We start from the raw sequence: 57,671 nt of genomic DNA, 5'->3' as shown, positions 1-57,671 counted from the left end.
AACCGTTGGAGTGCCATTTTATCGATCGATAGATCGATGCCTTCCTGGTCTTTGAAGATCGTAATCATCCAGCGCACAATGCAGTCGTCAAAATCATCCCCACCTAAGTGGTTGTTGCCAGACGTTGCCTTCACTTCAAAGACCCCATCTCCCATTTGCAGGATGGAGACATCGAACGTACCACCGCCCAAGTCAAAAACCAGAATGCACTGATCCTGGTCTTGTTTCTCCATGCCATAGGCAAGCGCGGCTGCCGTTGGCTCGTTGATGATCCGCAACACATCCAGCCCTGCGATCGTGCCCGCATCTTTGGTTGCCTGCCGCTGAGCGTCACTAAAATAAGCAGGCACCGTAATCACGGCTTGCTGTACCGGCTCGCCCAGGTAGTTTTCGGCATCCTGCTTCAGCTTTTGCAGCACCATTGCCGACACTTCTTGTGGCGTGAAGTTGCGTCCACGAATCTGGACGTCCACAGTGTCATCTTTGCCTTTAACACAGACGTAAGGAACGCGCGATCGCTCCATTTCGGTGTCATCCCAACGGCGACCAATGAATCGCTTAATGCTAAAGACCGTATTTTCAGCGTTGGTGACCGCCTGTCGCTTAGCCAACTGCCCTACCAGACGATCGCCAACTTTGCCAAAGCCAACCATGCTTGGGGTCGTTCGTCCACCCTCCGAATTAGAGATGACAATCGGTTGACCGCCCTCTAAGACAGCAACGCAGCTATTTGTCGTGCCCAGGTCGATACCAATGACTTTTCCCATAGCAAGTGGCGGTAAGATACGTGAAGTGAATTTTGATGCTTAGATCTCGATCAATGCTGCTGAAACTGTTGAGCAAAAATGTTCCGTAAATGGCCACATCGCTCAACAGCTCTGAGTTCAAGCATTCCCAAATCTAGTTTGGAAGTAAACGTACTAGGCAAAACTAGTTTTGTGCACCACTCTGATCAGACTCCTCCGAGGTTATCACGGGCTCTGGGGGGGCAGCAACTTTTACCAACGCATGACGAAGAACCCGCTCGCCGAGCACGTAGCCGCGCACCAGTTCTTCGATGACCGTACCTTCCGGATGCTCATCGGTTGGCTGGCGCATAACAGCTTCGTGAAAACTTGGGTCAAACTCTTTGCCTTCAGAACGCATGGGTGCAACGCCAATTCGTTTTAAGCAATCAACCAATTGCTTGTAGACACTTTGGTAACTTTTGTGAATTGTTGTTTCCTGGTCGGTTTGAGGCTTAATTTGCGATCGTGCCCGCTCAAAGTTATCAACGACTGGCAAGAGTTCGTTAATGGTCGAGCACTTTACTTGCAGTTCCAGATCCTCACGTTCGCGCTGAGTCCGTTTGCGATAGTTGTCAAAGTCAGCCGCAATCCGTACACATTGGTTTGTACGTTCCTCCAGTTGAGCTTTCAGCAGTTTAATCTCATTGTCCTTCTCGCCCAGTAAGGCCGAGCCTTCAGGTGCCCCAGGCTCTTGATCAACGACAGTTGCCTGCACGGTTTCGGGGGGCACTGTTACACCATCATCGATCGTTGTAGCAGCTAATGTTGGATCGATCGCTGACTCTGCAGCAAAGTCACCCTCTGGTGAAGCCGCATCTCCTGCACTCACAGAACTAGCTGAGGAGTCAGACGCTGAATTTTGTACGCTCTCATGCTGATTTTCTTCGTCAATCATTGCTATTCAATCCCAATCCTCAAGACTGCTTGTTAGCTACCAGATTTATCCTATACGTTTTAAGAATGAAGCGGCCGCAATAATCTATCTAGCGGATAGCGTTTGGCTGACTCTGCCCCAGCCTTTTAGTATGATGGCCTGACTCAAACTAGCGTGAACTGGTAGCAAGCATAAAACCAATCAAGTGTACTATTAGCGTTGAATCGAGCGAGAGTTAGCAAGCGCCCAAGCTGAACAAACTGTATCTCAAAGCCTGACGAACGAGGCACTAGGGGCTATGATTTTGAACAGTCGTGGGTTTAAAGTGAGCAGCCTCACAAAGATTCAGTCAATTGATAATGTGCAAGTGTAGGCGATTATCGAAACTTTTTTGCTGGCAATTGCAGGTGAAGCTTTATGGTGATCACACACAGTGAAGTTGAGCACCCATTACTCTAAGTTACTTGCGACTGAAGAGCCGACTCGTTCAGTTGGCTCCTGTTAAGGTTTAACCGTACTGTGAGTTCAATCACATTTGGTCAATCTTGCGCTCAAACAGCTTTACGTAGCGATCAGCGCAAAACATCAGTATTATCTTAGCGATTGCTTGTCGCTTTTTGGGCATATTTTAGTAAACCAGGAGACCCTCTTCAACCCGCTATGACTAACTCCTCTTCCCAACGTCGCGCGCTTGTTGTCCAGAATAACTTCTCTCCATTTGGCAACAAGCTTGTTCAGTCTGGCTATGTCAATAATGCCCAGATGCAGCAAGCTTTAATCGAAAGTCGCAAGTCTGGCAGAGCGCTAATCGACGTACTGGAGTCTATTACAGGGCAGCAGCTACCGCCTGATCTGCTTCGTCAGTACAAAAAGCAGCAGCTCTTTGAGTTGAAGATTCTTTATGGTGTTGAGTCGCTTGATCCTGAGATTAGCCAAATTACAAGCACTCAAGTCAGTGAGTTGATCGATACACTCATCCCGATCGACTTATGCCGCCGCTACAGCCTTGTTCCGCTCTCTAAGAGTGACAATCAGCCACCGTTTGTGCTGGTTGCAATGGTCGATCCAGACAACCTGCAGGCTCAGGATGACCTAAACCGCCGCTTGCGGCCTCAAGGGTTGGCGTTGCAGCGACTCGTCATCACAGTAGAAGATTATCGCCGCCTCATCAATCAATACTTAGACGAAAAAGAGAAACGCGAGAAACAGCTTGACGACCAATCTAAAGTTGATGTCAATAAGGATCTAGAAGGTCTGGGCTACCTGGATTTGCAGGATGCCCCGGATGAAGATGACGCCAATCTAGATGTTTCGGATGCTGAAGCCGCACCAGTGATCGCGCTGGTCAACAAGATCATGATTAAGGCTCTACAAGAGGGTGTTTCTGACATCCACATTGAGCCTCAAGAGGAGTTCTTGCGTGTGCGCTTCCGCAAAGATGGCGTACTGCGCGAACCGTTTGCTGAGCCGTTCCCTAAAAAGATTATTCCAGCCGTGACGGCTCGCTTCAAGATCATTGCCCAGCTTGACATTGCCGAACGTCGATCGCCGCAAGACGGACGCATTCGCCGTATTTATGACGGTCGCAAGGTAGATTTCCGGGTCAACACACTACCCAGCCGCTATGGCGAGAAGGTCGTGCTCCGGATTCTAGACAACTCTGCCACCCAGCTTGGTTTGGATAAGCTGATCACCGATCCAGAGTCGTTGCAAATTGTGCAGGAAATGGTGCGGCGGCCCTTTGGCTTGATCCTGGTGACAGGTCCGACGGGTTCTGGTAAGACAACAACGCTCTACTCGGCACTGGCTGAACGGAATGATCCAGGAGTCAACATCAGTACAGCCGAAGATCCCATTGAGTATTCGCTGCCAGGTCTCACTCAGGTACAGGTCATTCGTGAGAAAGGCTTGGATTTTGCCGCCATTCTTAGAGCCTTTCTGCGTCAAGATCCCGATGTGATTCTGGTGGGTGAAACCCGTGACCGTGAAACAGCCAAGACCGCGATCGAAGCGGCGCTCACTGGGCACCTGGTTTTAACAACACTGCACACCAACGATGCAGCTGGCGCGATCGCTCGCCTGGATGAAATGGGTGTTGAACCCTTCATGGTTTCTGGTGCACTCCTGGGAGTAGTGGCTCAACGACTGATGCGTCGAGTTTGCAGCGAGTGCTGTGAGGCTTACACACCGACTAGAGAGGAGTTAGCTCGCTTTGGTTTATCCGCGTCTAGTGAAGGTGAGTTGACCCTTTACAAAGCCACCACTTTACAGCCGAACGAAATGCAGGAAGCACGATCGCAGAACAGACTGTGTCCCAAATGTGGTGGTGCTGGATACAAAGGACGTTGTGGTGTCTATGAGGTCATGCGTGTCACCGAACGGCTACAAAACCTGATCACCCAGGGTGCTCCGACCGAGTCAATCAAGGAGGTTGCTGTCGAAGAGGGCATGCAAACGTTGCTGGCGTATAGTTTGAATTTGGTGCGTACTGGTCAAACGACCCTTGAGGAAGTTGAGCGAGTGACCTTTACAGATACTGGGTTAGAGTCTGAGCTGAGAGCCAAGCGCAAAACCTCCTTGAGCTGCCGCGTGTGTAGCGCTGACCTCAAGCAAGAGTGGATCGATTGTCCTTACTGCATGACCCCACGTTTCCAAGATTAAGTTGCCACATTCAGCTAAATGTAAAAACGGAGCACCTCAGTGATGGCTCAGCCACACTGAATGGGTAGACTATACTCCTGATTGTCTACCTTACTTAAAGTAAACGATCGCCCCTGAGCCACCCCCAAATTATTGGCAAATCGCTAACCATTCCTTAAAGGAGTAAGCCTCATGGAGTTGATGATTGAAGATCTGATGGAGCAGTTGATCGAAATGGGCGGCTCTGACCTGCATTTAACGGCTGGTCTACCGCCTTACTTTCGCATCAGCGGTCATTTACAGCCGATCGGCGACCAATCACTCACCGCAGAGGAATGCCAGCGGCTCATCTTCAGCATGCTCAACAACACCCAGCGTAAAAACCTGGAGCAAAACTGGGAGCTTGACTGTTCCTACGGCGTACGCGGCTTGGCTCGCTTCCGTGTCAACGTCTACAAAGATCGAGGCACCTATGCAGCTTGTCTAAGAGCACTCAGCTCAAAAATCCCCAACTTCGAGAAGCTTGGTCTACCAGATGTCGTTCGGGATATGACTGAAAAGCCCAGAGGGCTGATTCTGGTGACTGGCCCCACAGGCTCTGGTAAGACGACCACCCTGGCCGCCATGATCGACTTGATCAATCGCACCCGTGCTGAACATATTCTGACGATCGAAGACCCGATCGAGTTTGTTTATGAACCGGTCAAAAGTCTGGTTCACCAGCGACAGCTTGGTGAAGACACCAAGAGCTTTGCCAACGCTCTGAAAGCTGCTCTACGTGAAGATCCTGACATCGTGCTTGTGGGTGAGATGCGCGACTTGGAAACCATCCACCTCGCTATTTCTGCCGCTGAAACCGGGCACCTTGTCTTCGGTACCCTGCACACCAGTTCCGCCTCGCAGACCGTTGACCGGATGATTGACGTGTTTCCATCCGAGCGGCAGACGCAGGTGAGAGTCCAGTTGTCTAACTCACTGGTCGCAGTCTTCAGCCAAACGCTTGTACCCAAGAAAAACCCCAAACCAGGCGAATATGGGCGGGTGATGGCGCAGGAAATTATGATTATCACACCGGCTATTTCCAACCTGATTCGAGAAGGCAAAACGGCTCAAATCTATTCTGCGATTCAAACAGGTGGCAAAATAGGTATGCAAACCCTCGAGAAGGTTCTCGCTGATCAGTACAAAGCTGGACTGATTTCGTTTGAAGCCGCGATGTCAAAAACCTCACGCCCAGATGAGATTCAGCGGCTAATTGGCGGTGCGGCTCCTGCTGGTGCTACCAAGCGCTAGTCGATTTTCTGTTGTTTCATTGGTTGACATCTTCTTAGCAGCAGTACAATCGGGTATTGAGAGGCTGCAGTCGGAACACCAATTGCATCGTCACCACCACTACAGAGCCATCTTGCCTCACGTCTAGCGTTTCATGGGGCAAGAGGAAGAGACTCACCTTTAGCTCATTCTCCACAGCTTCTAGCATGCTATCAGTAGGCTAGAGATCTGCAGGTTTCGCGGTTCACTCCTTCTTCCATTCTGGTATCCACCATGCCTACCTTCGTTGCTCGTGTTCAAGACGTAAAAGGGAACGCCAAGAAAGAAAAAATCGTTGCCGACACCATCAGCGATGCGCGTACCGCCCTGCGGGAACGGGGCCTCTTTATTCAAGACCTAAAACAGGATGAAGGGCTGTCTTTGAACTTCGACATGAAGAAGTTTCAAACGTCGATGGCAAAGGTGACAGTTAAAGATAAAGCCGTGTTCTCGCGACAGTTTGCTGTGCTGGTCAATGCGGGTGTAGCCATGGTGAGAGGGCTTGGCGTTTTATCGGAGCAATGCACTAACCCTAAATTTAAAGCAGCCTTGCTAGACATCAGTGCGGATGTGCAGCAAGGGATGAACCTCTCAGATGCCATGCGAAAGCATCCTGGCTGCTTTGACAACCTGTATGTTGCGATGATTCAGGCGGGTGAGGTCGGTGGTGTGTTGGATGAGGTGCTGAACCGTCTGGCAAAGCTGCTAGAAGATGTGGCACGCCTGCAGAACCAAATCAAGGCAGCGCTTTCCTACCCTGTCGTGGTGGGCGTCCTGGCAACCATTATCTTTGTGGCAATGACTGTGTTTCTGCTGCCGGTTTTTGCCAAAATCTTTAAGGATATTGGGGTCGAGCTGCCAGGCTTTACGTTAGCAATGATGGCAATTAGTGAATTTCTGCGTAGCCCCAGAGTGCTGATCCTCATAATCCTAATTCCGGTGTGTATCTTCGCGTACAAGCAGTACTACAAGACGCGGGTGGGACGCGAAACGATCGATCGCCTGTCATTGAAAATGCCTTTGTTTGGCGATTTGATTCAAAAAACAGCAACTGCTCGTTTTTGCCGTACGTTTGGTGCTCTCACACGATCGGGCGTGCCGATTTTAACCTGTTTAGAAATTGTGCGTGATACAGCTGGTAATCAGATTATTGCCAACGCCGTGGATGAGGCACGACGAGAAATTCAAACAGGCGGCATGATCAGCATTGCGCTTCAGAGAGAGCAGGTTTTCCCGCTCATGGCAATTCAGATGATTAGCATTGGTGAGGAAACAGGGGAAATCGATCAGATGCTGATGAAGGTGGCGGATTTTTATGAAGATGAGGTGGAGCAGGCAGTCAAAGCGCTGACCAGTATTATGGAGCCGATCATGATCCTCTTCTTGGGTGGCATGGTGGGTTCAATTTTGCTGTCGATGTATCTACCAATGTTTAAAGTCTTCGAAAAGCTGGGCTAGTTCGAGACTTTAGGCTAGTCGTCTCTCAATTCTGCATCAATGACATGACGGTCAAAGTGTGGTTTTGGCTTCTTCTGTGAGGACTTCCAACCCCTCAAAGAACTCTCATGAAACGCTAAGCTGAAGTTTCAATACGTTAACTGGAAGTATGTCTCTTCAGCGAACTCACTACGAAACGGTTTTGTCTAAGTGTTGCGACGCGCTAGGAGCGATCGCCCTACTCAAGCGCTATCGTCCTTACCTGGAGATGCTGCCCAGCATGCGTCGTCCTGACGAAAGCTTGATTACGATCCCACTGCCGATCGTCAAGTTTCGTCATTCAGCATCTCATGGCGGATCAAGCAGCACAGGCAGCGAAGCCCTCTGCTTGCCCTGCGAGCTTGCGCTTCTGATGTGCGATCCAGAATGGAAGATTAAAACAGGAGTGGAGATTTTCGTTTTTATCCACCGACCAGAGGAAGACTTCTCTGACTTACTCAACCGTTGGCGACAAACACAGGTTGTACTCAGCCGTGGCTATGAGTGGGACTTACCATTGCGGTACAAGCACATTCTGAATGAAGGGACTGACAACACTTATCCCCTTTTTGTGGTTTTCGAAGAGACCCCAGAACGCATTCAACGGGGATTAAAGGGTGCCTTTCTACCGTTTGTCATACAGCAAGCCTCCAATATTGAAACAGAAGAAGCGAGCGAGACAACAGAACCAGAGGTTTTATCAGTGGATGACGCTGATAGCTGACGTTGAATCAACTAGATCAGCGCTCGGATTGGGTCTCATGATCAGAGGCTGCCTCAGTAGTGGGCAGATAAGAGTTAACATCACCAAACGTTTCGGGCCACGGCTGAGTAGAGGGCGCGATCGGTGAATCAGCATCAGCACTGAGCCGGGGTGACACTGCATCAAGGTTCGGCATGACTGGTACTGGTGTAAAGGCAACATTGCCTAAACTTTGTAACGCTTGTAAGGCTTCTGTAGACGATTGATAGCGCTTTCTGAAATCGTAGCGCACCATCCTGCTGAGCACTTCTGCCAGAGCATAGCTGACCTGTGCGCGGTGCCTCCAGGGGATCTCGCCAGTATTTTTATCCTGGGTGAGTTGGCTGGGTGACAAACCGGTCAATGCCTGAATACCGGTCATGCCAACCGCATAAACGTCACTATTAAAACGGGGATTACCTGCGCACTGCTCGTTCGGCATATAGCCCTGAGTACCGATGCCGACCGTAAAGCCAGTGTGCCTGTCATCTTCGGTTAGCTGGCTGATTTCTTTAACCGCTCCAAAGTCAATCAAGACGAGTTTGCCATCGGAGCGACGCCGGATAATGTTGCTCGGTTTGATGTCGCGATGAATTACATGATGACTGTGAACAAACTCCAGGACCGTCAGCAATTCCTGCAAGATAGCCACTACGCTAAATTCAGGCACTTGTTTGCCGAGCGATAGTTCACTGCTAAGCGGTTGTCCGGGAATAAATTCTTGAACAAGATAGAACTCTTGATCTTCCTCGAAATAGGCCAGCAGTTGCGGAATTTGCTCGTGCGTGCCTAGTTTTTCGAGCGTTTCTGCCTCTTGCTGAAACAGCCGCCGCGCTAGTTGAAAGAGTTTAGGGTTGTTGGTATTGGGGCGAAGCTGTTTCACAACGCAGGTTGGGCTACCTGGTCGCTGCGTATCTTCAGCGATGTACGTTTCGCCGAAGCCACCGGAACCAAGCACTTTTCTGATGGTATATCGCCCCATCAACCGTTTCCCAACCATCTCTTGCTCCCGATATTCCGGCAGCAGATCCCTCAAGTCCTCTTGCTCACTTCTGTTAATAATTTCTTGAATTAACGGTGAGCCAGCATAGTCTTTGAACGTGCGGCGAAGCTTGAATTTTTCACTGGCAATGCCAATAAATAAAGAGGCGATCCCGCTGAGCGCGATCGCACTCATAGGCACAGCACTGGGTAGGATCAGCCGCTGTTGAGTAAACACGACGTAAGTAAAGCCGCCCCAAAGGAAGACTAAGCCGATCGCAGCTGCAAAACGCCGTAACGTTCGCTTTGAACGACTCTGAAGAAAGCCTGCTGCCAACACAACCACGAAAACGAAGGCTCCCTGAAGCGGGGTGTTGGTGATGCCATCAGCGATCGATTTATTGTCTAGAAGCGTGGCGATCGCATTTGCGTTCACTTCTACCCCCGACATTGCTTGAGGGTAGAGGATGCTCTTCGAGAAGGGGGCGGAGTGGAAGTCTTGCGATAGCCCGAAGGTGGGACCAATCAGAACAATTTTGTCCTTAAACGTGCCACGCTTCGCCTGCAGATCCCAACTGGCTGGATCAAGCACTTGCCAAAAGGGTATTTGCTCAAACGTACCCGCAGGACCGTAAAAAAAGATGTTCTCACCATGTGGTGCGGGATACATCTGCTGAGAGGATCGCATCGCTGCTTCTGCGAAGGAAGGCATCATCGTTTGGGAACCAATCAACCATTCTTCAGGTGGCTTTGAAGGGTTTGTTTGAGCGATCTGTTTCGCGTAGAGGTTACCTAGTGCATGAATCCGGCCGTTTGGTGCGATCGGATAGTTAATTAAGCCCACGGACATTGGCTTGGTTTGAAACAGCTCATGCGGCCCCAGTAACTGCGTCAGGATGCCTTGAGTGGTATTGGTATCCTCGTATTTAGCTGCCAGCGTGACACGCCCTGCATGTCGCTGTAACGCTTGCTGTAACGCACGATCGCTATCCGAATCGCTGCTAGGAGAATCAAAAATTAAATCGGTCGCCACTGATCGGGCGCCTGCTGCCATCAACCGATCAATTGCACGTGCGTAGGCAACCCGCTTCCAAGGCCATTCATGCAATGGTTCTAAAAAGGCATATTTTTGCGGATCGCCGATGTAAACGTCCTTCCCCTGCGTAATAGAATCTTCATCGATCGCCAGGATCACAATATCCTTGGGCGGTGCAACCCGACCACGCAGTTCAAAAAAGAAGGTCTGCACCTGACGCTCTAGCAATTGGCTCAGATCCGACTGGCTGGCAGTGAGGAGTGCGGCAGTAACCGCCACTGCCCCCACTACGAGATGACCAAAACTAGACGATTTTGGAACATGTAGGCGCGACTTCAACGTGTTCGTCAGGCGCTTAGTGGTAGAAGGAGTCTTGACAGTCAGCGGCTCTGTTTGGGGTAGCGGATTTTTAGCCATCTTCAGGTTTACTTAAGGGACTTTCAATCAACGCACCCGACTGATGAATGTATGAGACAGACTTTACCTACGACTTATCTTAAGCGATTGCAGAGTTAGGAGGACTACCTCATGTCTAAAAAGCACCCAGCTTTTGGGCACAGCTCGGTATCTAAAAGGGAAGATAGAACGTACGACCCGGTCGAGCAGAAACTGGATATCTGGACATATATTATCTGGACATAGATAAGGAGGCTCAAACGTTATCTTCTCGTGAAGAAACTCAGTTTCCATGTTTGGCCTCTTTAATCTTCTTAATGTTTCCTAGTATAGTGATGTAGATCTTGACTGCTGCTCTTCGTCACACGTGTTGCATGACGTTTGCTCTGTTGACTTAACCCAGATTTGCGCATGGATGAACGGGTACAAAAGCTACTGTCCCAATGGGGAATTGCCTCGCGACGCCAAGCGGAGCAGATGATTCTTGCTGGACGGGTGCAACTCAATGGCACGATCGCTCAGCTTGGGCAGAAAGCGAATCCTGCGATTGATCATATTGCGGTTGATGGCGTCTTCATACAACCAGCCCAGCGCCCTACGTCCACTTATCTTCTACTCAATAAGCCTGCTGGCGTACTTTCCACATGTACCGATCCCTGGCAGCGTCCAACCGTCCTCGATCTGCTGCCAGCCTCACTCAAAGAAAGACATGGAATGCATCCAGTCGGTCGTTTGGATGCTGATTCTACAGGAGCGCTCTTGCTAACCAATGATGGAGCCTTGACCTTTTATCTCACTCACCCCCGCCATCACATCCCCAAAACATATGAGGTTTGGGTTGAAGGCTATCCTTCTGCATCGGTCTTACAACAGTGGCAGCAAGGGGTCATGCTGTCTGGTTGTCTTACATTACCGACTAAAGTCTCTGTGTTAGAGCAGTCTCCACATCGTAAAACGTTGCTGAAGGTTATTCTGACTGAGGGCAGAAATCGTCAAATTCGTCGTGTTGCTGAACAATTAGGGCATCCTGTGCTGCAGTTGCATCGTACAGCGATCGGGTCGATTCAACTCGAAGCCCGAGGCGCAGCCATCTTACCGAGTGGTCAATATCGCCCATTGAAAGATTTAGAGATCAGTTTCTTGAACGCTCAACTTGACCTACCATCAAGTAGGGAGCCTGTGACGCGCGAGGAGTACAGCCGATGACTAACCAGATGGTTCAAATCAATCCAGAGCAGGCAATAAGGCTCAAAGAACTGGGCTACCAATTGCAACAGTTTCGCCAAAAGCAGCGGATTTCGCTGGATGTGGTTGCGAAAAAAACGTTAATTCCAGTGCGTCTGCTCGCCGCGATCGAAACTGGAAACATAGAGCAATTACCGGAACCTGTTTACGTACAGGGCTTCATCCGTCGTTATGCTGACGCGATCGGCATCGATGGCATCGAATTGGCGAATGCGTTTCCGGCTCAGACAGACTTGAGATTGCCTAAAGCTTCGTGGCGAGGGACGGTTCAGGCACAACTGCGACCACTACATCTTTATTTGATCTACATGGTGCTGGTGATTAGCGCAGTGAGTGGACTGTCTTATCTGCTGAATCGCTCCTCAACCCCACAAATGCCAGCGGCTCAAGTACCACAGTCGCCAGGGCAACCTAATGTAGCCAACTCTCCAGCAGTACCACTCGGCCCACAAAACGGACTGCCGATCGCGCAACCCAGTGCTCTCCCCTCACCGCTTAGTTTGCCTTCGCAAACAGCTACTGCCCTTTCGCAAAAGTCTGTTCGCGTTGGCGTGATGATGACCGCTCAATCTTGGGTACGCATCGTGGTAGATGGTAAGACTGAGTTTGAAGGCGTGTTACCCGAAGGCACGAATCGCGCTTGGGAAGCGAATAAACAGTTAATCTTACGCGCTGGAAACGCTGGTGGGATTATGGTTAGTCTTAACGATGGCGCTGCAAAACGGCTAGGTGAACCGGGTGCTGTTGAAGAAGTCACTTTTGGGACTGATGCCAAAGCAGCACAATTGCAAGCATCGCCAGCTGAGACGTTAACAGCATCAAGTTCGAGTGCGTTTTAAGACAGCTGTTGGGGCGATCGTTGAGTCAGCCACTGTTCGCCGAGTTAAGCACCTTTCGGTGCTCAGCCTTGAAAGAGATTGAACAGTGAAAGGGATTGAACAGTGAGCATCAGGTTTCAATTTCGCTCGATTGACTACTGATTAGAGCACTAAACGAAATTGCATCGTCCAGCACTGATACTGTCAAAGTGGGAGCATCAGCACCCATCTGAAGAGGCAGCCATTACAAAGCCCAGACCTGATCGGCCTGGGCTTTGTATGTTATTTACCAGCAATTTTATAGTGTGCTTACTGGCGGATTTTATAGTAGCGACAAACAAACATTAATACCTTTTAGATTAGAGGCTGACTTAGAAAAAAACCAGAAATTTTAACTTTCTCTATGTTTGTTTGCATTTCTCAATAAACTTGAGGTTCGCAATACTTTAACCCTCTTTAATCACTCTAGGCAGATGAAAAGATGAAAGCTATGCTGTGTAGCAGTTTCGCTCCTCTGATACTTATTGACAGGCTTATTGAAAAAGAGGCACTAGGCAGGGCTTTTAGAATTCACTCCAGCGAAAGTGACAGAAGAGGGTTAAGCACCACACGTTAAAAGGAGTTTCTTGAGAGTTTGATTGTGTTCCTTACATGCTAAGAACGCGCGGACATTCAGGCAGCTCTCATATTAGCCAGTTATCATCAAGGAAAGTAAAGCTGTTGATCAGAAATCGGAGTCAAAACTCATGGCAATCTTTGGACTTGGTAAAAAGCTCAGCCTCCCCACACCTGAAGAAGCGCTGCCAGGACGAACAGAGCCGCTTCCCGTACCGGCAAAGCACTTTGTTAATGGTAATCAGTTAAAGCCCCCCTACCCTGCTGGTTTTGAAGTGGCAGTGTTTGGCTTGGGCTGCTTTTGGGGCGCGGAACGCAAATTTTGGCAGCAAGACGGCGTTTTTTCCACAGCTGTTGGTTACGCAGCTGGAAGCACACCGAACCCAACCTATCAGGAAGTCTGTTCTGGCAGAACGGGGCACAATGAGGTTGTGCAGGTTGTGTTTGACCCTAAAGTGATCAGCTACGAAACGCTACTCAAAGTTTTTTGGGAAAGCCACAACCCGACTCAAGGGATGAAGCAAGGCAATGACACGGGTACTCAGTATCGTTCTGGGATTTACGTGTATTCTGACGCGCAACGAAAGCTGGCAGAGGCATCACGTGTGGCTTATCAACAAGCGCTAAACGCCTCCGGCTATGGTGAGATCACGACTGAAATCGTTGATGCGCCCGAATTTTATTACGCCGAAGGCTACCACCAGCAGTATCTTGCCAAGAATCCGAATGGCTATTGTGGTTTAGGTGGCACTAATGTCGCCTGTCCGATCGGTGTGGCAACCGTTTAGGGAAAAAATAGGGGCGCAAGACCTTGCACTCCTACACGAGACGGTCAGGTCGTTGTTTATGCTTTAACGTTGACCCAAACTCGCATTGTTTTCAGCGTGAGCGGACCGTATTGAGTGGCTAAGGCGACATCAGTGGCGTCGCGTCCATAGGCGATGGCAATACGGTTCCCGCGTGGCTCTGTCTGCGTTGCGTCGAAGGTAAACCAGCGATCGCCGATATAGGCTTCAAACCAGGCATGTAAATCCATGGGGTCAAGCTGGTAGAGGTAGCCGACCACCATGCGTGCTGGGATACTGAAACTGCGGCAGAGTGCAATACCTAAATGAGCAAAATCGCGACAAACGCCAATTTTCTTGGCCGCAGTTTCAGCGGCTGATGTAGATGCGTCACTGGTGCCGTATTGGTACGTCACATTGGTGTGAATCCAGTGGCGAATCGCTTCAACTTGCTCATAGCCCGGTGCCCGATCGCCCACAATCTCACTGGCTAGCTCGCCGAGGCGATCGGCTTCGCAGTAGCGGCTGGGCAACAAAAACTGTAGCACATTTTCGGGTAGATCTTGAACGGGGACATAGGGAGCGGCTGGCTCGACATCGATCGTGTCAGCGGTTTCAACACAGGCCGTTGTGTAGACGCGAAAGTGGCCTTGGGGCGTCACCAGGCGCTGACACAAATTGCCATAGCTGTCGGTATATTCAACCACTGGAGTCGTCGGCTCTAATGTATATTCCTCACGCAAAACCCATTGCCCTGAACCACTGCGAGGCCGCAACATCAAAATCAATGGCGTTGGTGCCGTTGCCTCAAAAACGAGTTCACAGCCAGCCTCTAGTCGCATCAAGCCCTCCTTCTACCACCATTTGCGATTATCCCAAAACCATCGTCGTTGTTTACGGCAAGGCTCTGCAAGCGGTCGTCCACGGAGTAGTGCCCAGGTGAAGGCATCAACGACACCGTCTGTTCTGAGTTTGTGCTGCTGCTGAAAGTCAATCGTGTATACCTGTGTTTGAGGGCAAAAGATGCCGCTGCGATCGATCGCATACCCATTCACCCGCAGCAACCCTTGCAGTTCCGCCACATCCGCTCCCGTATGTCCCCGTCTGAGCAAGCGGCTTCCAGGTTGAATGGCTGTCTTCAACACGGTCCATGTTCTGGGCCCAACACAGCCATCAATCCGTAAGCCATGCTGCCGTTGCAGCGTTTTGACAGCGGCCTCTGTTAAGTAACCAAAATTGCCATCTACTCTCAGCTTAGAAAAGCCGTGCGCAATTAACAATTCCTGCAACTCAGCTACGGCTGGGCTAATATCCCACGGACGCACTGTCGGACCAATCAATGCTGCACTGATACCTGTGTGTGCAGCCCACAAATGAGGTTCCACAACCGATTTCTCCTGCTTCATACCTCGACAAGCGGCCTGGTTTGCTCACGTTTCAAGTTTGCTGCTTCATAGCCACTGACTAGAGTTCAAGACATTGGGTTAAAAGGGTGTATGGACGTTGCCTCCTGCACCCTGACGTAACCCATAGGACTCTTTCTCTATCTCATACCCTATCAAGGTTTCGCTATGCGGACAGCAATGTTAACGACAAAGGTTTAGACTAATGGGCAGCGATCAATCATGGATGACCTTCTTCAGTGGGTAATCAGTGGGTAGTAGGTTCGTACCGTACTGCTGCAAAAATATGCTCAAAGATTTTGGCATAAGGCATGAGCATGGGAAGATACCAGCCATGAGCAATCATTTCATCAATGACTGGCAGAAGCGCTATGAGCCCAATTTACTTTGGCGATCGTGGCTTCATGATGTTGAAGGTTTATCACTATTTCACTCAAGCGGTGACGCTTTGATGAAGGATCAAGTGTATGTTCGATCGCAATCAGCATCTTAGTGCTCAAGGGCTTAGTTCGATGAAAAAGTTAGTGAGAGGGTTACGAGAGTTTCGTGAGACTTACTTCTCGACCCACCGTGAGTTATTTGAGCAGCTTTCACACAAGCAAAAGCCAAGAGTCTTGTTCATCACCTGTTCAGACTCCCGTATTGATCCCACTCTCATCACTCAGGCTGAGCCCGGTGAGCTGTTTGTCATTCGCAACGCTGGCAATATTATTCCACCCTTTGGCGCGACGAATGGCGGCGAGGGGGCAACTGTTGAGTATGCGATTCATGCGCTCGGTGTTGAGCAAATCGTGGTCTGCGGTCATTCTCACTGCGGTGCCATGAAAGGGTTGCTACAACTGGGCAAATTGGAAGAAGAGATGCCACTTGTTTATGACTGGCTGCGACACGCTGAGGCAACACGTCGGTTAGTCAAAGAAAACTATGAGGAGTATGAAGGCGAGGAACTGCTGGAGATTACGATCGCCGAAAACGTTTTAACGCAAATCGAAAATCTTCAGACCTATCCTGTCATTCACTCCAGGCTCTATCAGGGACGACTGAAGATCTACGGTTGGGTGTACCACATCGAAACGGGCGAAGTCTTTGCATACGACGCCACCGATCATCACTATGTCTCTCTCCCGCAAATTTTTGGGGACGATCAAGAAGCGTCGGGTTCAAGCAACGGTGGCTTTCCGTCACCAGTCGCCTGCGAACTACCGCAGCGTTTTAATGGTGCTGCAGCCAGTAAGAATGGGCCGCGGAATCAGCCGCGGCAGCAAAATCAACCGCGGCAGCAAAATCAGCCACAGGTTGGTCAGGAGGGTAGTGTGCAGGAATGGGGAGCCCAAGAACTGGCGGCAGAATTTCGGTTATCCCCTGAGCAGGCAGAACGCATCTACAGGGGGTCAAAGGGGCGATGAGCGCGATCGCGTCTCGGTATCACTGGGTCACGAACGAATGGACAAGAGCACGTTAATCTTGAGGCAGGGCAGCTTACCTGCCGTCTACTGAAGCGCATCGAACGTTTTAGGTGATTTCCGGCGAAAATTGTACCCCTGTGGGGGCGCAAAGTCTTGCACTCCTACGTAAGATGGACAAGTTGCTGGTAATTTATTTTCTGGAAAGTTTCTTCGACGATCAAGAATCCAGATCGAGCCCCGCTTCATTCATTGCACAACCAAGGAGAGTGGCATGACTGTTTTTAACTGGCGCAGAGGGCGATCGCACCGCTCGTCCTGTCCTTACTAATTCTGGTTACAGGCTGTACAGCCAAAGAACCATCCCCGTTCGCTCAAGCACAGCAAGAAAGCACCCAGAAAGGTGCCCAGCCTGCAGTGGCTAAAAATGCAACCCAGGGCAGCAGTTTTAATAAGTTCTTCCCCAAGCCTGGCGAGGGCTACGAGCGAGTCTTCACGCAAGAGAAAAAAGGGTTCGCTGAAGCGAAGCTAAAAAAAGATGGCAAAGACTTAGCGATGCTGGCCATTTCGGATGCTGCAAGTGACGTGACAGGCGGCATTAGCGCCACGAAGAAGTTTGAAAAGAGCGTGACCAAGATTGCGGGCTATCCGGCTGTCGATGTGGGTACCACGCAGACCGCCGTTTTGGTCAGCGATCGCTATCAGGTCAAAGTCCTATCCCGCAGCCCGGCTTTTTCCAAGACCGATCGCCAAGCCTGGATTCAGCGGTTTGACCTCGCTGGGCTGTCGAAATTGAAGAAGTAAGCAACCTTTTACCCCATACCGCTCTGTTTTTGAACAACCCTACTTTTAACTTATGAGCAAATCCATTTTTGAGCTGGTCGATGAGCTACCCACTGGTGGCCTTACCGTCATGGCGTTACGATCGCTCGATTTCGCAGTGCCAGGTCAATGGCAGAACCTGACTGGCTTTACAAACACTATTCGTGAAGTGACTGGCGAAACGGATGAGGCCCTGGTGCAGCAAATCGGTGAGCGTGCTGTCTATCTGTTTAACGATAAGTCTCAGGGCTATCAGCGTGCGCTTTGGCTGTATCAAACGGTAGACAGCGCTTCCGGTGCGCTGGGAGCCGCAGCAATGGCAAACAAAGTGGGTCAAGATATCTCTTTCCTCGGCTTTTTGGGCAATCTGACCCCCAAGCCGGAGAAAGCACAAAGTATTGACCTGACTGTTAAGCTCGTCGTCGAGCTGGTTGCGTTCTGCCAGATTAACGGCATTCCGGGCGACAGCATCGGCGACTTTTTGGCAGCCCTGGGCGATTACGGTGGCGAGTCTTTAATACGTATGGCGGCTTTAGTTTGTTTCGATGGCTTGATTCCGCTGGGGCCTGACTTCATTCTGAAAGGGCTATCGACTATTCAAAGCACCTCGCCAAAGGAACTGGAGCACAACCAGACGTTCAAGGGTGTGAGCGACCTCATTCCCGGTGGTGACTCGGCTGGGAAGCTAGGCTTCATCAACCAAAGCTTCGATTCAGTCAAAGGCTGGATGGGTGACTTTGTCTCCTCTCGTGGTCTGACTCAAGACAATGTCCTTGAGAACCTGACCAAATTTGTTGAAGTTTCGAAAGACAAGCTCGATTATGTGGGCGCATTCCTGGATATTTCAGTGAATTACTACACCCACACGGGTACTCAGACACTCGCTCGACGTCTGATTGAACGTGCTGTAGCGGAAATTTAGACTCTGATTAGACGATCGCCGCTTGTGATTATTTCCACGCTTTTATAAAAACATACGGCGTTTGTTCTTACCGGTTCCTGGCGTCAGCATTGCTGGTGCCGGGATTTTTTTCATGCGCTCTTTCCAAACGTATGTAGTTATTTTTTAATAAGCGCTTACTGCAATTTACTATTCCGACTCAAAGGGGCTGTAAAGAAATAACGTCATGGACTGTAGCGGTCAGCCATTAGAGGAAAGCTGATAGCTGATAGCTGATAGCTAAAAACGTATGCAGTTATTTTTTAACAAGTGCTTACTGCAATTTACTATTCCGACTCAAAGGATCGTCTCTACCTGAATCGTCTCTACCTGAATATAGAGTCAGCAATAGCAAAAGATACTTCGCCTGATAGGGGAAAGTCAAAGCTTTGTTTCCTAGTGTTGAAAAGTGTTCACAGAAAAGAAAGTGTTCACAGAAAAGAATTCAAGTCGATGTTGCAGAAATGCAAGTAGAGAGAAACAAATGCCAAGACTTGTTGGAAAGCCGTCTCACGCTGGTGAAAACGTTGCCGCTTTAATCCTTTTAGCCGCGATCGTAGGCGTTGCTCTGGAATACATGGGCGTGATCAATGTGGTGCCTGGTTTTGGTCGCGACAGCTACGACCCAATGCAAAGTCAAGTAACGAACGAACATATCGTCGCTCACGGCGATCGCTAAGACGAGCTAAGACGATTGTGATTGCAGCGCGATCGGAGACACAGTTCATCAGGAGTCATAAGGAATAAAGGCTATGCGTAAAGGTAGTGATGTGATTGGTAAAGTAGTCGTTACTTACGACACAGGGCTAAAAATCGAACGCATTCGAGATTTGATCTTTGACCAAGACAACAACCAAATCTTGGGTTTTTTGGTTCAAGAGAAGGGTGTCTTTCACGATGCAAAAGTGATCCCTCTGGAAGAAGTGCTGGCGATCGGTGCTGATGCGGTTGTTGTTAGCTCTGAAGAATCGGTATCCAGAGCCCACAAGCATCCTGAAATCAAAGCCATTTTAAGTCATAACAATGTGCTCAAAGGCACTAAGATTCTTACGACTGATGGACTCGATCTCGGTACGTTGGTCGATCTTTTCTTTGATAATCGCTCTGGTGCTGTTGCCGGTTACGAGTCATCCGGTGGTCTGTTCTCCGATGTATATTCGGGTCGATCGTTTGTGCCTGCACCAAAAGCACTGAAAATTGGACATGACGTGGCCTTTGTCCCACCAGAGACGGCTGAATTGATGCGAGAGCAAGTCGGTGGACTAAGAGGTAGTGTGCAAGCCGTTGGTGAAAAGCTTCAGGAGTCAGCTGATACGGCAAACCGTAAACTGCATGAAACGGCTGATGTGGCTAGTCGCAGGCTGCAAGAAACGGCTGAAGCCGCTAGCATAAGGCTCCAAGAGGCCGGGATAGCTGCCAATGCAGCGCTTCAAACCTCTGGCGACGCGGCGTCTCATAAGCTGCAAGAAGCGGGCGGTAAGTTCCAAGACTTCGATCGTGGCGCTACCGCGACTCTGACGAACCAGCTTGTCGATCCGGCTGAGCAACGGCTCTTTGTAGTTGGTCGGCGTACAGAGCGTGACGTATTCACGCCAGAAAACACGATTCTTTTGCTGCAAGGTCAAGAGGTCACGCTGGATAGCGTCGAGCGGGCAGAGCAACTAGGACTGTTGAGTGAGCTTTATGTTGCAACAGGCGGTAGTTTGACTGAGCCCTTGAGCCGCAATGTGCAGCAGACGGCAACCATGGTCGGTGAACGCATTCAAGGCACCACTCAACGTGCCACTGATAGCCTGCGCCGTTCGGCCGCTGCTACCGCCGCACGCACTGCGATCGATCAGGCACTCGGTCGTCGAGTGTCACAGACAGTGCGCACTCCAGATGGGTTTATCATTGCTGCGCCGGGACAGATTGTGACGCCTACAGTGATTAACGATGCCAAAGTCTATGGGAAAGACGTTGCTTTGTTGAACGCAGTCGGTCTAGCACCAGCAGAGGCGGTTCGTGCTAGCGCCGATGAAGCCTGGTTAGACGGTCGATCGCAGCTACGTGACCAGACAGCGTTAGCGCAAGCAAACCTGAACAACTTCTGGCAAACGCTGCAACAGAAGGCTCAAGAACTGCAAGGACGAAGCGCTCGTGCGATCAAGCAGCAACGCATTGAGCAAGCACTCGGACGTCCTGTGACACGTGTCATTCTCGATCCGCAGGATAACGTCATTTTGAATGTGGGTGAATTGATTACCCATCGTGCGGTCAGGCTTGCGGATGACGGTGGTGTTTTAAACGTTCTTCTTGGTTCTGTTTATATGAAAGAGCCCACGATCGACGATCGAGAACTACGCGCCTCTGAACATGGCACCGCAGCGTTAGAGCCTCATGCTCAACTGCATCGGTTGCAAGAGCAGGCACACGCTATCAGCTAAGGAACACGCATCTAAATAACTCCGGCATTTCTTGTAGGGGCGCACAACCGTGCGCCCCTACCTGCAAACAATGTGTCGATTTTATTTAATCCACGATCCCAGGGGTTAGGCGCAGAAGTAAAATACCACTCAACCACGACTTCTGGTAGGGGCATTGCATTGCATGCCCCTACTACCTGTCTGCTCATTGAGCGTTAAGCCTAGGGGCCGTTCCTTTGGGGGAAGGATGGCGGTCAAATCTTTTGCAAGATTCCGGGCGATCGCAATCTTCCAAGCGTTTCACACCCCGTACAAAACATGGCTGTCGTTAGTTCAGCGATCAGAATATCGACTAACTCGTAAAGCGCGTCTTCGGATGCATGAGCCGCTTGCAGAAAGGGAAACGCCATACCTACGAGGTCAGCACCCAGCGCGATCGCCTTTGCCGCGTCCAACCCATCGCGCAAGCCACCCGATGCGATTAAAGGAATTTGAGGCGCGATCGCTCTTACCTGAGTAAGGCATTCAGCCGTGGGTAGCCCCCAGTCTGCAAAGGTTCTGCCCAGACGACGCTGACGCTGATCGGTGGCGCGCTCACTTTCGACCAGCGCCCAGGAGGTGCCGCCCGCTCCAGCCACGTCGATCGCGGCGACTCCAGCTTCAATAAGCCTTGTTGCCATTGCCGCTGAAATACCATTGCCAACCTCCTTTGCAATCACAGGGACAGGTAGTGTTTGACAAAGCAAGGTAATCTTTTCGAGTAAACCCCGAAAATTTGTGTCACCGCTGGTTTGCACACATTCTTGCAGAGGGTTGAGATGCAGAATCAGGGCATCGGCTTCCAGTGTCTCTACTGCTCGACGGCACTCATCCAACCCGTAGCGGTAGTTAAGCTGCACCGCACCGAGATTCGCAAACAAAGGAATCGTGGGAGCGATCGCCCGCACAGCAAACGTAGCCACAACGGTAGGGTCTTCAACAGCAACACGCTGTGAACCTACACCCATCGCTAGCTGATACTGTTGGGCAACCGCCGCCAATCTCTGATTGATGGTTTTTGCTAGCTCTGTGCCACCCGTCATCGAGGAGATCAGGAACGGTGCGCCCAGCGGTTTGCCCAGGAACGAACTGGCTAGGCTGATATCGTGGCGATCGATCTCTGGCAAGCAGGCATGAGTAAACCGATAGCGCTCCAGTCCATTCGTCACGTGACGACACTGCACATTCTCATCCAGGCAAATGCGGAGATGATCAGCTTTACGGATATGGGTTTCCATAGATACGGGTGTAGGGGATGGGGATTGGGGTAATTTTGAGCTTTAAGTTAACGTTGACTCCTGCCTCCTACTGTGGCTTCATCTCACATTCTTTCCCCTACACCCTAATTAACTCCACACCATCACGCCCATCGACTTCCTGAAGATAAACCTTGACCTGTTCTTCTTTGGCAGTTGGTAGCTGTTTACCAATAAAGTCGGGATGAATGGGGACTTCGCGGTGACCCCGATCGACCAGTACAACCAACCGAATCACCTCTGGTCTGCCGTAATCGTTTACTGCATTGAGGGCGGCGCGGATCGTACGCCCCTTAAAGATGACATCATCTACCAGAACCACAGTTTTGCCAGAGAGGTCAAAGGAAATTTCCGTTTTGGCTGGTGTGCGAATGCCGATCGTATCCAGGTCGTCGCGATAAAAGGTAATGTCGATAGCGCCCACTGGCACCGTCACCTGCTCCAGCGTCTCAATTTGCCGTGCCAGCATGTGCGCTAGATTGACACCCCGTGTATAAATGCCCAAAAGCACCAGCTTCGAGAGATCCGATCGTTCTATAACCTGAGAGGCCAGTCGCGTGACCGTCCGGCGCACCTCTTCTGCCGACAGAATTTCGATCACTTCTGTAGCCATGCCCTACCCTTCATCCTTCGACTGTACCGCTTTGACAATGCGCGATAATTCACTCTTTTCATCAACCGAAATACGGGTGGGTGAGCCACTAATAATGCGTTCAAAGTTGCGGAAAGAGTCTTTGATTTCGGGGCCATGTTCGCTGATGGTGTATTCGCGAATGCCCTTATCGTGCCAGGAACCGCGCATCTTAAACACGTTGATTGCGCGTGCCATTTCACCGCGAATTTCGACATACTGCAACATCAAAATCGTGTCGGTAATCGTAGAAATATGGGAATCCGTAATGGAGTGCGATCCCATAAATTGGTCAGACGTATTGGTAAAAAAGCCGGTAATTTCTTCTTGTTTTGCAAACCCAGTGACGCCAATGACAAACTGGCGGAAAGCGTTGTTGCTCACGCCACGAGCAAGAGCAGAAAGGGAATCGATCGCAATACGAGATGGTTTAAACTCAGCAATTTCGGTCTTGATAATTTGCAGATGATCTTCTAAGCCCGCCGATTCAGGGTAGGCGCAGATGATTCTGAGCACCCCTTTTTGCTCCAGTTCTTCGAAATCAATGCCCCAGGAATAGGCGTTGCGAGACAGCTGCGCGCGCGACTCTTCATAGGCAAACAAGATGGCACGATCGCCCCGTTGACAAGCATCTTGCAAAAATTTGCTAACCATCATCGTTTTACCTGTACCCGTTGCTCCCGTAGCCAGGATAATCGAGTCTTTAAAGAAGCCGCCACCGCACATTTCGTCCAGTGTTTTAACCCCAGAGGAGACTCGTACATTGGACGATCGCTGCGTCAGGCGCATTGCGCCTAGCGGAAAGATATTAATGCCATTGTTCGTAATCGTGAAGGGGTATTCACCCTTCATATGGGTCGTTCCGCGCAGTTTGAGAATCTCGATCGTGCGGCGGCGACGTTCCCCTTCCAGTACGTTACGAATAATCACCACGTTATCTGAGACAAATTCTTCGACACCAAAGCGTGCTACGGGGCCATACTCTTCGACTCGTTCTGTCGTCATCAACGTGGTTGCACCCACTTGTTTTAAGCGAGCGACCAGGCGAAAAATTTCACGTCGCACCACACCAGCCGAATCGTATTGCTGAAAAACAGCCGTCACTGAGTCGATGGAAACCCGTTTCGCTTTATATTTACGAATCGCGTACTGAATGCGCTCAATGAGTGCGGATAGATCAAAATTGCCAGCGACATCTTGACCTTCTGGATCAGGCGACGCATCTAAGATAAAGAGTTTGCCTTCGTTGATGAACTTTTGCAAATCCCAACCGAAACTAAAGGCATTCTTGATGATATCCGCAGGCGATTCTTCAAAGGTGACAAAGATGCCTGATTCGTCAAAATCAACAATACTGTGATACAAAAACTGAATCGCTAACAACGTTTTGCCGGTACCCGATGTGCCGCTAATAAGTGTTGTACGACCTGTGGGTAACCCACCGTGGCTAATGTCGTCAAACCCCTCGATCATGGTGCGTATTTTTTGCACACCAGGAATATTATATTCGCCGTTTGGTAAATTTTGATTCAGTTCGTTCATGAGAGAGATTTTATGAGGAAGCGTATAAATTTGGTCAGTGGTTCAGCCGTTTTACCATACCCAGTACGATATATGGTTATCAATTGGTTTATTTTTATTCTGGCAGTTCAAAGGTCTCATCTCGTAGTTCTTCATATAGAAGATCGAGCCCAATCAGCACTTTTTCACGATCGGATAAATCACCAATAATCTTGCGTACAGGTGGTGGCAAAATTTTAGACAGCGTTGGAGTGGCTAAAATTTTATCCTCTTCAGCAAGCTGAGGGTTTTTCAAAACATCAATGACTTTCAGCGCATAAACACCCTGAAAGTCTTTCTCAAGAATCTCGTTTAACACTTTTAGCGCCCGAATTGAGCTTGGCGTATTTCCAGCAACGTAGAGCTTGAGGATGTAGGTTTTTTTAAGAGAACTCATAACACGGGTTCATAAACACATAAGCCTGGGTTGATGCTCGCTCATTCTAGTGCGATCGCTCCATAAAAGAAGCAGAGTCTGCATCATGTTTTTGCAATCATCGCTTCATTTCACGCTTCTCTCGGCACAGAACGTCGATACATTTCGCATAAGTGCGCGATCGTATCAATGAGTGTCAAGCGATAATCCAGCAGAATATCATCGCTGCGCCCCTCTAATTTTAACTGCTTCGCAAATTCATCCATCAAATCCATATGGATTTCCACTACTTGCGATGTGGCTATATCAGCAAAAAAAGCAGAGTTAACAAATTCATCAATAAGCTGATTGAGAGTGCTATCTTCTCCAAAGTAGTGTAGAACAATCTCACGGTACTCACTACGGAGTTGCTCCAATGTTTCTTCTCGCTGTGCCGCCGGCATATAGCGAAAGAAATTGCGTGGATTCCGTTTGTAGTAAACGCTAAGGTAGCCTAACCGCTCTTTCAGTTTGTCGGAGAGTCGTCGCTGCTGCAGCATCAGGAAGTTCTGGGCGGTCATGTTGGTCGCCAAATCCACAGTCGAAAGGGTGTTACTGAGGCGACAGGTTGGTGAGAGATGGAGGAACTGATTGATTGCCCGCTCAATCGAGTCGCCGATGGTGTTAAATTGCTCGGTCGTGATCCACACTTCGGCGGTGTGATAAGCGAACTCAAGACCAAGATGATCGATGGCTTGAGCCACGATTGCGGTCTCTAATGAAACGGTTTGGCTGCTCTCAGAAGCGTGCTCCGCGTCAGGACTGGCAGCCGCTGTTATGACTACGGCTGGGAGCAGCGTTGCTTGACCGTGCAGGCGATGGGCAAATTGCAGTAGAGCCGGAGTTCCATGCAGAATCAGGCAATCGAGGCGCTGCTTTTCTTGCTCAACAAAGGCGAAGAAATCATTGCCTGATGTCATCAAAGTCACAGCGTGGCGATCGTGATCGAGCCGCTGCGAAAGCGACTGCGTCAACGGTTCCGACTCAAGGAAAACGCCGATCGAAAGCTTAGGACGTTGAGGGGTGGACGTAGAATGGTACAAAACGGTCTAAAACCTAACATGTTAAAAGACAAATTTATTGAAGCAATCAGTTTAAAGCGTCTACTGCAAACGCACTAGAAAGCTTTAATTTTTATTAAGATTTTAGCACTCAATTAACTATAGTTACAAACAAGTAGATACTGACTCTGTCATCCCGATCCGACGCCATAATGAAGTTTAGCTTTTGATGTGGATCGATGAAGTCAGACCACACCCGCTTTTACAATGAATCTCTGATCTCAATCCTGCTTTTGGCTCAAATCTGTAAGGTTGTTCCACACGCAGCGTTTCAATCATTCCGCTAAGCCGTTGCGCCTGCTGGCAATTGCCCGTTGCAGCGTTGCCTGCTTTGTATCACCGTTTTCACAGGCAAGCGTTGTATGGTTTTAAGCATTCCTTGTCTCCAAGCCTTTATTGAACCTGCACCGTGTTGCCTGGTCACTGCTCGCTTGACGGAAGCGTTAGCAGTTTTGGGGCAGTCAGTTGGCGCCACGACAAAAGCAGGGTATGACCGCTTGGTACTGCTCGATGAGCAACACCAAGCGATCGGCTGGGTGAGTGCGCAGCAGTTGCTCCATTATCTGGTTGGCTCTGGGTTGCTGAAACACTTGTCCACGCCATCGGACGATCATCAGGAAGTTGCTGTCGATCTGCCACTGCTGGAGATTACGCCCTCGATTGTAGAACCACTGTTAGTGTTAGCGGCTGATTTGCCCATTGATGCCTTCTTGCCGCATTTACAACAACAGCCTCATGCTTGTTGTGCGCTGGTCAACGCTGAGGGTCACTTTTTGGGCTTGCTCGATCGCTCACGCCTGCTGCAATTTTTAACGGCGCATCCCACCCTATTAAAGGCAGCGCATGTCGACACTGCAACAGTGCCAGTTGAGCCGCCTGTACCCGCTCGTTTACCCCTAAACCCGTTCTTGCGTGAGCTACTAGAGCACTTGCCACTGCCAGTCATGCTGCAAACCCGTGATGGGGAGGTGCTGGCGCAAAACTCCATCTGGCGTACCCAGATTAGTGAACTACTCGATCCCGCCTGGCTGCGGCAGGAGGTTGCCTCACTCCTGGAGATGCCGGTCGAACCAGCTGTGGTGGTGGCGAAGCAGCCTGATCAGGCGTTATGGTCGTTTTCAGAGCCATCCTCTATGAGCGTGGCTCAGCGTGAAGCCTGGGCTGCCCAATCGGTGATACCGCCCATTGCTTTAGACGCTGTGACTGAAGCAACCAGACCCGAAAGACATTACTTCAGTGATGACAACTTGAGTAATGACAACCTGAGTGATGCCAACGCAGATGGGTCATTCTCGCCCCTGGGGGCAAGTGCGTGCCAGCTAGGATCGAAGCCAGGCACCTGTATCTGCGTCTGCCCCCTTAAGGGTGGGCGAGAACAAGTTTTACAATTTGTGAGCATTCCGCTGGGCACGCTCTCCTCTCAGTCGGCACTGGCGTTGGGCGATCGGGCTCAAACCTTTGCCACCGCTGTCGAAACACAATTTAGCCATGACTCGGATTCCCCGTCTCAATTATTTCGGCTGGCTGCCTTGCTATCAACCATCCACGGCGGGACTCCTGCAGCGCCAACACAGAGCGATCGCAATCGGGGTGAGGTCAATCTAGACCGAGCACCTGCCTCTGAGGGCCTACCGCCGGCCTCTGACGCGTCGGCCTCTGAAGAACTCTGGCTGATTTTGGCGCAGGATGTAACCGAGCAGCAGCAGCTTGCCCGGGAACTCACGGCCAAAAATGCTGACTTGGTTCAACTTAATCGTCTCAAAGATGAATTCCTCGCCTGTATTAGCCATGAACTACGAACCCCGCTAACAGCCATATTGGGGCTGTCTAGTTTGCTCAAAGATCAGACGTTGGGTGCGCTAAACCCGCGCCAGGTTCACTATGCCCAGCTCATTTACCAGAGTGGTCGCCATCTGATGGCGGTCGTGAACGATATCCTTGACCTGACTCGGATAGAAACGGGGCAGCTAGAGCTCGTTTTAGAGCCAGTCAATCTGGCTACGGTCTGTCGGCGCGCCTTTGAGCAGGCACAACAGCTGCAGCTCCAGGAACAGAGTCAGACGGAGTCGGAGGCTGTGCAGCCAGCGTTTTCGCTGGCTCTAGAACCTGGGTTGGGGCTGTTAATTGCTGATGAACAGCGCCTCCGCCAGATGCTCGTCCATTTGCTCTCCAATGCGCTTAAGTTCACAGAATCCCATGACCCGATCGGGCTGAAAGTGAGTCGATGGGGTGGCTGGATTGCGCTGACTGTCTGGGATACCGGTATTGGCATCCCGGCTGAAAAACAGCATTTGATTTTCCAAAAATTTCAGCAGTTAGAAAATCCTCTGACACGACGTTTTGAAGGTACAGGCCTGGGGCTGGTGCTAACGCAACGCTTGGCACGGCTGCACGGTGGTGATGTAACCTTTATCTCCAAAGAAGGAGAGGGCAGTCAGTTTACGATTCTGCTGCCGCCCAATTCACCACAAACTTACGACGCGCACAATGCTTCTACTCAGCCTTCCCTACTTGAAGAATCATTGGGAAGCAACGCTGGTGTGCGATCGCACAACGCACAACGCACGACGCCTCACACCGCAGCAGGTGGAATGCCGCCATCGCCGACGGGGGAGTATGCGCTAGGGGTCTCTGCTTCACAGCGCAGTCAGCTTGTGCTCATTGTGGAAGCGGTGCCCCAGTTGATTGAGGCGCTTTCTGATGGGTTATCGGGGTTGGGCTACCGCGTTGTGATTGCTCGCTCAGGGACTGAAGCGTTAGAGAAGGCGCGTCGTCTGCAACCTTGCATCATTTTTCTCAATCCATTGCTGCCGTTGCTCTCTGGTTGGGATGTGCTAACCCTACTGAAGTCGAGCTTAGAAACCCAACAGATTCCGGTTGTGGTCATGGCGACCAAGGTTGATGAAGAACAAGCGCGTCAACGGCAGGCAGATAGCTTGCTTAGCTTACCCATTCAACCGAGAGCGCTTCAAAAATGTCTTCAGCAGCTGGTTGTTGCAAGGCAAGAAACAAAATTGAATCCGCTTCCTACGGCTGCTCTCACTGTTTTACGGCTTAGCCCTGGCGTTTGGGCAAGCCATGATCGACCCATACCTGTGGCTGATTTAACGGTGTTGTTGCATGTCTGCCAATACCGAATCTTAGAGGCAGATGATCTGGAACAAGCAGAGTTGCTGGCACGCGTCTGGAAGCCAAATGTGGTTTTGCTGGACGGCGCGTTAGCCGATGGGTGCGCCTACTTTCGACAGTATTGCCGACATATCTTTCTCGCGTCGTTACCGCTAGTGACGATCGATCAAGCGACCTCTCAAGCAGCCAATCAGGCGCAGGGGTTACTCGTCTTTCCGTGTTTATCCACACCGGGTGCGATGACTTCGCTCGATGCAGACGTCACAACCTCGGCACTTTTACAGGTGATCCAGATTGCTGCTGGGTATGCATGGCGACCCTTAGTGCTGGCGCTAGACGCCCTCACGCTTCCCGTGTCGTTGGAAACGCAAATGCCTCACAACCCATCTGAGCGTGCCCTAGATAGCTTTCCTAAAGAAACGGAGTGGTTGCAGGCATTGATACAATACCTGCATACAGCAGATTTGCGTGGTTTGGTTGGACGCTCCTGGCAAGAAGTGCTACAACAGCTAGACTCTCATAGCGTCGATGTTTTGCTTATCTGTTGGACAGATGCGATCGCCCAATCGTTTACAACATCCATGCTTGTGTCGCTTCAGCAATTACAGAAACGGCCACCCATACTGGTGCTAGACCACCGCAGCCATCATGCAGTAGAGGCCTCAGACGCGATCGCATCGCTGCCAGAAGCACTCAGGCAACTTGCGACTCAAGTGTTGCCTGCTTCACTACCCATGACAGCCCTCTTGCACCAAATTCATCAGGCGATCAAAACGAGCAAGCCTTAAAAAGCTGTGGTCGCAACCATACGATCGCGACCTGTAGTAGCAGTCATTTATCGACAAGGGCAAGCCTGACAAACGAACGGTTAGGTTCACTTACTGGTAGATGATGTTTTGCCGACGATGAATCCAGCAATGTAATCACTATTGTCGAGTGCCAGAGTATTAGCTTCCCGGGTATCAATACTCTTACCAGACTCATCGGTCTTCGTCGCATAAGGGTTCGTAAACTTACAGCTCGCGCCATCCGCAACGCATTTCGCGCCATCTGTGTAGCCTTGACGCCAAGCAGAGGAAGGGGTAGGCGGAGCGTCTTCATCAGCCCTCGCTTGCAGAGCGGGCACAGTCAGCAGGGCAAACGTAACCGAGGCGGCGAGCGCACAATATAAAGGTTTCATAGATTACCGTCGTAGGGGCCTATTTACTTTCATTCCCAGGATAATCGTGAGATCCGTAAATTCCCTATGAAGATTTTGTGAAAGCTCTTAAAGCATCTGTAATTTTACTGAAACAGAAAGCGCGGTCGATCGCGCGCAAAGTGGTTGCCCATCGTTTCTGTTTATCTGACAGAGGACGCTGAAGGTTCACTTAGGTGATGCGCACGATCGACCAGAAAGCAATTTTACACGGCCTGGAAGTAAGCCTCTAACGCTTCGGAACCGCCAATCAGCTTGCCATCGATAAAGACCTGGGGCACAGTCGTGGCGCTTGCTACAGCGAGCAGCGAACGGGTTGTAAAATCTTCACCCAAAACCAGTTCTTCATAGTCCAAACTGTGCTCTTTAAGCATTGTTTTTGCTTTGGCACAGAAGGGGCAGCCAACTTTGGTAAAGATCGTGACACATTTGGGCTTGGCTGCTTCAGGATTGATGTAGCGCAGCATCGTGTCAGCATCCGAGACCTTAAACGGATCGCCCGGTTCTTCTGGTTCGATGAACATTTTGTCAACGACGCGATCTTTCACCAGCATGGAATAGCGCCACGATCGCTTGCCAAAGCCCAGATCCGTTTTGTCTACCAACAGACCCATGCCGTCGGTAAACTCACCATTGCCATCGGGCATCAGCTTGATGCTGTCGGCTTCCTGATCCTTGGCCCATTCATTCATCACAAAGGTGTCATTGACAGACATACAAATAATGTCATCCACACCGTTGTCTTTAAACGTCTTCGCTAAAGCGTTGTAGCCAGGAAGATGAGTCGAAGAGCAGGTCGGCGTAAACGCTCCTGGTAGTGAAAAAACAATGACGGTCTTGCCAGCAAACAACTCATCAGTCGTTACATCGACCCACTCGTTATGCTGACGCGTCCGAAACGTCACGGTGGGGATGGTTTGTCCTTCTCGATTAGGCAACATAAATTTAGCTCTCTGAAATGAAGATAGTCTGGCAGTGAATAGACATTGCAGTCTTACCAACACGCTACACCCCGACCCGGTTTTAGGGATGCTGTGTCGGAGACTTATTAAGTCGTACTCGTTATGAGTATGATACATTAATTGTCCGCGCGGTGGGTTGCTTACCGTCCGTCAACCCTCGGCAAAATCCGTCATCATAGAGAAGAATCTGCCCCCTCTTCAGTCGATCGCAGCGAATTCTTATGGCACAGTTTCAGATTCAAGCCCCCTTCGAGCCCACTGGCGACCAGCCCAAGGCTATTAAAGGTTTGATTAAGAGTATTCAGTCAGGCAACCACTATCAGACGCTACGCGGTGCAACGGGCACCGGAAAAACACATACGATGGCTCGCGTGATCGAGCAACTCGGTAGACCGACCTTGGTGCTGGCACACAACAAAACGTTGGCGGCGCAGCTTTGCAATGAGTTGCGCGAGTTCTTCCCTGACAATGCGGTTGAGTACTTCATCAGCTATTACGACTACTACCAGCCAGAAGCCTATATTCCTGTAACGGATACCTATATCGAAAAGACGGCGTCGATTAACGAAGAGATCGATATGTTGCGGCACTCGGCAACGCGATCGCTCTTCGAGCGACGGGACGTCATTGTGGTTGCGTCCATTAGCTGCATCTATGGTCTGGGGATTCCATCAGAATATTTGAAAGCCTCCATTCCCCTGCGCGTGGGTGAAGAGATGAATCCCCGTCAAATCATTCGCGATCTCGTCTCTGTGCAATACACTCGCAATGATTTGGATCTGGGTCGGGGAAAGTTCCGCGTTAAGGGCGATGTGCTGGAGATTGGGCCCGCCTACGAAGATCGGATCATTCGCGTGGAGTTTTTTGGCGACGAAATTGACGCGATTCGCTATATCGATCCGGTGACGGGCGGCACACTGCAAAGTATGGACGGCGTCAATATCTACCCCGCTCGCCACTTTGTGACTCCGGAGGAGCGCTTGCAGGTCGCTTGTGATGCGATCGAGCAAGAACTGAAAGCCCGTTTGATCGACCTGGAAAAAGACGGCAAACTGCTAGAAGCACAGCGCCTAGAGCAGCGCACCCGCTACGACCTGGAAGTGTTGCGCGAAGTGGGCTTCTGCAACGGTGTGGAAAACTATTCGCGCCATCTGGCAGGACGCGAAGCAGGTTCGCCCTCCGAATGCCTCCTCGACTATTTCCCGAAAGACTGGCTGCTGGTCATTGACGAATCGCACGTCTCGATTCCGCAACTGCGCGGCATGTATAACGGCGACCAGGCGCGCAAGAAAGTGCTGATCGAGCACGGCTTCCGGTTGCCCAGCGCTGCTGATAACCGCCCCCTCAAAGCCGAAGAATTCTGGAGCAAAGTGAACCAGTGCGTCTTCGTTTCTGCCACGCCGGGCGAGTGGGAGCTAGACCAGTCTGGCGGTAAGTTTGAGAGCGAAACTGAAGCGGGCAAAAAGGGCTACATACAGGGCACAGGGAATGTTGTCGAGCAAATCATCCGACCGACAGGGGTGCTTGATCCCGAAATCTTTGTCCGTCCCACAACAGGACAGGTGGATGATCTGCTGCACGAAATTCAAGAGCGCCTTCCCTTACAGGAGCGTGTTCTCGTCACAACACTGACGAAGCGTATGGCGGAAGATCTGACGGAGTACTTCCAGGAACGTGGCGTGAGAGTGCGCTACTTGCATTCGGAAATTAACTCGATCGAGCGTATTGAAATCCTCCAAGATCTCCGTAACGGTGAATTTGATGTCTTGATTGGGGTCAACCTGCTGCGGGAAGGGCTGGACTTACCCGAAGTTTCTCTCGTCGCCATTTTGGACGCAGACAAGGAAGGGTTTTTGCGTGCAGAGCGATCGCTCATTCAGACGATCGGACGTGCCGCTCGTCACGTGAAAGGAAAAGCCATTCTCTATGGCGACAACCTGACCGACAGCATGGCAAAAGCCATCAGCGAAACGGAACGTCGCCGCGCGATCCAGAGCGAACATAACGAGAAACATGGCATTACGCCGACCTCCATTATCAAACGCACCAACAACTCGATCCTGACGTTTCTGGATGTGTCTCGTCGTTTGAATGCTCAAGAGCTAGAGCAAGTCTACGAACATTCGCAGGATTTACCGCTCGAAAACATTCCCGATTTGATTGTGCAACTCGAAACTCAGATGAAAGACGCAGCGAAAAAAATGGAGTTTGAAGAAGCGGCAAAATATCGCGATCGCATTAAACATCTCCGCGACAAACTCCTCGGTCGGTAATGATGGTGGGCGATCGTTCTAACCCTGAAACTGGCTGCTAAAGCGACTAAAAAAGTCGATCGTCAAAGATGGTGCCCCAGACTGGACTATCTCTGCTGATTAGGGGAAGAGTCTGTAAATTTCTCTGCGATGAGCCATTCTTTCACAAAGCAGCGTTTGGGTTTCTTTGGTAACGGTAATGCCAATGCGGTAGTCACCCACCCGAATTTTATACTTGTCAGCGTAGCCCTTCATCTTCTGTAAGTATCCCAACTCAAACGGATTGTCTGACTCCAGTTCTTGAAAGACAATCGGTTCTACACGAGCTTGAATCTCAGAAGGCATCGCAGCAAGGTCTTTTAAGAATCGTTTAGTATACTCAACTGTCCACATGCTGCTCTTTTAGCGATCGATAGTATGCCAACGCATCAACCTTAGAAAGGCGCTCACTATCCTCTGTCGCTTCCATAAGTTTGACTAAGCCAAAGTCTTCGAGAATTTCTTCAATGTGCTCAAAATCGGCGATCGCAATCTGCACCGCGATCGGGTGTTGATTTTCATCGAAAACATAGTGCTTACGGATTTCAAGCATCCTTATTCCTCTCTAGGAGCGATCGCTCTTCTATTTTGCCATCCATCATCATTTTGCGCTTTCTACCAGGAAGTGACGGCATTCAATTAATTGTTGAGTAGTTGTGATCGTCCCACCCCAAACGCGATCGCCCTCCCCTACCTAACTGTAAAACCGTTTGTCAAGACCTGCAAAAAAGGCGATCGCCGTTCCCCACCCGATCGCTCCTTCACTTCTTGCTGGTGATGCGTTTAGCGATCGGCTCATGCGGCATCGATAGACCATTTAATAGGTTAGAAATGAAATATCCGATCGCTGAACTCCTTTCATGACCGAAAAGAAACCAGAAGAATCGTCTAAGCAAGCCTCCATTCCTGACCAACTGGCAGAATTGGCGGTGAAGATCCTCAAGCCTGGTGGCGTGGGAGTGGGTGGTGCCTATGGACTCTGGCTGCTTGTGAGTGAACACAAAGCGGCAGAGGCGATCGCCTCCGCTCTGATCGGGTTTTGCCTGTCCTATGCTGGGAATTTTCTAGGAGAAATTCATAAGGGCAATCAGCGACGTTTGCAGGGAGCAGGGAAAGCAATCGACACCACGATCGACCACACCATTGAACAATGGTTTACCAGGGCAACCCGTGCCGAAGATGCCTATTTGATTACTCAAGCGCTCGATTGCCGCGACTATAAACCAGAAGGCATGGGTGCCCGCGATCGCATCTTTATTCCCCAGTTGCAAGATGTTTTTGTGCCCCTGGAATTAGATGCCAGCGCCATTGCGCCGGGATTGCAGCCACGCGATCGGCGAACCATCGAAGCGTTGCAGGAGCTTAAAATCTGGGATTTTCTGAAAAGGGCAAACCAGCAGCCTGCCTATCGTCAACTGGCGATCGTTGCCTGGGGTGGGTTTGGCAAAACAACGTTGCTCAAGCACCTTGCGTTTATGTATGGCACAAAGCAACACCGTCAATTCAAAGTGCCGTCGCTGATTCCGGTGCTGTTGCCGTTACGCAACTATCGATCGCTCTTCACGCAGGAGAAACCACCCGATTTGCCCTCACTGATCATGCAGCACCACGTCACCCAGTTAGCCGAGATGAACCCACGGCTCCAAAGGCTTCCTGCCAACTGGTTTCTGGAGGTGCTGAAAAACGGCGATGCGCTGGTGATGATGGATGGCTTTGACGAGATTCCAGAAAGCGAACGACCTGCGCTGAGCCGTTGGATTACCACACAGATGAGACGGTTCGATCGCTCGGTGTTTATCCTCACCTCTCGTCCCACAGCCTATAAAGAAGACTTTGCCGAACCGCTGCGGACAAAAATCTGGGTGCGACCACTGAAGCCCAGCCAGCAAGAGGCATTTGTGCGCCAGTGGTATCGCTGCCAGGAACGGCTCGATCGCGGCGGACGCGATACACCCGAAGTCGAGCGCGAGGCAACTCGCAACGCTGACAATTTGCTGAGCCAGATTCGCAATGTCGATCGCCCCGAACTGGCAGACTTAGCCAAAAACCCGCTGCTGCTAAACCTGTTAGCCACCTACCACCGCAGCGATCCAGGGGTGGAGCTACCGCGTCAACGAGCCGAACTGTACCAGGATATTTGCACCCTGCAACTCCGCAAGCGACCGACTGCCCGTAACATCGAACTGTCGTTAGCCTGGGAAGACCGTCAAAACGTGCTGCAAGCCGTTGCCCTGACGATGATGCAACGCACCCTCAAGCTGATTCCAGAGGCAGAACTGGTGCCATTGGTGGCACAGACGCTGAAGACACAAGGACAGTCCATCGCGCCAGAAGCACTGCTCAAACAACTCATTGACGTGAGTGAATTGATGGTGCGCCAAGGCTTAGAAGGCTGCGAGTTTGCTCACCTGAGCTTTCAGGAGTTTCTGGCGGCAAAACAGATCAAAGATTTGCAGCAGGAAGGCTTACTCTATCCCCATTTGCAGGCTGCCAGCACCAACGGCACTGACCCGTGGTGGCGACAGACCATTTTGCTCTACGCCGCCCAGACTGACCCCACCCGTTTGATTCAGGAAGCCATCACGCAAGACGCAAACGACCTTGCTTATGCCTGCTATCAAGAAACCCGCCGCACCCTCAAGCCCGAACTCCAGGCTACACTCCAGGCACTCAAACCCGCGCTCCAAGCCTCTCGCTATGCAACGTTGGAAGACCTGCTAAAGACCCAGCAGTGGCGCAACGCCGATAAAGAAACCTTGCGGCTCATGCTGACGACGGTGGGCAAGGACGAGGGGCAATACCTTGATGCCGACGATCTAAAAAACTTTCCCTGCGACGACCTGCGAACGCTGGATCAACTCTGGGTGAAGTATAGTCACGGGAAATGGGGCTTTAGCGTCCAAAAGCGAATCTGGCAAGAATGCGGTAGCCCGATGGATTACAATGACGATTGGGAACGGTTTGGCGATCGCGTCGGTTGGCGCAAGGATGACGACTGGGTGAACTACGGCGACTTCACCTTTAATCTTGATAAATCTCCCGTCGGAGAATTTCCGGGGTGTGTGGTGGTGGGTTTGCGGGTGTGGGGCGGCTTCTCTTCTCTCGCACAGAGACTTGTGAACTGTAGCACATCACAGTCCTAGGCATTTTTTAAAGTTTGTAAACGTTCAGTTTTTACACGGTTTATCGTCCTTTCAGCGTTTCGTTACCTGGCACCAGCAACCGGGTTTTTTAAGGTAAGCTGCCATCCCCTCCCCATCGAGTGACAGAAACCCGGTTTCTTAAGCTCACGGCGGCTCAAACTTAAGGCTGGCAATCTTTGGGTCATAGCAGTTTGCCAACACAAACTTCTCCGCCACCTTGCGGATTGCTTCCGTCGGGGCATTCCAGTCATCCCACAGAGATTGCTGCCCCGGACTCGGTTTTTGCTTCAGCCGACTGCGTGCCTTCATCTGCGCCAGCAGTTTACTCCCCCAATGGTTCCGTTTTTCAGGCTTGGGCTTGGGCTTATATTTTTGGCAAAATTTGCGATACGCCGCTGCACAAAGCTCAAGCGAAACCCCCAACGCCAGAAACGCCGGATGCCATTGCGTGATGCCATCATCAGTCAACCGCTCATAGGTGCCGTAGTTGCTGTAGTCATAGAAAAACCCTTGCTGCATATTTGCCGCTTTAGGGTTTGCGTGAATGTAGCGCAAGGTGTTTAAGGCTCGACGTTGATCATGCACTGGAAACGCCGTGCTGTGATAACGCTTCTCCCAAAAGTGTCCGGTTCGATTCAGCATCCGGTTAAAGCACATTGCTGTGTACCAGTTGAGCCAGTGCATGATACGGGGTAGGTCTTCCGGTTGCTTTGGCTCCAGCAGGTAATGTACATGGTTGCTCATGATGCAGAGCGCATAGAGCTTAAAGCCATAGTTTGCCTGACACGCCTGGATCGCATACAGCAACACCTCACGGCATTCATCACGCATCAGGCGAAACTCGCGATTATTGCAGCGAACGGTAACGTGGTAGCAGTATCCGGCTTTCAGTTGACGCAGTTGACGAGGCACCCTCTAGACTCCACGCGGCTTTCTCTCATCGTGCGCGTCTGGCAGTTGGGGTTTCAACCCTGTTGTTTCGGGGATAGCGCCTTTCTAGCGTTTCGTTACCTGGCACCTAGACCTACCCTGATGCGGCACAGCGAAAGCCAGCAAGGATTTCGCGGACGTGGGGATGATACCAGTTACGAAAGGCACAGCGCATGGATGATGGCTGTGTTGCCCAACTGCCACCTTTCAGCACGCGATGCTGTCCGTCAAAATAGGCTTCCGAGTAGCCGCGATAGGGGTATGCTTCAAAACCGGCGTAGCGATCGAACCAGGTCGCCGTCCATTCCCACACATTGCCCAACATGTCGTAGCAGCCAAACGGACTGATACCTGTGGGATACGCATCTACAGGAGTGGTGTGACCGATCGCATGATTGCAATTACAGTCGTCCTCGTTTGGAGCCACGTCGCCCCAGGGATAGGTTTGGCGTTGCAGGGCGATCGAGTTCCAACTTGCGCCTTTTTCCCACTCCACTTCGGTTGGCAGGCGCTTACCCACAAACCGCGCATAGGCATCCGCTTCGTACCAATTGACTCCGCAAACGGGGTGATGGGCGCGATCGCTCGAATCAGACCAATACAGCGGTTGCGTCACCTGAGCCAACTGCAGCCACTCCCAGCCTTCTGCCGACCACCAGCGCGAGTTTTGATAGCCGCCTGCTGCCATGAATTGTTGGTACTGCTCACACGTCACGGGAGTGCGATCGAGCCAGTACGTCTCCACATACACCCGATGCACCGGACGTTCGTTGTCTAGCGCATCAATGGAGCTGTTGCCACACTCAAAGGAACCTGCGGGAATGCAGAGCATGAGGGTGGGGTGTGGGGTGTGGGGTGTGGGGTGTGGGGTGTGGGGGAGAGTTTTGTTCGCGTAGCGACTCCGTAGCTTTTGCTTCTCGAAGGATAGGAGTAATTTTGAATTTTGAGTTTTGAGTTGATTACTAAAGGTATTCGGCTGACCGCTGACCGCTGACTCCTGACCGCTGACTCCTGACCGCTCCTTCTTAATCAACTCCAACACCAGTGCGATCGTCTCTCCATGCTGGCTTTCGTGTTGCACTAACCAGCGCCAGAGGCGTTCTTGCTCATCTAGTGGTGCCGTTTCTAGAGAGGCGAAAACAGCAGTCCGAACGGTTTGCAGATACGTTTGCACTTCAGCAAGGTCAGGTAGGTAGACGCGTTCGGCTTTTGGGAGAGTATCGGCGGCAAACAAACGCCGATACTCTGGGAACTGAGGCGGAAGTCCGGCAGTGTGCTCTAAAAGCCAGAGTGCTTCGGTGTAGGCGATGTGGCCGAGATGCCAGCCGATCGGGCTGAAGTCTGGGTGGGCGTGCTGGCAGAAGGTGTCGTAGTCAACGGTTTGGAAGAGTGCTAGGGTGACGCAGCGGCAGGCTTCCATGCGCTGCTTAATCTGCTGACGTTGGTCTTGTAGTGAATCTGATGAAGCAGGGAGATGCGATCGCCCATCAGCGCGATCGGGGTTGGTGCGATCGGCGTTGGACAAAACATCAGATGGGATGGCTTTGGATATCGAGGTCATGGCTTACAGTGAGGAGGCTGTGTTCAGGGCAAGCAATCCAGTTGCCTGCAAATAACGGCTCAGAAGCAATCAGCACGGCTTGCGGAAACAGTGGATCGTCGCGTAACCAGTAAAGCGATGGTGTGGTGGAACGATTTGCGCAACGTGAGGCCACTAATTGCTGCCCATCACTAATCACTAAATTGGCAGAAAATCCGGTTTGATACTGCTGCCCCAGGTGAGATAACGTTGTGAGCGTTTTGTGTAGGGCATCGGCTAACGAGAGCGTCGGATTCGCATCCAGCGTATCGGTCAGCAACGCGAAGATGTGCTCCGAGTCGGTACCACCACCGATCGACTGATAGGCCGCATCGCTTAGGCGCTCACGGATGGGTCGATAGAGCGTTTGCCGGAAGTTTTCGATGTAGCCATTATGGACGCCTAAAATGAGACCACGCTGAAACGGCTGACAATTGCTGAGATCGATCGGCTGACCAGGCGTCGCGCTGCGGACATTCGCGAGGACACAGCCCGACTCAATATAGCGACTGAGGCTAGCCAGGTTCACGTCGCTCCAAATCGGCAGCGTATTTTTGTAGGTGAAGGGTTCAACAGTTTGCTGTGGATGATACCAACCGATGCCAAACCCATCCGCATTGAGCAACCCAGCGGTCATTTCACGCGGCTGATAGCTCTGCACAACCAGCGAATGTTCAGGCTTCGTTAACAGACGATCGACCTGCACTGGTAAGCCAAGATAACCCATTAAGCGACACATTTAGGTAAGCACCTTCTGACCAGGATGTGTAAGGATTGTAACGAGGAATGAGGCACCGTCGCACTAACGTTGTGTTAGCACCGTTGCTTTTGCTCTATTCCGATGCAGGTCATCGTTTGCATCATGGTTCTGTCTTCACTAGGTGGTTGATGTTCGCTCAACTTGTTTTTGCCTTGCTTATCTTGACATCGGTTGGACTCAACACACTTGGGCAGACATTGCTCAAGCTTGGGTCAGGACAGAATCCGCTGAATCTCTACTTGTTAGGGGGTATCACTGCCTATGCCCTAAGCACAATTTTTTATGTTTTGGTGCTGGGCAAAGTCAATTTATCGATCGCCTACCCGTTTGTGATTGGGTTGACGATGATTGCCACCACAATTTGCGGCGCGGTGATACTGAGAGAAAAGATTTTCACCCTGCATTGGATTGGCCTTGGGCTAATGTTGAGCGGCCTTTCGGCGATCGCGCTTGCCAAAGCCTCTTCCTCATAAGGCGTTGGCATACAAAGTCTTCAGCCATGCCCATTCTTGAGCCAACCCTTCTGCAAGCGTCACTTGTGGCTGATAACCCAGGATCCGGCGCGCTTTCGAGACATCGGCAGCGGTATGACGAGCGTCGCCAGCAGCTGGCTGCATCGTTTCACGACGGAGCGGTTGACCGACAATCGACTCGATCGTATCAAGTATTTCAGTCAGCACGACGCGACTGCCGCCGCCAATGTTGAACACTTCGCCGATCGCGTCTGGAACAGCTGCGGCTGCCAGGTTGGCCGCGACCGCGTCGCTTACAAACGTAAAATCTCGGGTTTGCTGCCCATCACCATAGACGGCGATCGCTTGCTTCTCTACAACCGCTTTAAAAAACTTGTGAAAGGCCATATCCGGTCGCTGCCGGGGGCCATACACCGTAAAGTAGCGCAAAGCGGTAATCGGTACGCCAAAATTGCGATGGTAAAGAAGACATAAGCGTTCCGCTGCCAGTTTGGTAATGCCGTAGGGCGAAACGGGTTGGGGACAGATCGATTCGTGGGTCGGCAACGTTTCCGCATCGCCATAGACCGACGAAGACGAGGCAAAGACCAACCGCTTGAGTTGTTTTGCGTCTTTTGCCGCTTCTAACAGTGTTTGGGTCGCGTTAATATTCCGTTCGGTGTAGATACGAAACCCACTTCCCCAACTGGCACGAACTCCAGCCTGTGCCGCCTGGTGATAAACCACATCGACAGTCGACAACAGCGCAGACCAGTCTACCTGCTGTATGTCTGCTTCCACCAGTTGAAAGGCGGGATGGTTCATTAAATGAGCAACGTTTTTGCGCTTGAGGGTTGGGTCGTAATAATCGTTAAAGTGATCAATCCCAATGACGCGATCGCCCCGACTCAGCAAGGCGTCTGTCAAATTAGACCCAATAAAACCCGCTACACCTGTAACCAGATTAATAGTCATGCCGTCTCAATTAATTCACGCTGTGAAACTCTACTAAAGCAGCCGCCTTGCACTTCACCTAGTCGCTTGTGACAGTCAGCAAGGCGCACTTTTAGCAACCCTTAAAAGGCGTTAGTTAGGGTTCTGCTTCCAGCTTGACTGCAGTATATTGCCGATTAGTCTCATCGCAGCTTTGGTTGCAGTGGCGACATTCGCTTGGATTCGTGCAATTAGGGCAGCCTCGAAAAAAGCGTTCTATATCTTCAACATCTAGTGCCGCCCCACCATCAGAGGACTTGTAACATTTAATCTCAAAGGCATCAACCTGCAGTGAGCCTTTGTGTGTTGCGTAACACTCTCCGTACTTAGGGCTGAAGTCTAGCGTGAGGGACTGCCAGCGAACGGCTTCGAGTAATTTTTCTGAAAGTTTTGTCATCGGCGATCGACCTTAGTAACGTTGCTATGGAAGCAACCTATGCATTTAACGGTGTGCACTCAATGCCTCAATGTATCGGCAGAACCTTGCGGAGCCGCACATCAAAGGATTAGCCTGTCGCCAACAGAGGGTCACTGATTACTGCGTAGACTCATCTTAGCTGCCAAAGCTAAAACAAGGTTTTTATCCGAAAACAAATACTCTTCCCCTTGCGTCTCCGGCGTCCTCTACCCCTACCCCCTATGCCCCTCCGCCTTGCATACCATTCCTGAAGGGGGATGGCTTTTATCGATGGGGCAGATAAAATTCTGCTTAGCAGATGTGAAGTCAAATAGCGCTCGATTGGTAGGACAGGTTCGGTAATCTCTACCATGTCTAGCGGTGAAACCTCTCTAGACAAAACGTAAAGTTTCTATTAGATTCTTGGCTAAGCTTTATTATCTGTTGAACTTTTTAACCTGGATTTTGCGCTTGCCTTATAAAGCCGTTGATTGAACTGACTAAACGTGTGTTCGAAGGCAAATTAGCGCTCATTTTAGTCTCACTTTTCAGGAGGTAATAAAAAATGCGGATTGCTCAAATTGCTCCTCTTTGGGAGCGCGTCCCGCCCCCTACCTACGGTGGCACCGAGTTAGTGGCCTCCCTCTTAACGGATGGATTAGTCCGACGCGGTCATGAGGTGACTCTATTTGCTTCTGGTGATTCCATCACGCTAGCAGAGTTGGAAGCCGTTCATCCTCGTGCTTTACGGCTGGATGACAGCGTCAAAGAGTACGGCATCTATGAAATGCTGCAGCTCAGTACGGTTTACGATCGCGCTGATGAATTTGATGTCATCCATTCCCACATGGGCTGTTCGGCATTAGCGTATGCCAAATTAGTGAAAACTCCTACTGTGCATACCTTGCATGGCATTTTCACCCCTGATAACGAGCGCATGTTCCTGCATGCCAAACAGCAGCCATTCGTGAGCATTTCTCAAGCTCAGCGTGAGCCGAGATTGGGTCTTAACTGCGTTGCCACGGTCTACAACGGGATTGATACCGATAGCTACACCTTTTATCCTCAGCCCAGTGACCCACCCTATTTAGCGTTTTTAGGGCGACTCTCGCCCGAAAAGGGAACTCATCTGGCGATCGAGATTGCGAAACGCACGGGTTGGCACCTGAAGATTGCAGGCAAGATTGACCCGGTGGATGTGGAGTACTACGAAACGGCAGTGAAACCCCATGTCGACGGGACGCAAATTCAGTATCTGGGAGAGGCGAACCATCAGCAAAAGAATGCGCTCATGGGCAATGCCGTAGCGACCCTGTTTCCCATCACCTGGCGTGAACCGTTTGGCCTGGTCATGGTGGAGTCGATGGCCTCTGGTACGCCCGTCATCGCGATGGAAATGGGTTCAACAGCGGAAGTGATTGCGCATGGCAAAACCGGCTTCTTGTGTCACAGCGTTGATGAATGTGTTGCAGCGCTTGACCATGTGGCCACGATCGACCGTCGCCTCTGCCGCGAACATGTGGTGAGCCATTTCAGCGTACAGCGGATGGTCGATGGTTATGAAGCGGTCTATCAAAAGCTAATTGATGCCCGTTTCGCGCGAAACGGAAAGTCTCACAGTTTTGTGAGTGCTGGTCAGAGTCGTTAGTCATTGGGTGGAGGTGCAAGCCTCCACCTTTTTTGTGAGGTGAAGAGATGGTCAATTCCAACAACGCAAATTCTGTTTCAACTGTTGTCGCACCGTTCAACCAACCTTATGTGTCTTCCCGGAAGACGGTGCCCACACGGCAAGCGATCGCGCTGATTTCAGAACACGGCGATCCAGCGGCAGAGATTGGTAAAGACGCGGCCGGTGGGCAAAACGTTTATGTGCGTCAGGTGGGCGAAGCGTTGGCAAAGCTGGGCTGGCAGGTAGACATGTTTACCCGCAAGACAAAACCAGACGATGCCGCGATCGTGCAGCATGCGCCCCACTGTCGCACGATTCGGTTGGTCGCAGGGCCGGAGCAGTTTATCCCTCGCGATGAGCTGTTTCCCTACATGCAAGAGTTTGTTGCGGCATTCCAGGCGTTCCAAAGCAAAGAAGGCTCTAACTATCCATTGGTACATACCAATTACTGGATGTCTGCCTGGGTCGGCTTACAGCTAAAGCAACAAAGCAACATTCAACTGATCCACACCTATCATTCCTTGGGTGCTGTTAAATATCAGGCTGTACCGCATCGCCCTGTGATCGCCGCTACACGCTTAGCGATTGAGCGCCAAATTCTTGAGCAGGCAGACTGTATTGTGGCAACCAGTCCTCAAGAACAGGAAACGCTTCGTACGCTGGTCTCTAAGGAGGGACACATTGAAGTGATTCCTTGTGGTACCGATATCAGTAACTTCCACACTATCCCTAAAGCAGAAGCTAGAGCGGCGCTCGGTTTCGATGTCAACGATGCGATCGTTCTGTACGTTGGACGGTTTGATCCCCGCAAAGGCATTGAAACGCTGGTGCGCGCTTTTGCCCAGTTGAAAGTAGAGACAGGGCGAAGGGAGTCGAACGGAAAAGCTGCCTTTGACCCGGCCAAACTGCGGCTAGTGATTGTGGGCGGCAGCCACCCAGACAGCACTGATGGGCTGGAACGGGCTCGCATTGAGCGACTGATCCATGCAGCCGGACTGGCAGAACAGACCGTTTTTGCAGGGCAAATTGGGCATGCGTCGCTGCCGCTTTATTACACTGCCGCCGATGTTTGCGCGATCCCCAGCCACTATGAACCCTTTGGGCTGGTCGCGATCGAGGCCATGGCGTGTGGCACTCCTGTGGTTGCGTCTGATGTGGGCGGTTTATCGTTCACAGTTGTACCGGATGAAACGGGGCTACTGGTGCCACCGCAAGATCCGAGCGCACTCGCTCAGGCGATCGAGCGCGTCTTGACGGATGAACTGTGGGCAAGAAAATTAAGGCGGCAGGCACCCATTCGAGTCCAGCAGAACTTTAGCTGGTCTGGTGTTGCTGTCCATCTGAGCGATCTGTACCGTCGTCTGCTAGCACAGTCAATTTCCAACACGTTGTTTTTTGACACGTCGGTTGCGCCGTTGTCTGAGAAGCAAGACCTGTCTCCGCTCCATAAGGACGTCGCCCCTGCTTCAACGTTGACGAAAGTCTCTTAAGTCTAGAGGTAGGAGAGGTAGGGGCGCAGGCTGTGCGCCCCTACGACGAGGAAAGATCACTGCTTGAAGCCATCAGTAACAGCGTATCTTTCGAAGGCTGCGCTGTTTGTTCGTGCAACAGTTGTTCTTGGAGCCACTCAATTTCGCGTTGCAACTCTGTGCCGCAGTAGGCCCACAACTTGGTGTTATGGGGGTCAGACGAAAGTGGCTGCCGCATTTCCCGATTTTCTAACCTGAGTTGGCAAACCATCAGGCGGTACTGAAGCAGTTTGATGCGTTCTGCTGGCTCTAAATAACTGAAAAAGAGAAATTTGATCAAAAAGCGAGAGCGAGAGTTGACCCAGCTTTCGTGAGGATACTCCAACATTTTCTGTCGCCAAAGTAGTTTTCCTTCTGGCGTGATGCTGTACATTTTGCGCTGTGAACCGCCTTCTCCCTCCGCATCGGTGAGCACAGCGATCGCCCCACGCTCTTCCAAGCGCTTCAGCAAGGGGTAAATCGTACCGTAGTTAACGCTGACACAACTGCTCATAAAGAGCTCAAGCTGCTGCTTTAGCCGGTAGCCGTGTAGATTTTCGTGTTGCAGTAACCCTAACGCCGCTAATTCAAGCATTTATATCAGTCCGATATACTGAACCGTTGTATTTTCTTTGAATTTTCTATATATTCATCATATACTTCGTGCTCTAAGTATATTCTCTCCTTTTAGAGCAAGGCCTTCTACTTGAAGTATGCCTGATGCCTGATGTGTGATCACTAAGCCCCCACTACCTTGAACATTGCCATCGTTGGAGGCTATGTAGCGACAGAGTTTCTAGTGTTGAGCAAGCTGAGAGTCAGTTATGAATAATGCTATGTCGTTGAACGACATTGTGAAATTGCCCAGAGCTTTGTTTTTGACAAGACTAGGACGCCAACGAGGCCACTAGACCGGGCTGCTCGTTGTGATCTGGGCTGGAGTCCTAGACGTTGGATGCAGTTTTAATTGGGCATAACATGGCAATGAAAGGAACGTTACTCGTAAAGCAACTCGTTCTATCAGCGTTGGCGCTGAGTTTGTTGGGGTCTTGTAGTCAGGGTGAACAGGCAGCAAGCGCGAAAAAGCCGCCGCCAGTAAAAGTCAAAGTAACGACGCTGGAATCGGCAACGGTGAACGATAGCGCTGAATATGTGGCCAATCTGGTCTCACGTCGATCGGTCAGCCTCAAGCCCCGTGTCGAAGGGCAAGTCACGCAAATTTCGGTCAAGCCGGGTGAGGCGGTAGCCGCTGGAACGCCGATTTTGCTCATCGACCCCAGAAAGCAACAGGCGACAGTGGGCAGCGCTAGTGCCACGGTAGAGGTGGCGATCGCTAATAGCGCCAATGCCAGAGCCACCTTGAAAAGCTATGAAGCGGATCTGTTGCAAAAGCAGGCTGATTTAAAACTTAAACAAACGCAGTACAAGCGCTATAGGGAGTTGGCGGCGCAAGGTGCAACCAGCCGCGATACGCTCGACCAATTTGCTAACAATCTGGCGGCATCGAAAGCACAAGTGGGTGTGACAAGGGCACAAATTCAGGCGCAGAAGGCGGTTATTGCTAGCAACGATCGCGTTGTGCAGCAAAACCAGGCAAGTACTCAAGAACAAGCGGTTGAGCTTCAGTACTACAACATCACCGCGCCTTTTGAAGGGTCAGTGGGAGATATTCCAGTGAAGGTGGGGGATTTTGTAGATACCTCAACGCAACTGGTGACGATTACTCAAAACAATCCGCTGGAAGTGAATCTCGCGATTTCAGTCGATCGTGCTCCCGACGTAAAACCCGGCACCTCTGTCGAGTTGTTGGATGCACAGGGCAAAGTGGTTGGCACCAGCAAGGTCTTTTTTATTGCCTCAGCAGTGGACAGCACCAACCAGTCTGTATTGATTAAGTCGCTCTACAACAACACTCAGAACAAGCTACGTGCCTCACAGTTTGTACGCGCGCGGGTGATCTGGAGCAAGCGTCCTGGTCTGCTCATTCCCACCGCCGCGATTTCTCGGATTGCGGGTCAGACGTTCGTCTTTGTGGCGCAACCTGGCGAACAACCCGACAAGCTGGTTGCGAAACAGCGACTTGTCAAGCTGGGCAATATTGAGGGCAATAACTATCAGGTGTTGGATGGTTTGAAGCCAGGAGAAAAGATTGTGACGTCTGGGTTGCTTAGCTTGAGAGACAACGCCGAAATTGCCCCCGAAGCCTAGAGCGAGGGTACTTCTATGCCTTCTGACGGATGCTCTCTAGAGGGGTGAGACTCTTATACTGCGGCGATCGTCATCATCAGTCTGCCGCTGCCTCAATCCACCTTTCCCGGTAACGTTATGTTCGCCGATTTCTTTATCCGACGACCGATTTTTGCCATTGTTTGCTCACTGTTGATTATTTTGGTGGGTGCGATTTGTATTCCGCTTTTGCCGATCGCTCAGTATCCTGACATCAGCCCCACGCAAATTAACGTCACTTCAAACTATCCTGGGGCAACGGCTGAAACGGTTGAAAACGCAGTCACTACGATTCTGGAGCGACAAATCAACGGGGTTGAAGGCGCGAAATATATCACCTCCAGCAGCAGTAATGATGGTACCAGCACCATTACCATCACCTTTGATGCGGCACGAAATAAAGATATTGCTGCGGTGGATGTGCAGAACCGTATTGCGGTAGCAGAACCCCAACTGCCTGAGGCAGTCAGAAATACTGGGGTGAGAGTGACGAAGCGATCGAGCAATATTCTGCTGGCGATCGGCTTCTACGCTCAGAACGGTGAGTACGACAACACCTTCATGAGCAACTACGCTGATCTCTACATTGTTGATGCGTTAAAGCGCTTGAAAGGGGTGGGCGATGTCACCATCTTTGGTGAACGCAAATACTCGATGCGACTGTGGGTTGACCCCAATAAGCTAGCCAGTCGAGGGCTGACTGCTCAGGATGTGGTGACAGCGCTGCAAAGTCAGAATATTCAGGTGGGGGCAGGCACGATCGGGCAACAGCCCTCTAATGCCGATCAGCGGTATCAGATTGATCTGCAAGCGGTCAGTCGTCTGACGAGCGTGCCTCAGTTTGAAAATTTGGTGGTGAAGGCAGGGACGGGCGGCAATCTCGTTCGACTGAAGGATGTAGGGAGAGTTGAACTGGGCGCACAAAACTACGGCTCGTTTCTGCGCTATCGCGGTAATGATGCAGTCGGGATCGGGATCTATCAGCTGCCTGGCAGTAATGCCCTGACTGTCGCGGAGGAAGTCAAAGCCGAACTCGCGAAACTGAAGGGGTCCTTCCCACCGGGCTTAAATTACCAGGTTGCACTGGATACGACGCTCTACGTGGATGCCTCGCTCAAAGAAGTGGTCAAGACGCTGTTTGAGGCGATCGTCCTGGTCATCATTGTGATTTTCTTCTTCCTGCAAGATTGGCGCACCACGCTGATTCCAACCATTACCATCCCGGTTTCGCTCATTGGAACCTTCGCCTTCATTAAGGTCTTTAATTTTTCGATTAACTCCCTGTCGCTGTTTGGTCTGACGCTGGCAACGGGTCTGGTGGTGGACGACGCGATCATCGTCGTGGAAAACATCGCTCGCCTGATTCAGGAAAGGGGCATGAAGCCGCGTGAGGCGACCTCTCAAGGCATGAAGGAATTGTTTGGTGCCGTGATTGCGACCTCCTTAGTCCTTGTGGCAGTGTTCGTGCCGGTTTCCTTTTTTCCGGGTACAACGGGGCAACTTTACAAGCAGTTTGCGCTAACGATCGCCTTCTCGATCGTGCTCTCGACATTTAATGCTTTGACCTTGAGCCCGGCTCTAGCAGCAATACTGCTGCGGCAGACGGAACCCAAGCGGAACTGGCTATTCGATCGCTTTAACTGGGCGATTGACCGGACGCGCGGTGGCTACGCGCGATCGCTCCAAAAGTTGGTGAGAGCCCGTTTTATCGTTCTGGGCGTGTTTGCGCTCCTGTTGGTCGGTACTGGCATGTTGTATGCGCGCGTACCGACTGCCTTTTTGCCAGAGGAAGATCAAGGTTACTTCATCACGCTGATCCAGGGGCCTGATGGCGTCTCGCTGAACTACACTGGCGACGTGATGAACCGGGTTGAGCAAGAGATCCTCAAAATCCCTGATGTGGTGGGCACGTTTTCCGTGGGTGGCTTCAGTTTCAGCGGCAATACCGCCAATCAGGGGATTATTTTTACGGCACTCAAACCCTGGGAAGAGCGGAAGAAAGAAGGACAGTCTGCTAAAGCGATTCTGGGTCAACTACGTGGCGCGATCGGCAATATCACGGAAGCCCGCATTATTCCGGTTAACCCGCCGGCGATTCAGGGTTTGGGGACGGTGGGCGGCTTCCAGTTTGAGCTGCAAGATCGGCAGACGGGTGGCGAGTTAGATCAACTGGTGGGCACGATGGGGCAACTGGTGAGAGAAGCGGCTCAAACGCCCAGCTTGCTGGCTGTTTACAGTACGTATTCTGCCAGCACACCCCAACTGCAAGTGGAGGTCGATCGCAACAAGGCAGAAGCGCTCGGTGTGCCTGTAGATCAAGTATTCAACACGTTGCAAACGCTCCTGGGATCGCAATATGTCAACGATTTTGATCTCGATCGCCGTACCTACCGGGTTTATATTCAGGCCGATAAGCAGTTTCGCGCCAATCCGGGCAATGTGGGGCAGCTGCAGGTGCGATCGACCTCAGGGCAAATGATTCCACTCAGTAACCTGGTGACCCTCACCCCCAAAGTGGGCGCACAGACCATCAATCATTACAATCTGTTTCGCTCCATTGAAATTACGGGTGGCCCTGCTCCTGGCTTTAGCTCTGGGCAGGCGCTAAAAACGATGCAAGACATCGCTGCCAAGACTCTAGCACCAACGCAGGGCTACGAATGGTCGGGTACCTCTGCAGAGGAATTAGCCTCAGGTGGTCAGGCGCCGCTCATCTTTGGCTTGGGCATTGTCTTCGTCTTTCTGGTGTTAGCAGCCCAATACGAAAGCTTTATTGACCCGTTGATCATTCTGCTGGCGGTGCCCTTAGCGATTCTGGGCGCGATGTTGGCATTGACGCTACGGGGACTCTCCAACGATGTCTATTCTCAGATTGGTTTAGTGATGCTGATCGGGCTAGCCAGTAAGAACGCGATTTTGATTGTGGAGTTTGCCAACCAACTACGGGAACAAGGGTTGTCGATCACAAAAGCCGCGATCGAATCATCGCAAGAACGCCTGCGACCGATTCTGATGACCTCTTTTGCCTTCATTCTGGGCTTGCTACCGCTGGTGTTTGCCTCTGGCGCGGGTGCCGCCAGTCGGCGCTCGTTGGGGACAGCCGTTGCAGGTGGGATGCTGGTCTCGACCATTCTCAGCCTCTTTGTCGTACCCATCTTGTACATCATCATCGTGTCGCTAGAACAACGGTTTAAGTCGCGTCAGGGCGGTGGCGACAACACTCCCAATGGCAAGCATGGAGAAACCCAGATGCAACCGCGATCGGAAGTGAGTTCGTCCACATCAGATCGCAGCTAAGCGACATGGAAACCGGATGGGCGTTCTGTCCCCAACGAAGTCTCATGACCAGGCTAGAAAATCACTCTATTGGTTCATTCAGAAAGGAAAAAGATTTGAGAGGATAACATAGCAAAAGATTGGTTTGAGCATTGTTGCTTCAAGCGACAAGAGGCTGTGTTCCATCTGCCGTGATGCTTCTTGTAGCTTTTTTACTGACTAGACCCTGTGCTAACGCTGGTCAAGCAGCCACGAGCGCATTACTATCAGAACGGAGTCGTTGCCAGATCAGTCGATCGCTGTCATCTATTTTTATTGGGTTATTACCGTGGCAGAAAGCACAGACAGCAGTAAAGAAAAAGAAAATTTTTTCTACCCGACCGCAAACTACCGGGGTGAGTTTACACCAGAACATTTGGCATTCAACGCCAACCTGCAGGAATTTGCCCAACGGGTCTCCATCATCTGTGGTCTGGAAACAGGCGGCAAAGTGCCTCCAGGTGACGCCTACAAAGAGATCAAAAAGCTATGGAAACAGCTCAAAGAATCCAAGCAGGCGCTGCTGGAGCAGACTGAACGACCACGACCAGACTTGCCAGAAGACTAAGGATTGTTAAAAAACAAGTTCCTGTTGGAACCCGTCCGCCTTGAATTTAAAGCTGATGGCTGACCGCTGGTAGCTAATGGCTAGACCTGGAAGTAGTCCTTAACAATTTGCAGGATGCGAGCAGCGGCATGCCCATCACCAAAGGGATTGACGGCCATTGCCATTGCCTCATAGGCATCGCGATCGCTCAAAAGCTGTCCTGCTACTGATGCAATCTGGTCAGAATCTGTTCCTACCAGTTGGGCAGTGCCTGCGGTCACAGCTTCTGGGCGTTCAGTCGTTTCTCGCAATACCAAAACGGGTTTGCCTAAGCTGGGTGCTTCTTCCTGTAGCCCACCCGAATCGGTAAGCAGCAAGTAGCAACGTTGAATGGCACCGACCAGTTCTGCATAGTCCAACGGTTCGGTCAAAAACACTCTAGGATGGTCGCCCAACAGAGCCTGCAACGGTTTACGCACTGTAGGGTTGCGATGCAGTGGCAACAATAACGCCGTATCGGGGAACCGATCGAGAAGCTTGAGAAAGCCTTGAGCAATAGCTTGCAGCGGCTCACCCCAGTTTTCACGACGATGCACCGTCGATAGCAAAACACGGTACTTCTCCCATGCCAGGTTGGGGATGTTGCAAGCGGGTTGACGCGCTGCTGTGGCGAGAAGGGCATCAATGACGGTATTACCCGTTTGATGGATCGTACCCAACACACCCGATCGCTCCAGATGGTCTACTGATACTGCTGTTGGCGCAAAGTGTAGCTGTGTAATCTGAGAAACGAGGCGGCGATTCGCTTCCTCAGGAAAGGGATTGTAAATGTCATCCGTTCGCAAGCCTGCTTCGACATGCCCGACCGGAATCTTTTGGTAGAACGCAGCCAGTGCCGCCGCGAACGCCGTTGTAGTATCCCCCTGTACCAGTACCATCTGAGGCTGCAATTTTTGAAAGAGAGCTTCTAAACCACGCAAACTCAAGCAGGTAATGTCACTCAAACTTTGCTTTGGCTGCATAATCGCCAGGTCATGATCAGCCGTCAAATCGAATAAGGCCATTACCTGATCGACCATCTCTCGATGCTGTCCCGTCAGAATAACCTGGGTGTCGAAAATGGGGCAAGCCTTAAAGGCCTGAATGACTGGAGCAAGCTTAATTGCCTCTGGGCGTGTTCCCAAAATAATGCTTACTGGGATGGGCGTTTTCTGCATTAGGCTTTAGTTTGTGGCGTGGGCAAGAGAGTTGGTGAGGCAACATGTAGCAAAGTCATCCCATTCTACAAACTTGGGTGCTGCTTATTTGTCAAATTGCGGGTCACAACACAGTCCCTTTAACAACCAGAGAGCGCCAAGCCAATAAAAAACCCGGTAAAACCGGGTTGCAAAGTCGAAATGAGGCCTCAGTGGAGGCTAAGCGATCTTAATCATGACAATGATTAAGATCGCTTAGCCTTTAACGTCACACGTTAGCGGGCAAGCGGCATAAATGGATGTGTGATGGGGGTCTGCCTCACCGTGCAGCCAGCGTAGCCAGCTAACGTCTTGTGGATGCACTCCTTTTAAAGTCAGGATGGCAGCACCGAGCATGATACCTAAAAGATTGAAGCCAAGAATAGTACTGGCTACGACTAAAACAGCGCTAACAGGCAAGACTGATTGCAAGATCACTGCTAGTAGAGAGCCGATCGTGACCATCAAAATAATCAGCGGAAAACCAATAATGAGAAGGCAAACTGTTAGGGCAAAAGCCCAAATCAAGAAGCTTTTGACTGCTAAAACGTAGTAGACATTTTTAAAGCTTTGACTTTGAGATAACGTCATGCCCGTGTCTCCTAAAAGAAAAATTGGTTATTTTGTCGAAATGCTTTCTTAGCGATCCCCACACTCAGGATCTAGAGTTCTCACAGTATAGAGAGAACCTCTGGATTAGATGAGTCCCTGTAGAATAAATTTACAGTTGTTGGTAATCGTTCATCATCTTCCAGCCGCTTTGAGGTTGTGTCGTCAACGATTTAAGCGCTGGGTTACATAAAAAACGTGCCAAAAGCTTGCAAAAGAAGGTGTTAGAGCCATTAAAGCGGCAGATATATCTGTGAAGTTTTTCCTTTAAAGAAGATTGCGAATTCTTGCTAGATCGTGCTTAATTTTTCTTCGCAATCTTCACTGCTTTTCTCATAAAGTTGGTGAGGTAAGCAAGCTCTTTGTGCGGGTACAGGTAGGGTCGAAGCATTCGGTCAGTCAGCGCTCGAAACTTACAGAAAACTGTTGTCAGAAGGCTTCGACCTTACAGATTTGGGATGCTCTCAGAGCCTGTTTACCGTTTTACCCCACTGCCCCCCTCTAAAGAATCAACGCGTGCGCGCCAATAATCTCCCTTCTGGTTGATGCCCTGGCAGCAGTGGATCTGGTCAACTGTAAAAAGCAATTGAACGGGAGCTGTTGAAAAATGCGGAAGTTAAACATTGGCTTGACGGATGAGCAACGTGGTGGAGTCTCTGAACTGTTAAACAAAGACTTGGCTGACGCAAATTTGCTACTCATCAAAACCAAGAAATATCACTGGGATGTTACTGGACCTGAGTTCCGCTCACTGCACCAAATTTGGGAAGAGCAGTACGAAGTGTTAAACGTGTCGATCGACGCGATCGCTGAGCGAGTACGTGCACTGGGCAATTTTCCGCTTGGCACGGCTGAAGGCTTTTTGAAGTATGGTTCTCTGCAAGAGCACACCGGGAACGTTCCATCTTCTTACGAAATGGTGTCAAATCTGGTTGACGATCATGAGCAAGTCATCCGCAATCTCCGTGAGCATATCGATCAGTGCTCCGAAAATTTTCATGACGAAGGGACAGCTGATTTTCTGACAGGTTTGATGGAAGGGCACGAAGAAATGGCATGGATGCTACGTTCCTTCATTGAAGGCAAGGCCGTGCAGCCAGATAATCAGAAGCCGCCTGCCGATGTGAAGTTTCCGGTTGGCGCTGCTAAATCTAAATAGTCCCGCCAAACGGTTGCGTCAGTCAGCGGACCATTGGGGCATCATGCCTCAGCTAAACGGAAGACTGCTTTTCGAGGATCGACGACTGCTATCGGACTTACGCTTCTGAAGCCTTGCCTTCCCTTATCCCCTCAAAGGCAGAAAACTTTGGAGGTTCCCTTTTGAAGGGATTAGGAGGTCTTTCTTGAGTAATACCAAATCTTGCAATAAACACTACAGATACGCCCTCACCCTAAATCCCTCTCCCACAGGAGAGGGACTTTGAATCCGGCTCTCTTCTCCCCTTGGGAGAAGGGTTGGGGATGAGGGCAAGATCTGTAGCCTTTACTAATTGATTTGGTATAAGTCCCAAGCGCTTACACAAAGGCATTCAATTGAGGACTCTAAGTTCCTCCTTCTCGCATTGGAAGGAGGAACATTTTGTTGTTCTGAAGTCTCTCTGCCAAAGAAGGGGCATCTCGCGAATGTAAGCGTCCGTAAGATGCACAGCGTTATCTCATGCTGATCGAGCTTCAAAGCGTTGTGTTTGAAGCGGTCGTCCCTATGAAGTCCCTGCCCTTGCACAGCGACTAATAACCTAGCTGTTTGCGCGCTTGTTGGCGGAGCGCACGTGCTCCCGCCGCTGTTGGTTGAATCTGTAAGGCTTTGTCTAAAGCAGAAACGGCCTGGTCGTAACGTCCCAAATTCCAGAGCGCCGAGCCTTTAGTACTCCAGGCTTCTGCAGAGTTGCGGTCAAGCGCGATCGCGGTATCAAGTGCGTCGATCGCTTCTGACGATCGCCCAAATTCCTGAAGGGTTGTGCCTCGCTCGACCCAGGCATCGACAAAGGCCGGTTTAAGGGCGGTTGCTTCCTCAAAAAACTTAAGGGCTTCCAGCGATCGATCCTGCTGTTTCAAGGCTTTACCTTGGCTCCATAGCGCTTCAGCATAATTGGGGTTGAGCACGAGAGCATCATCGCAGGCAACCATTGCTTGATCCGGTCGTTTGAGTCCGATCAATGTCTCACAGCGTCCCCAATGAGCCTGGGCAAGCTTCGGCTTGAGTTTAATGAGCTTGTCGTAGCTAGCCAGGGCTTTCGTATACTGCCGTTGCTGCCGTTGTCGATTCGCTTGATTCACCAACCGATCGGCCTCTTGTTCTGGCGACAATGGCTTGGGGGGAAGGGGCGATAGCGGCGACGGTGAATAGGTGATCGCGCTCAGTGGTGTCGCTGATTGATTGATCCGCAGTAGCGGATTTCCTTTGAGACTAAAGAGCGCCAGTCCTGCTGCTGCAACGCCCGTCACAAGTGCCCAACGCTGTATGCCTGGTTTCTGGAACGCTTTAGAGAGCTGCTGGCTGACTGGACGTTGGCTTAAGGCCTCCGCAGGCTCCGCTTTTTGCAGAGAGGAATCAGACGCTGTATGACCAGATAGCGTCAATGTTTCATCTTTGGGGTCGGTCGGTGCGAAGTCATAGGTGGCGCTAGACTGCTTCAATGTCACGATGGGCTGTTGAGCCGTGTCGAGCAGCACGGTTGAGGCTAAATCATCATCCGTTACCGAGGCTCGGGTTTCAGTCTCCGTAGCGTCGGGTGCAATGCTTCGCAACGATTCCAGCGCTTCTACAGCCGTTGGGTAGCGATCGCGGAAGTCATAGCACACCATGCGATCGAGGATGGCTGCTAGCTCATCGCTGACGCCCGGGCTATGGACACGCCAGTCAAGCTCACTCGTTTGAGCGTCTTCACCCAATTCACGGGGCAACACACCCGTTAACGCCTGAATACCAGCTAAGCCGACTGCATAGATGTCGCTGCTAAAGCGGGGTTTCCCTGCGAGCTGCTCGTTTGGGATGTAGCCTTGAGTGCCAATGGAAACTGTTGAGTCAGCCATATCCGTATTCGGATCGGCTGCTTGGACGCTCACTCGCTTCACGGCACCAAAATCAATCAGCACAAGCTTGCCATCGCGGCGGCGACGCATCAGGTTCGATGGTTTGACATCCCGGTGAATCACGTTCTGCTCATGGACAAAGACCAAGACTTCGAGAATATCTTTGAGTAAGGCAATGACCCGGTCTTCCGGCCACGGCTCCCCTTTGATAATTTGCCGAGTCATGGGCTCGCCTTCGACAAACTCCTGCACCAGATAGAATTCCTGGTTTTCCTCAAAGTGGGCGAAGAGCGCTGGTATCTGGTCGTGGTTGCCCAGCTGATACAGCACTCTCGCTTCCGTATTGAACAATCGTCTGGCTGTTTGTAGGTTTTTAGGCTCGTTCGTCTTAGCTACCAGCCGTTTAACCACGCAGCGAGGGCAATCTGGCAAATGGAGGTCTTGTGCCAGAAACGTCTGACCAAACCCGCCAACGCCTAATTGACTGATGAGTTTGTAACGCTTGCCCACCACAGCGGTGGGACTGTCCTGTTGAAGTTGATGAGTCATTGTTTAGTTAAGCGACTCTAGGTTCATCAAGCATCGAGGCAGCCGAACATTCTCATTTTTCCGCTCGCAACCACAATATCAGGATTTCCTAGAGAGGTTTCTATCGATTTCAATCATAGGGACTTCATTCCAAACCTGTGACTAAATTGGTACTGCAGATGCTAGTGCGATCGCGCAAAGACCGATTTAGAAGGCAATTGACAGAATGCAGCAATTAAAAATGCATTCTTAATGAAGCAGTTTGTTGGCTCGCCTTGTCGTAGCCCTAATCAACAACTCCCCGTCTCTACTTTCCAGCTTCCACTCCTCACTCCGGCGTCTCGCTTGACAGCCCAGCCTGCCCATCAGTAGACAAGGTTGGCTGCTAACTAGCTGATCAAAAAGCGGGACGCGATCGAGACTCTAGTGTATTTGCTATTAGCACAGCTGGCAAATCTTGTCCTTAGGCAATTTCTGAGAGCGGTGCTCACCCTGTAGGGGCGACAAGGCTTTGCGCCTCTAAATAAGGCTTTGCGCCTTTACGGAAGACGGACAAATGATGGGTAATTTATTTTCTGGACTTTCTGGAAAGCTCCTTAGCAACAGTAGCTACCGTCGCTAAAATAATCGCTCTCCCAGTGATGGCAACCCATGAAAGCAAACCTCATTGGTCTGGTCTTGCTAGAATTTTGAGGCAGTCGCTTACCCCTAGCTCGCTGGAATGAAGCCGAAACGTTCAAAGTTCTTGCTACTAGCCTTGCTGAATTCTCTAGCTGATTTTGATGGAGAGCTGTCTGAGCAAGCCATAGAGCTGTTGGATGAGTTGAAAACACGATCGGATAGAGTGCCGCCGCTGTATGCCGATGTTTTTCTACTCCCGCATGCGGCCACCTGTAGTGATCTGGTCGTTCGCATCACCTCGCTGTCTCAGGAGCAGGTGGCGATCGCCAGCTATGCATTTCAAATTTTTCGCTTCTATGAGCAAATCTTGAGGGCTAACCCAGGTGACTCGTCACCACAACAGAAGGCTGCCTATGAATCTCAAATAGAACGCGTTCGGCTTTCGGTCGCTCGAACCAAGGCTGCTTTGGCTGAGTCGCTTGGGTAAAGGTTGAAAGAGACAAGGAAGACTAACGCCTCATTACTCGTGTTAAGACCTCTTTGATCTGAGCAAACACAAACCCCATAGCCAGCATTTCATCCATCAGCACGATAAGCTTTTCAGCGTCCGATAGATGCTTGGCAGGAACCCTAATACTCTTAGTTTCGGCATCCGTAAGGTATTGTACAGTGACTCATTAAACGTCGTCGAGACAAATTAGTGTCGTCGGGTTGTATGTCCTCTTGCATAGGTGTTTTAGAGTTTAAGTCCTTCCTTTCAATGAGAGTAGTCAGTCTCTTTTTATGCCAAATTGGTTGTCGCCTTACAGGATTGTGACAAGTTAGCCGGGCTCTTCCCAGCTTTTGGTGAAGCGGAGAAAACGATTGCTGCACTACGTTGAGCTTGCCGTTATGCAGCCAGAAT

46 protein-coding genes (1 of these 46 running past the window's edge) are annotated in these 57,671 nt (G+C 50.9%); 23 read left to right on the top strand and 23 right to left on the bottom strand.

Annotated elements, in window-relative coordinates; all coding sequences use genetic code 11:
- Both dnaK and grpE read right to left on the bottom strand, forming a co-directional pair.
- On the bottom strand, positions 1-767 hold the 5' end (the start) of the coding sequence (dnaK, locus tag C7B82_RS15435) for a molecular chaperone DnaK (RefSeq protein WP_106257183.1). It extends 1,168 nt beyond the left edge of the window; 767 of the gene's 1,935 nt are visible here — the first part of the coding sequence; it begins with the start codon at positions 765-767; the stop codon falls past the left edge of the window.
- A gap of 163 nt (positions 768-930) precedes the next feature.
- Positions 931-1,683, bottom strand: a complete 753-nt coding sequence (gene grpE / locus C7B82_RS15430) for a nucleotide exchange factor GrpE (protein ID WP_106257182.1) — start codon at positions 1,681-1,683, stop codon at positions 931-933.
- Positions 1,684-2,322: 639 nt separating this feature from the next.
- On the opposite strand from grpE, the gene C7B82_RS15425 reads away from it, so the two are divergent.
- From C7B82_RS15425 to C7B82_RS15410, 4 genes are all read left to right on the top strand, one after another.
- The gene (locus C7B82_RS15425) at positions 2,323-4,323 is read left to right on the top strand and encodes a GspE/PulE family protein (RefSeq protein ID WP_106257181.1); all 2,001 of its coding nucleotides are present in this window, start codon (positions 2,323-2,325) and stop codon (positions 4,321-4,323) included.
- A gap of 171 nt (positions 4,324-4,494) precedes the next feature.
- Complete coding sequence (locus C7B82_RS15420) at positions 4,495-5,595, top strand: type IV pilus twitching motility protein PilT (RefSeq protein ID WP_106257180.1); 1,101 nt, start codon at positions 4,495-4,497, stop codon at positions 5,593-5,595.
- A 252-nt stretch (positions 5,596-5,847) separates the two neighbouring features.
- Positions 5,848-7,071 (top strand): type II secretion system F family protein, encoded by a 1,224-nt coding sequence (locus tag C7B82_RS15415; RefSeq protein ID WP_106257179.1) that lies wholly within the window; start codon positions 5,848-5,850, stop codon positions 7,069-7,071.
- 148 nt (positions 7,072-7,219) lie between these two features.
- Complete coding sequence (locus C7B82_RS15410) at positions 7,220-7,813, top strand: hypothetical protein (RefSeq protein ID WP_106257178.1); 594 nt, start codon at positions 7,220-7,222, stop codon at positions 7,811-7,813.
- A gap of 16 nt (positions 7,814-7,829) precedes the next feature.
- Here C7B82_RS15410 and C7B82_RS15405 read toward each other — a convergent pair whose 3' ends face one another.
- Positions 7,830-10,265 carry a serine/threonine-protein kinase gene (locus C7B82_RS15405; protein ID WP_106257177.1) on the bottom strand — a complete coding sequence of 812 codons (2,436 nt, stop codon included), beginning with the start codon at positions 10,263-10,265 and terminating at the stop codon, positions 7,830-7,832.
- 390 nt (positions 10,266-10,655) lie between these two features.
- Between C7B82_RS15405 and C7B82_RS15400 the strand changes: the two genes are divergently transcribed.
- The 3 genes from C7B82_RS15400 (at position 10,656) to msrA (ending at position 13,710) form a co-directional block, all read left to right on the top strand.
- Positions 10,656-11,450: a pseudouridine synthase gene (locus tag C7B82_RS15400; protein WP_106257176.1), complete on the top strand. Its 795-nt coding sequence runs from the start codon at positions 10,656-10,658 to the stop codon at positions 11,448-11,450.
- Complete coding sequence (locus C7B82_RS15395; protein ID WP_106257175.1) at positions 11,447-12,328, top strand: helix-turn-helix domain-containing protein; 882 nt, start codon at positions 11,447-11,449, stop codon at positions 12,326-12,328. The genes C7B82_RS15400 and C7B82_RS15395 overlap by 4 nt, the downstream gene beginning before the upstream one ends.
- A gap of 725 nt (positions 12,329-13,053) precedes the next feature.
- On the top strand, positions 13,054-13,710 hold the full coding sequence (gene msrA, locus C7B82_RS15390; protein WP_106257174.1) for a peptide-methionine (S)-S-oxide reductase MsrA: 657 nt from the start codon (positions 13,054-13,056) through the stop codon (positions 13,708-13,710).
- Positions 13,711-13,766: 56 nt separating this feature from the next.
- On the opposite strand, the gene C7B82_RS15385 is transcribed toward msrA, so the two are convergent.
- On the bottom strand, positions 13,767-14,549 hold the full coding sequence (locus C7B82_RS15385) for a transglutaminase domain-containing protein (protein ID WP_106257173.1): 783 nt from the start codon (positions 14,547-14,549) through the stop codon (positions 13,767-13,769).
- A 12-nt stretch (positions 14,550-14,561) separates the two neighbouring features.
- Positions 14,562-15,092 (bottom strand): peptidoglycan-binding domain-containing protein, encoded by a 531-nt coding sequence (locus C7B82_RS15380; protein WP_245939918.1) that lies wholly within the window; start codon positions 15,090-15,092, stop codon positions 14,562-14,564.
- Between the two features lie 485 nt (positions 15,093-15,577).
- Here C7B82_RS15380 and C7B82_RS15375 point away from each other — a divergent pair, with 485 nt between their 5' ends.
- From C7B82_RS15375 to C7B82_RS15355, 5 genes are all read left to right on the top strand, one after another.
- Positions 15,578-16,516, top strand: coding sequence for a carbonic anhydrase (locus tag C7B82_RS15375; RefSeq protein ID WP_245939917.1), 939 nt, complete (start codon positions 15,578-15,580; stop codon positions 16,514-16,516).
- Between the two features lie 414 nt (positions 16,517-16,930).
- Positions 16,931-17,317 (top strand): hypothetical protein, encoded by a 387-nt coding sequence (locus C7B82_RS15370; protein WP_245939916.1) that lies wholly within the window; start codon positions 16,931-16,933, stop codon positions 17,315-17,317.
- Between the two features lie 52 nt (positions 17,318-17,369).
- A complete protein-coding gene (locus tag C7B82_RS15365) occupies positions 17,370-18,257 on the top strand; it encodes a hypothetical protein (RefSeq protein ID WP_106257170.1) in 888 nt (295 codons plus the stop codon).
- Between the two features lie 502 nt (positions 18,258-18,759).
- Complete coding sequence (locus C7B82_RS15360; protein WP_106257169.1) at positions 18,760-18,954, top strand: hypothetical protein; 195 nt, start codon at positions 18,760-18,762, stop codon at positions 18,952-18,954.
- Between the two features lie 73 nt (positions 18,955-19,027).
- Positions 19,028-20,701, top strand: a complete 1,674-nt coding sequence (locus C7B82_RS15355; RefSeq protein ID WP_106257168.1) for a PRC-barrel domain-containing protein — start codon at positions 19,028-19,030, stop codon at positions 20,699-20,701.
- Positions 20,702-20,934: 233 nt separating this feature from the next.
- On the opposite strand, the gene fni is transcribed toward C7B82_RS15355, so the two are convergent.
- From fni to C7B82_RS15330, 5 genes are all read right to left on the bottom strand, one after another.
- On the bottom strand, positions 20,935-21,957 hold the full coding sequence (gene fni, locus C7B82_RS15350; protein ID WP_106257167.1) for a type 2 isopentenyl-diphosphate Delta-isomerase: 1,023 nt from the start codon (positions 21,955-21,957) through the stop codon (positions 20,935-20,937).
- Positions 21,958-22,054: 97 nt separating this feature from the next.
- Positions 22,055-22,588, bottom strand: coding sequence for a bifunctional pyr operon transcriptional regulator/uracil phosphoribosyltransferase PyrR (gene pyrR / locus C7B82_RS15345; protein ID WP_106257166.1), 534 nt, complete (start codon positions 22,586-22,588; stop codon positions 22,055-22,057).
- Between the two features lie 3 nt (positions 22,589-22,591).
- On the bottom strand, positions 22,592-24,148 hold the full coding sequence (gene kaiC, locus C7B82_RS15340; protein WP_106257165.1) for a circadian clock protein KaiC: 1,557 nt from the start codon (positions 24,146-24,148) through the stop codon (positions 22,592-22,594).
- Between the two features lie 94 nt (positions 24,149-24,242).
- Positions 24,243-24,563 (bottom strand): circadian clock protein KaiB, encoded by a 321-nt coding sequence (kaiB, locus tag C7B82_RS15335; RefSeq protein ID WP_106257164.1) that lies wholly within the window; start codon positions 24,561-24,563, stop codon positions 24,243-24,245.
- Positions 24,564-24,673: 110 nt separating this feature from the next.
- A complete protein-coding gene (locus C7B82_RS15330) occupies positions 24,674-25,624 on the bottom strand; it encodes a circadian clock protein KaiA (protein WP_245939915.1) in 951 nt (316 codons plus the stop codon).
- Positions 25,625-26,004: 380 nt separating this feature from the next.
- Here C7B82_RS15330 and C7B82_RS15325 point away from each other — a divergent pair, with 380 nt between their 5' ends.
- A complete protein-coding gene (locus tag C7B82_RS15325) occupies positions 26,005-29,559 on the top strand; it encodes an ATP-binding response regulator (RefSeq protein ID WP_106257162.1) in 3,555 nt (1,184 codons plus the stop codon).
- Between the two features lie 86 nt (positions 29,560-29,645).
- On the opposite strand, the gene C7B82_RS15320 is transcribed toward C7B82_RS15325, so the two are convergent.
- Both C7B82_RS15320 and C7B82_RS15315 read right to left on the bottom strand, forming a co-directional pair.
- Positions 29,646-29,951: a hypothetical protein gene (locus C7B82_RS15320; protein ID WP_106257161.1), complete on the bottom strand. Its 306-nt coding sequence runs from the start codon at positions 29,949-29,951 to the stop codon at positions 29,646-29,648.
- A 224-nt stretch (positions 29,952-30,175) separates the two neighbouring features.
- Complete coding sequence (locus C7B82_RS15315; protein WP_106257160.1) at positions 30,176-30,910, bottom strand: glutathione peroxidase; 735 nt, start codon at positions 30,908-30,910, stop codon at positions 30,176-30,178.
- A 242-nt stretch (positions 30,911-31,152) separates the two neighbouring features.
- On the opposite strand from C7B82_RS15315, the gene uvrB reads away from it, so the two are divergent.
- Entirely contained in the window at positions 31,153-33,204 is a 2,052-nt protein-coding gene (uvrB, locus tag C7B82_RS15310; RefSeq protein WP_106257159.1) for an excinuclease ABC subunit UvrB, read from the top strand.
- 99 nt (positions 33,205-33,303) lie between these two features.
- Here the strand turns inward: uvrB and C7B82_RS15305 are convergent, their stop codons facing one another.
- A complete protein-coding gene (locus tag C7B82_RS15305) occupies positions 33,304-33,528 on the bottom strand; it encodes a type II toxin-antitoxin system RelE family toxin (protein ID WP_245939914.1) in 225 nt (74 codons plus the stop codon).
- 34 nt (positions 33,529-33,562) lie between these two features.
- Positions 33,563-33,775 carry a hypothetical protein gene (locus C7B82_RS15300; protein ID WP_106257157.1) on the bottom strand — a complete coding sequence of 71 codons (213 nt, stop codon included), beginning with the start codon at positions 33,773-33,775 and terminating at the stop codon, positions 33,563-33,565.
- 307 nt (positions 33,776-34,082) lie between these two features.
- On the opposite strand from C7B82_RS15300, the gene C7B82_RS15295 reads away from it, so the two are divergent.
- Positions 34,083-36,365 carry a GUN4 domain-containing protein gene (locus C7B82_RS15295; RefSeq protein WP_106257156.1) on the top strand — a complete coding sequence of 761 codons (2,283 nt, stop codon included), beginning with the start codon at positions 34,083-34,085 and terminating at the stop codon, positions 36,363-36,365.
- Positions 36,366-36,509: 144 nt separating this feature from the next.
- Here the strand turns inward: C7B82_RS15295 and C7B82_RS15290 are convergent, their stop codons facing one another.
- The 3 genes from C7B82_RS15290 to egtC form a co-directional block, all read right to left on the bottom strand.
- The gene (locus tag C7B82_RS15290; RefSeq protein WP_106257155.1) at positions 36,510-37,277 is read right to left on the bottom strand and encodes a transposase; all 768 of its coding nucleotides are present in this window, start codon (positions 37,275-37,277) and stop codon (positions 36,510-36,512) included.
- Positions 37,278-37,389: 112 nt separating this feature from the next.
- Entirely contained in the window at positions 37,390-38,856 is a 1,467-nt protein-coding gene (locus tag C7B82_RS15285) for an SUMF1/EgtB/PvdO family nonheme iron enzyme (protein ID WP_245939913.1), read from the bottom strand.
- Positions 38,825-39,613 (bottom strand): ergothioneine biosynthesis protein EgtC, encoded by a 789-nt coding sequence (egtC, locus tag C7B82_RS15280; protein WP_106257154.1) that lies wholly within the window; start codon positions 39,611-39,613, stop codon positions 38,825-38,827. Before egtC ends, C7B82_RS15285 begins: the two co-directional genes overlap by 32 nt.
- A 149-nt stretch (positions 39,614-39,762) precedes the next feature.
- On the opposite strand from egtC, the gene C7B82_RS15275 reads away from it, so the two are divergent.
- Positions 39,763-40,107 (top strand): SMR family transporter, encoded by a 345-nt coding sequence (locus tag C7B82_RS15275; RefSeq protein WP_106257318.1) that lies wholly within the window; start codon positions 39,763-39,765, stop codon positions 40,105-40,107.
- Here the strand turns inward: C7B82_RS15275 and C7B82_RS15270 are convergent.
- Together C7B82_RS15270 and C7B82_RS15265 are read right to left on the bottom strand one after the other, a co-directional pair.
- The gene (locus tag C7B82_RS15270; protein WP_106257153.1) at positions 40,102-41,061 is read right to left on the bottom strand and encodes an NAD-dependent epimerase/dehydratase family protein; all 960 of its coding nucleotides are present in this window, start codon (positions 41,059-41,061) and stop codon (positions 40,102-40,104) included. The two genes, C7B82_RS15275 and C7B82_RS15270, sit on opposite strands and share 6 nt — an antisense overlap.
- Positions 41,062-41,176: 115 nt before the next feature.
- Positions 41,177-41,476 (bottom strand): hypothetical protein, encoded by a 300-nt coding sequence (locus tag C7B82_RS15265; protein ID WP_106257152.1) that lies wholly within the window; start codon positions 41,474-41,476, stop codon positions 41,177-41,179.
- A gap of 565 nt (positions 41,477-42,041) precedes the next feature.
- Here C7B82_RS15265 and C7B82_RS15260 point away from each other — a divergent pair.
- Both C7B82_RS15260 and C7B82_RS15255 read left to right on the top strand, forming a co-directional pair.
- Positions 42,042-43,124, top strand: coding sequence for a glycosyltransferase family 4 protein (locus C7B82_RS15260; protein ID WP_106257151.1), 1,083 nt, complete (start codon positions 42,042-42,044; stop codon positions 43,122-43,124).
- Between the two features lie 47 nt (positions 43,125-43,171).
- A complete protein-coding gene (locus tag C7B82_RS15255; RefSeq protein ID WP_106257150.1) occupies positions 43,172-44,635 on the top strand; it encodes a glycosyltransferase family 4 protein in 1,464 nt (487 codons plus the stop codon).
- 40 nt (positions 44,636-44,675) lie between these two features.
- On the opposite strand, the gene C7B82_RS15250 is transcribed toward C7B82_RS15255, so the two are convergent.
- Positions 44,676-45,248: a PadR family transcriptional regulator gene (locus C7B82_RS15250; RefSeq protein WP_106257149.1), complete on the bottom strand. Its 573-nt coding sequence runs from the start codon at positions 45,246-45,248 to the stop codon at positions 44,676-44,678.
- Between the two features lie 356 nt (positions 45,249-45,604).
- Between C7B82_RS15250 and C7B82_RS15245 the strand changes: the two genes are divergently transcribed.
- From C7B82_RS15245 to C7B82_RS15235, 3 genes are all read left to right on the top strand, one after another.
- A complete protein-coding gene (locus C7B82_RS15245) occupies positions 45,605-46,861 on the top strand; it encodes an efflux RND transporter periplasmic adaptor subunit (protein WP_219904448.1) in 1,257 nt (418 codons plus the stop codon).
- A gap of 117 nt (positions 46,862-46,978) precedes the next feature.
- Positions 46,979-50,176, top strand: coding sequence for an efflux RND transporter permease subunit (locus C7B82_RS15240; protein WP_106257148.1), 3,198 nt, complete (start codon positions 46,979-46,981; stop codon positions 50,174-50,176).
- A 307-nt stretch (positions 50,177-50,483) separates the two neighbouring features.
- Positions 50,484-50,762, top strand: coding sequence for a DUF7219 family protein (locus tag C7B82_RS15235; RefSeq protein ID WP_106257316.1), 279 nt, complete (start codon positions 50,484-50,486; stop codon positions 50,760-50,762).
- A gap of 80 nt (positions 50,763-50,842) precedes the next feature.
- On the opposite strand, the gene wecB is transcribed toward C7B82_RS15235, so the two are convergent.
- Both wecB and C7B82_RS15225 read right to left on the bottom strand, forming a co-directional pair.
- Positions 50,843-51,958 carry a non-hydrolyzing UDP-N-acetylglucosamine 2-epimerase gene (gene wecB, locus C7B82_RS15230; RefSeq protein WP_106257147.1) on the bottom strand — a complete coding sequence of 372 codons (1,116 nt, stop codon included), beginning with the start codon at positions 51,956-51,958 and terminating at the stop codon, positions 50,843-50,845.
- A 234-nt stretch (positions 51,959-52,192) separates the two neighbouring features.
- Entirely contained in the window at positions 52,193-52,567 is a 375-nt protein-coding gene (locus tag C7B82_RS15225) for a hypothetical protein (RefSeq protein ID WP_106257146.1), read from the bottom strand.
- A gap of 625 nt (positions 52,568-53,192) precedes the next feature.
- Between C7B82_RS15225 and C7B82_RS15220 the strand changes: the two genes are divergently transcribed.
- Positions 53,193-53,744 (top strand): Dps family protein, encoded by a 552-nt coding sequence (locus C7B82_RS15220; protein WP_106257145.1) that lies wholly within the window; start codon positions 53,193-53,195, stop codon positions 53,742-53,744.
- Positions 53,745-54,313: 569 nt separating this feature from the next.
- Here C7B82_RS15220 and C7B82_RS15215 read toward each other — a convergent pair.
- Complete coding sequence (locus C7B82_RS15215; RefSeq protein WP_106257144.1) at positions 54,314-56,167, bottom strand: protein kinase domain-containing protein; 1,854 nt, start codon at positions 56,165-56,167, stop codon at positions 54,314-54,316.
- A gap of 700 nt (positions 56,168-56,867) precedes the next feature.
- Here C7B82_RS15215 and C7B82_RS15210 point away from each other — a divergent pair.
- Positions 56,868-57,254, top strand: a complete 387-nt coding sequence (locus C7B82_RS15210) for a hypothetical protein (RefSeq protein WP_106257143.1) — start codon at positions 56,868-56,870, stop codon at positions 57,252-57,254.
- Positions 57,255-57,671: the final 417 nt, after the last annotated feature.

Origin of the sequence: Stenomitos frigidus ULC18 (genome assembly GCF_003003795.1) — a bacterium.
Taxonomy (GTDB): Bacteria; Cyanobacteriota; Cyanobacteriia; order Leptolyngbyales; family Leptolyngbyaceae; genus Stenomitos; species Stenomitos frigidus_A.
Note: the sequence above shows the minus strand (reverse complement) of the source record. Positions and strands in the feature narration are given on the sequence as shown.

What these genes read in the sequence shown, in the direction of transcription:
- grpE (WP_106257182.1), bottom strand. Translation starts at nt 1,683, where the DNA reads ATGATTGACGAAGAAAATCAGCATGAGAGCGTACAAAATTCAGCGTCT.
- C7B82_RS15425 (WP_106257181.1), top strand. Translation starts at nt 2,323, where the DNA reads ATGACTAACTCCTCTTCCCAACGTCGCGCGCTTGTTGTCCAGAATAAC.
- C7B82_RS15420 (WP_106257180.1), top strand. Translation starts at nt 4,495, where the DNA reads ATGGAGTTGATGATTGAAGATCTGATGGAGCAGTTGATCGAAATGGGC.
- C7B82_RS15415 (WP_106257179.1), top strand. Translation starts at nt 5,848, where the DNA reads ATGCCTACCTTCGTTGCTCGTGTTCAAGACGTAAAAGGGAACGCCAAG.
- C7B82_RS15410 (WP_106257178.1), top strand. Translation starts at nt 7,220, where the DNA reads ATGTCTCTTCAGCGAACTCACTACGAAACGGTTTTGTCTAAGTGTTGC.
- C7B82_RS15405 (WP_106257177.1), bottom strand. Translation starts at nt 10,265, where the DNA reads ATGGCTAAAAATCCGCTACCCCAAACAGAGCCGCTGACTGTCAAGACT.
- C7B82_RS15400 (WP_106257176.1), top strand. Translation starts at nt 10,656, where the DNA reads ATGGATGAACGGGTACAAAAGCTACTGTCCCAATGGGGAATTGCCTCG.
- C7B82_RS15395 (WP_106257175.1), top strand. Translation starts at nt 11,447, where the DNA reads ATGACTAACCAGATGGTTCAAATCAATCCAGAGCAGGCAATAAGGCTC.
- msrA (WP_106257174.1), top strand. Translation starts at nt 13,054, where the DNA reads ATGGCAATCTTTGGACTTGGTAAAAAGCTCAGCCTCCCCACACCTGAA.
- C7B82_RS15385 (WP_106257173.1), bottom strand. Translation starts at nt 14,549, where the DNA reads ATGCGACTAGAGGCTGGCTGTGAACTCGTTTTTGAGGCAACGGCACCA.
- C7B82_RS15375 (WP_245939917.1), top strand. Translation starts at nt 15,578, where the DNA reads ATGTTCGATCGCAATCAGCATCTTAGTGCTCAAGGGCTTAGTTCGATG.
- C7B82_RS15365 (WP_106257170.1), top strand. Translation starts at nt 17,370, where the DNA reads ATGAGCAAATCCATTTTTGAGCTGGTCGATGAGCTACCCACTGGTGGC.
- C7B82_RS15360 (WP_106257169.1), top strand. Translation starts at nt 18,760, where the DNA reads ATGCCAAGACTTGTTGGAAAGCCGTCTCACGCTGGTGAAAACGTTGCC.
- C7B82_RS15355 (WP_106257168.1), top strand. Translation starts at nt 19,028, where the DNA reads ATGCGTAAAGGTAGTGATGTGATTGGTAAAGTAGTCGTTACTTACGAC.
- fni (WP_106257167.1), bottom strand. Translation starts at nt 21,957, where the DNA reads ATGGAAACCCATATCCGTAAAGCTGATCATCTCCGCATTTGCCTGGAT.
- pyrR (WP_106257166.1), bottom strand. Translation starts at nt 22,588, where the DNA reads ATGGCTACAGAAGTGATCGAAATTCTGTCGGCAGAAGAGGTGCGCCGG.
- kaiC (WP_106257165.1), bottom strand. Translation starts at nt 24,148, where the DNA reads ATGAACGAACTGAATCAAAATTTACCAAACGGCGAATATAATATTCCT.
- kaiB (WP_106257164.1), bottom strand. Translation starts at nt 24,563, where the DNA reads ATGAGTTCTCTTAAAAAAACCTACATCCTCAAGCTCTACGTTGCTGGA.
- C7B82_RS15325 (WP_106257162.1), top strand. Translation starts at nt 26,005, where the DNA reads ATGGTTTTAAGCATTCCTTGTCTCCAAGCCTTTATTGAACCTGCACCG.
- C7B82_RS15320 (WP_106257161.1), bottom strand. Translation starts at nt 29,951, where the DNA reads ATGAAACCTTTATATTGTGCGCTCGCCGCCTCGGTTACGTTTGCCCTG.
- C7B82_RS15315 (WP_106257160.1), bottom strand. Translation starts at nt 30,910, where the DNA reads ATGTTGCCTAATCGAGAAGGACAAACCATCCCCACCGTGACGTTTCGG.
- uvrB (WP_106257159.1), top strand. Translation starts at nt 31,153, where the DNA reads ATGGCACAGTTTCAGATTCAAGCCCCCTTCGAGCCCACTGGCGACCAG.
- C7B82_RS15305 (WP_245939914.1), bottom strand. Translation starts at nt 33,528, where the DNA reads ATGCCTTCTGAGATTCAAGCTCGTGTAGAACCGATTGTCTTTCAAGAA.
- C7B82_RS15300 (WP_106257157.1), bottom strand. Translation starts at nt 33,775, where the DNA reads ATGCTTGAAATCCGTAAGCACTATGTTTTCGATGAAAATCAACACCCG.
- C7B82_RS15295 (WP_106257156.1), top strand. Translation starts at nt 34,083, where the DNA reads ATGACCGAAAAGAAACCAGAAGAATCGTCTAAGCAAGCCTCCATTCCT.
- C7B82_RS15285 (WP_245939913.1), bottom strand. Translation starts at nt 38,856, where the DNA reads ATGACCTCGATATCCAAAGCCATCCCATCTGATGTTTTGTCCAACGCC.
- egtC (WP_106257154.1), bottom strand. Translation starts at nt 39,613, where the DNA reads ATGTGTCGCTTAATGGGTTATCTTGGCTTACCAGTGCAGGTCGATCGT.
- C7B82_RS15275 (WP_106257318.1), top strand. Translation starts at nt 39,763, where the DNA reads ATGTTCGCTCAACTTGTTTTTGCCTTGCTTATCTTGACATCGGTTGGA.
- C7B82_RS15270 (WP_106257153.1), bottom strand. Translation starts at nt 41,061, where the DNA reads ATGACTATTAATCTGGTTACAGGTGTAGCGGGTTTTATTGGGTCTAAT.
- C7B82_RS15265 (WP_106257152.1), bottom strand. Translation starts at nt 41,476, where the DNA reads ATGACAAAACTTTCAGAAAAATTACTCGAAGCCGTTCGCTGGCAGTCC.
- C7B82_RS15260 (WP_106257151.1), top strand. Translation starts at nt 42,042, where the DNA reads ATGCGGATTGCTCAAATTGCTCCTCTTTGGGAGCGCGTCCCGCCCCCT.
- C7B82_RS15255 (WP_106257150.1), top strand. Translation starts at nt 43,172, where the DNA reads ATGGTCAATTCCAACAACGCAAATTCTGTTTCAACTGTTGTCGCACCG.
- C7B82_RS15250 (WP_106257149.1), bottom strand. Translation starts at nt 45,248, where the DNA reads ATGCTTGAATTAGCGGCGTTAGGGTTACTGCAACACGAAAATCTACAC.
- C7B82_RS15240 (WP_106257148.1), top strand. Translation starts at nt 46,979, where the DNA reads ATGTTCGCCGATTTCTTTATCCGACGACCGATTTTTGCCATTGTTTGC.
- wecB (WP_106257147.1), bottom strand. Translation starts at nt 51,958, where the DNA reads ATGCAGAAAACGCCCATCCCAGTAAGCATTATTTTGGGAACACGCCCA.
- C7B82_RS15225 (WP_106257146.1), bottom strand. Translation starts at nt 52,567, where the DNA reads ATGACGTTATCTCAAAGTCAAAGCTTTAAAAATGTCTACTACGTTTTA.
- C7B82_RS15220 (WP_106257145.1), top strand. Translation starts at nt 53,193, where the DNA reads ATGCGGAAGTTAAACATTGGCTTGACGGATGAGCAACGTGGTGGAGTC.
- C7B82_RS15215 (WP_106257144.1), bottom strand. Translation starts at nt 56,167, where the DNA reads ATGACTCATCAACTTCAACAGGACAGTCCCACCGCTGTGGTGGGCAAG.
- C7B82_RS15210 (WP_106257143.1), top strand. Translation starts at nt 56,868, where the DNA reads ATGAAGCCGAAACGTTCAAAGTTCTTGCTACTAGCCTTGCTGAATTCT.